The organism is Vibrio sp. Y51_MX_L26, from assembly GCF_024181935.1.
GTDB classification, from domain to species: Bacteria; Pseudomonadota; Gammaproteobacteria; order Enterobacterales; family Vibrionaceae; genus Vibrio; species Vibrio diabolicus.
Genome location: NZ_JAMZAS010000002.1, coordinates 453,621 through 511,291 on the forward strand (window position 1 = coordinate 453,621; position 57,671 = coordinate 511,291).

Consider the following 57,671-nt stretch of genomic DNA (forward strand, 5'->3'; position numbering starts at 1 on the left):
TCGCAAACTTATACTTGTAGCCCGACAATCCGAATTTTGTCTCAGAATATGACGCAAGAGCAACACGCGGCCGCATGTTCTAAAATGGGCTACGAAGAGGGTTACTTTCATCAGTCATTAGAAACTGGTGAACAGCCAGTAAAAGATGACCACAATACTCAGCTCCAAGTCAATATCTTCGATTCAAGCACCGATTATGGTAAGTACGCAGGGCCAATTTTCGATATTAGTACTGACAATGGTGGTATGTATTTGGAGGGCGCCCCTTCCCAGCCGGGGAATATTCCCAACTTTATTGCTTATGAAGCCTCTTATGCGAACGCGGATCACTTTGTCTGGAACCTAGAGCACGAATACGTGCATTACTTAGATGGTCGATTTGATCTCTATGGAGGGTTTAGTCATCCAACTGAAAAAATAGTGTGGTGGAGTGAAGGCATTGCAGAGTATGTCGCTCAAGAAAATGACAACCAAGCAGCACTTGAGACGATTTTAGACGGCTCGACGTATACCTTAAGTGAGATTTTCGAGACTACTTATGATGGGTTTGATGTCGATCGAATTTATCGTTGGGGGTACTTAGCTGTACGTTTTATGTTTGAAAATCATAAAGATGACGTAAACCAAATGCTGGTGGAAACACGCCAAGGGAATTGGAGCAATTACAAAGCAACGATCACCCAATGGGCGAATTTATATCAAAGTGAGTTTGAGCAGTGGCAGCAAGCCCTTGTCTCAAATGGTGCACCTAATGCAGTCATAACCGCAAACAACAAGGGGAAAGTCGGTGAAAGCATTACATTTAGCAGTGAAAACAGTGCAGACCCAAACGGGAAGATCGTCAGCGTCTTATGGGACTTCGGTGATAGCTCGACAAGTACACAAACCAAGCCGACGCACCAATATGGGAGTGAAGGGGAGTATTCGGTCAGCCTAAGTGTGACAGACAGTGAAGGCTTGACGGCAACCGCCACTCATACTGTTGTTATCTCAGCGTTGGGCGGTAATGACACATTGCCACAAGACTGCGCGGTGCAAAGTAAAGTAAGCGGTGGGCGCTTAACAGCAGGAGAACCAGTTTGCTTGGCAAATCAACAAACCATTTGGCTGAGCGTACCAGCGGTGAATGAGAGCTCAAACCTGGCGATAACGACGGGGAATGGTACGGGCAACCTAAAGCTTGAATACAGTAACTCCGGTTGGCCGGATGATACTAATCTTCACGGGTGGTCAGATAATATTGGTAATGGAGAGTGTATTACGTTGTCAAATCAGAGTAACTACTGGGGCTACGTTAAAGTCTCTGGTGACTTTGAGAATGCCGCCATCGTCGTTGATTTTGATGTTCAGAAGTGTCGTCAGTAGGGCAATTTAACTACGTCATTTAAACTAAGTGGAGCGCCTCGCTAACATCGCGGGGCGTTTTTGTTTTTACGCCGTTATCTCTATAAAAAAAAACCAGCCCGAAGGCTGGCAAACAAGGAGTTTGAGATGAAAATGAAAACGTTATAAAACTTGCTGATATCCTATTTCTCAATAAGTTGGGTTGTGCTTTGCAGCCAGTTTTTATCTTGCGCATCAAGAAAAGGGCTAAGCGCCTGATAGACACGTGAATGGTAATGATTGAGCCAGTCTAGCTCTGCTTGATCTAGCATTGATAAATCAAGGGCGTTGGTCGCAATTGGAGCAAGAGTGATGGTCTCAAAACCGTAGAACGTGCCGAACTCATTTTGTTCTACTTCTACAACTTTAAGAATGTTCTCTATTCTTACCCCGTACTCACCTTCGCGATACACGCCTGGTTCATTAGTAATGACCATACCCGGTTTTAGCTCAACCTCGCGGTGGCTTTGCGAGAAATTTTGTGGGCCTTCGTGAACATTCAAGCAAATGCCCACGCCGTGTCCAGTGCCGCACTTGTAATCAATACCATGTTGCCATAAGACGCCGCGCGCCATGATATCAAGATTGGCACCCGTAGAGCCTTTCATGAATCGAGTCTGAGTCAGTCGGATGACCGCTTTGAGCACCAAGGTATAATCTTTGCGCTGCTTAATGGTCGGTGACCCGAAGTGGAAAGTACGGGTGATGTCTGTTGTCCCGCCAAGGTATTGACCACCAGAATCGACGAGAAAGAAGTTGCTTTCATTGACCGCCGCATTGCTTTCTTCATCGGCGGCATAATGCATTTTTGCCCCGTGAGCTGCGAAGCCTGCAATAGTGCGGAAACTGTCACTTACATAATGTCGGGTTTGACGGCGATAGTGATTCAGTTGTGCCTCAGCAGACAATTCTGTAACGAGTCCGCTTGGAACTTGCTCTTCGAGCCAGTTCATAAACCTTACTATTGCCACACCATCATCTGTTAATGCCTGTTCTAGGCTAGTTAGCTCGGTCGCATTTTTTATGGCCTTCATTGCCGTTACAGGGCAAGCCATTGGCTTTAGATTCACATTCTGTTCAATCGAACTCACCAATAAGCTGTCTGTGTGGGTTGGGTTAAAAGCGAGCGATAATCCCTCACATTGCTGATTCAAATACTGACTTACGTAGTTGTAATGGCGAATGTGTACACTCTGCTCGGTCAGCGCTCTTTCAACGTCTTGAGGCAGTTTGGCTTTATCAATAAACAGTGTCGCAAGTGATTGCTCTACGATTAGATAGGCTTCAGAAACTGGGCAGTAATTAGTATCACCACCTCGAATATTCATTGTCCACATGACATCATCTAGCGTTGACACTAATAAGCTATCTACTTGGTTCTTGGTTAACCAAGAACGGATTCTCGCTAACTTATTTTCTGTGTCAACGCCAGCAAAAGCGGTGGGATGCTCGAATACGGGTGTACTTGGGCGAAGTGGTCTTTCAAGCCAAATCGGTGCGAGTAAATCCAGGTCGAGAATGATCTTAATGTTTTTCGCTTCAAAGGCATGTTTGAGGCCTTGATAAAAAGCGTAACTGATGGCGCGCCCGTCAACCGCTACAATACTGTTTTCTGGGAGCGTGGTAGCTAGCCATTTGGCAATTGTCGGCGTTTCTGGTTGTTTGGCTTTAAACAGTTCAAGTCCTGTGCCGTGTAACTGTTCTTCAGCTTGAATATAGTAACGACCATCAGTCCACAGGCCACCACCTTGTTGGGTAATGACGACATCGCCTGCAGAACCGGTAAAACCTGAAATCCAGCTTCGCGCTAACCAATGATCCGCTGAGTATTCACTGTTATGTGGGTCATTGTTGGTCACGATATATGCAGACACGTTGTGAAAGGACATTGCCTCACGCAATAACGTAAGGCGTTGGTTTACTGAGTTAGTATTGTTCATTAAATGTTTCCTAAAGTCATATTTGAGCAATAGATATGATGCTGCTCCGAGCCTGTTTTTATTGGGTTCTGTTGCCCGCATACTTCTGTGGCTTCTGGGCATCGAGTACGAAAAACGCAACCGCTCGGTGGGTTAAGTGGAGAAGGAAGATCGCCGGGCAATAGTTGTATTTCACGGTCACGTGCTAATTGCGGATTAGCTATCGGGACAGCAGATAACAGTGCTTTAGTGTAGGGGTGTTGAGCATCATCAAATACTTTATCGTAACGTCCTACTTCCATAGGTTTACCAAGATACATCACCATAACGCGGTCGCTGATGTGGCGCACCACGCTTAAGTCGTGCGCAATCATCACCAGTGTTAACCCCATTTCTTGTTTAAGATCGTCTAGAAGATTGATGACCTGAGCTTGTATGGATACATCTAGCGCACTAACAGGTTCATCACACACGACCAAATCTGGATTGAGAATTAACGCTCTTGCAATGCCCACACGCTGGCATTGACCTCCGGAAAATTCATGTGGATAGCGGTTTCGCTGGCTCGCCAAGAGACCCACTTTATCCATCATAGCGATGACACGCTTTTCTACCTCTGCCCGTTTAAGTTGTGGCTCGTGGGTGAGCAGTGGTTCGGCGATGCATTCTGAGATGGTTAATCTCGGATTCAAACAAGCGGATGGGTCTTGAAACACCATCTGAAATTCTCTACGTCGAGAGGAAAGCTCTTTCTTACTAAACCCGCGCATGTCTTGACCTTTCCAAGTCAACTCGCCATGTGTAGGTTCAATTAAGCGAAGTAAGGCGCGTGCAAGCGTTGATTTTCCGCAGCCTGATTCCCCCACAATGCCAAGTGTTTCGCCTCGATAAACATCTAAGTCGATACCATTGACCGCTTTCACGATTTTACGTCGACTTGGAATAAGGTGGCGCGACACAGGAAAGTGGACGTTTAAATCACGAGCAGACATGAGGACTTCTTTTTTATTCATAACGCCTCCTTAAGCTTTTATTTGAATAGGAGTGATAACACTGGGTGCGTTAACGTGACAGGCAATGGACTGGCTCGTGTTTAATGGAGAAAACCGTGGGGTTTCGTATTGGCAACGCGTCTCTCGATGCTCGCACCGCTCTCTAAACGGACACCCTTTATGGTTAATCAACGCACTTGGTGGGTTACCTGGGATGGTTGGTAAACGTGGCATATCTTCAGTGATAGAAGGAATAGCCTTTAGCAGGCCTTGAGTATAGGGGTGCGCAGGTTGAGCGAACAATGTCTCGGTATCGGATTGCTCCATTTTTTGACCACCATACATGACCAATACGCGATCACACATCTCGGCGACGACGCCCATGTCGTGAGTGATCAGTAAAATAGCCGTGTTGAACTCTTGTTGTAAGTCTCGTAATAGCGTCAAAATTTGAGCCTGAACGGTCACATCCAGCGCGGTGGTTGGTTCGTCTGCAATTAGCAACTCTGGCTTACACAACAATGCCATCGCTATCATGATTCGCTGACGCATTCCGCCAGATAATTCGTGAGGGTATTGATTCATCCGAGTTTCGGGAGAGGGAATACGCACCGCATCCAACATGTGAATCGATTCAATTTTTGCTTGTTTTCGGCTCATTCCTTTATGAATCATGAGAACTTCACAAAGCTGTTTGCCAATTTTCATGAATGGATTGAGTGACGTCATCGGATCTTGAAAGATCATTCCGATTTTCTCTGCACGGATGCGGTTGAGCTGCTTTTTCGACATCGCGAGTAAATCATCATCGTGGAACATCGCGCTGCCAGACACGGCGCCGTTATCCGCGGTTAACCCCATTAACGCGAAGACAGACTGGCTTTTTCCCGAACCTGACTCTCCAACAATCCCAAGAGTTTCGCCTGCTTTAATCGAGTAGGAGAGATTACTGACCGCTTGCACTTGCCCATCTGGCGTATCGAAGCGCACGTTCATGTTTTCAATAGATAGCATGGGTTTGTCCTTATCGGTCTTTCGGGTCAAGAGCATCACGCAAGCCATCGCCGATGAAGTTAAAACAAAAGAGGGTGGCAACTAAAAACAGAGAGGGAAAAAGCAGCATCCACAATGCAACGTCAATCGTTTTTGCGCCTTCGGAAATCAGGATCCCCCAGCTTGTATCCGGTGGTTGAACACCAAGCCCTAAGAAGCTTAAAAACGATTCGAACATAATGAATCCTGGTACCATTAAGGAGGAATAAACCATCACGATCCCAAGCACATTAGGCAGAACATGGCATCGGACAATTGTCAATTTAGAAACCCCAATAGAGTGTGCGGCTTCGATGAATTCTCGCTTTTTGAGACCGAAGGTGACACCACGTACAACACGGGCAATGCCTAACCAAGATACCATTCCGATCACGATAAAAATCAGGTAGATGTTGTTGCCAAAAAGGGTAACAAACAGGATAACCATAAACATAAATGGCACCGAATCGAGCACCTCAATAATGCGCATCATTACGCTATCGACAACGCCGCCAAGATAGCCGGAAATACTTCCCCAAATCGTACCAATAACAACGGCTACTAAGGCGCCAACAAAACCTACCAAAATAGAGAGCCTGCCGCCTTGCATCGTGCGAGCAAAGACATCTTGCCCGAGGTCATCAGTACCAAAGTAATGACCACTGCTCAGTGAAGGTCTCCCTAGCTCGTATGGATCGATGAGCACTTCCCAGTCAATTTCATCATGGCCAAAAGCGGCAAGAGAGGGGCCGAAGGTGATGCATAAGGTAATGAACGCCAAAACATACACTGATGTCATCGCGGCTCTGTTTTTACGAAATCGAGTCCATGCATCCTGCCAAAGACTGCGACCTTCGACGGCTTCAATATTGTCGACGACTTGATCTTGAAGAGCTTGTGTATCCAGTTTTTTGATCGTTAACATGCCGGACTCCTAAACGCGTATACGAGGGTCGATAATCGTATATAGCAAGTCGACCACAAGGTTAAAGAAGATAGTGAGTGAAGCGACAATCAGAGTAATGCCCATTACTAGGCCGTAGTCGCGGTTGAGAGCCCCAGACACAAAGTGTTGTCCCATGCCACCTGTACCAAAGAAAATGTCGATAATCACCGAGCCAGTCACGACAGACACAAACGCAGGGCCGAGCATCGCAACGACGGGAATCAAGGATGGTCGCAAAGCGTGATGGAATAAAATGTAGGTTGTGGACAAACCTTTGGCTTTTGCCGTTCGAATGTATGGTTGGTTGAGCGTTTCAATCATTGCGCCACGCATGACGCGTGCAATACTCGCAATGGAGCCAATCGCCAGGCTGAGCACGGGAAGAACAAGAAAAGCCAGTTTTCCTCCTTCCCAACCACCAGCAGGGAACCAGCCAAGCTGAATAGCGAAAATCATGACTAAAACTGGAGCAAGCACGAACGCTGGAACTACAACTCCAGTCATCGAAAGTGTCATCAGGCCGTAATCTAGGCGGCTATTTCGGTTCAATGCCGCAATGGTGCCAAGTAACATGCCAAGTGGAACGGAGATACAAAAAGAGAGTACGCCTAATACTGCTGAAACTGGCCATGATTGTGCGACGAGCTGTGTAACACTGAAGTCTTGATAAACGAAGCTCGGACCGAGATCTCCTTGTATGAAATTACCAATGTAAATCCAAAACTGAGTAAGGAAGGGCTGGTCCAAATGGAATTTTGCTTCGATATTCGCACGTACCACTTCTGGCATAGGCCGTTCCATATCAAATGGTCCCCCCGGTGCAATGTGCATCAGCCAAAATGATACGAGTGCGATGAATAGAAGCGTGGGGATAGCGATAGTTAATCGCTTAACAATGTACCAAATCATGATCCATCATCCTTTGGTCATCCGAAATCACTTCGAACGGTTATGAATAAAAAATGGTCTGAGCTCAGGTTGCCTTCTCCACCGAGAGATATGAGGAACGACAAGTAAACATTGAACTTGCCGACTCAGACCGAAAACATGCTTTTAGTGGGCTTTCACATAGACATTCTTTCGGTAATACGAAGACTCAGGGTTTGTCAGTTCGTAGCCGCCCACATAAGGCTTGATGAGGTATTGATCGTTACCCGGACGATAAATAGGAATAATGGCCATGTCTTCAATCAGCATGCTTTCTGCTTGTAGATACAGTTCTGATGGATTGCTCATGGTCTTTGAGCGAGCCATTAACTCGTCGTATTGCGGGTTGTTATAACGAGAATCGTTGTACTCGCCACTAGAAACGAAGATATCCAACCATGTAGAGGCTTCATTGTAGTCGGCCGTCCAGCCGCCGCGAGTAATGTCGGTTGGCTCTTTAAGTGCGTAGAACACTTTCGGTTCTAGCTGTTTTATCGTGACTTGCGCACCCAATCGGCTTTTCCACATGCCTGCCATGGTTGTTGCCATTTTTACGTCCATCGAGAAAGTTGGCACGGTAAACGTTAACTTAAGCGGATTGCTTTTATCGTATCCAGCTTCTGACAGTAATTGCTGCGCTTTTTCGATACGTTTATGACGGTTCCAAGTTGCGAACTCAGGAGTGTGAGATTGAAAACCATCTGTTTGAGGTGGCACAAGGGTATACATTGGAACCCCACCGTTTCTCAAGATAGCACTCGTTAACAGTTGACGGTCAATGGCATATGAGAGGGCTTTACGGACCCGCACGTCTTTTGTTGGCCCTTGTTGAGTGTTGAGGTAATAGAATGTGGAGCCAAGAGACGCACTGGTACTTGCCACTTCTTGCGGGCGTTGTTGAATTAACTTTTTCTTCTGAGCGGCAGGAATGGAAACCGCTTGGTCTATCTCACCAGCTAGGTAGCGGTTTAGCACTACGTTTGCATCACCAATTGGTAGCCAGGTGACTTTTTCCAGCACTACATTGCTTGCGTCCCAGTAATGTGGGTTTTTAACCATCACCATTTTTTCGTTAACTTTCCATTCAGAGACAGTAAACGCACCATTTGTAACGATATGCTCAGGCTGGGTCCAGCGGTTGCCATGTTTTTCTACGGTCGCTTTATGAACGGGTGCAAGCACGGGATGACTTAATAGTTTCGTAAAGAAGGGAATAGGCGCTTCGAGTGTTACCTGGAACGTTTTTTCATCCAGCGCCTTCACGCCCAAGGACTCAGGATCGGATTCGCCCTTCATAATGGCTTGCGAGTTTTCGATATTTGGAATGGCGGCAAACCAAGCGTACGGTGAAGCAGTGCTTGGATTCAGTAAGCGTTGCCAGCTGTAGACAAAATCTTGTGCAGTGACCGTTTCGCCATTTGACCATTTTGCATCACGTAAGTGGAAGGTATAAACCGTATTGTTGTCATTGACTGACCAAGACTCAGCAACACCAGGAATGGTTTTACCTTGCTTATCTTGAATGACCAGACCTTCAAACAGGTCTCGACCGAGATTAAAAGCGGGCTCTGCGGCTTGCTTGGCTGGGTCAATAGAAGTAACTTCAGCCCCATTGTTTAGCGTAATTTCTTGTGTCTCATCGAGGGTCACACCTGCGGGATACGGCGCGGCATAGCTTGATGTTGCCAGTATTGGACTCATCATCGACGCTAACAAAAGCAACTTAGGTAATTTCATCCTTGTCTCACTCTTTTCATCCTGAAAGATGCTAGAAATGTATATTGTATAAATTGTCCACACAATCGAGTTTTAACAATGTTGTAACAGGGTGCCAAATGTTGGGCTATTTGGTCTCAAAAAGTGAGCTGGGGGATTGATATGGAGCCAGCACTAAGTCCGCATTACGGGGTAGGCTTTGTTTCGCGCAAATAAAAAATCCCCTTCAAGCGCGCGCTAAAAGGGGAGGGTAGTTCGTCTGTTCTTCAAAAGGTACGACGTTAACTGACTAGGAAATGTTTTACGAACTCAGTGATTTTGACCATATCACTTACCGCGATAAACTCTTCTGTCGTGTGTACTTTTGCCATGCCAGTTGAAAGATTGACCGTTGTGAGACCTTTCTTGTTAAAGTTGTTAGCATCGCTACCGCCGCCAGTGCCTTTTGTGAAAGCCTCAATTCCCAACTCTGCAAACGCCGCTTTTATAGCGCTAACGTGTGGGTGGTTTTCTTCAATAACAAATGCATCGTAGGCTCGGCTAGATTCAATGTCGACTTCTGCACCGTGTTTTTCACAGACAGACTCTAATGTTGAGATCATATGATTGACCTGAGCATCTAGTTTATTGCCATTCAGGGAGCGTGCTTCTGCCACGATTTTTAATTCAGGCATGACAATGTTTGTGGCCTGACCGCCATTCACTACACCGATGTTGGCTGTCGTTTCTTCGTCGATGCGAAGCAGCTTCATTTGGTTGATGGCATTTGCCGCCACCATGATCGCACTGATGCCTTCTTCTGGCGCAAGCCCTGCATGTGCTGGTCGACCTTTGATTGTTGCCACGATTTTTTGCTGGCCTGGGGCTGCGGTCACAATAGTGCCAATAGGACCACCCGTATCTAACACGATTGCTTCCGTTGAAGTGACGTGTGACATATCGAAGTATTGTGAACCGAATAAACCGCCTTCTTCATACACGGTGAAAGCAAGCTCTAACGTTTTGTGCTCAAGGTTTTCCGCTTGAATACAACGAACGGCTTCCATGATGGCAGCAATACCAGATTTATCATCGCCACCAAGAATCGTATTGCCTTTTGAACGGATAACGCCGTCTTCGATGATTGGCTCAATGCCAATACCTGGAGTGACCGTATCCATATGACAGCTCATTAGGATAGAGCCGTCTTTTTTGCCGTCTAAACGGGCGTACACGTTAAAACCGTTAGAAATGTGCTCAGGTACTGGAAGTTTGCGTACGGTAAAGCCTAGCTCGCCTAGCTGTTCTGCCAGTGTTTCTGCAATTTGTTTTTCGTTTTTTGATTCGCTGTCGATACGTACTAGTTGGCAAAAGTGTTCAACTAAGCGTTCTTGATTGATGTGTGTCATTAGATGTCTCTTTTTCTGATCGAGCGTGAAGCCTTGTGGCTCGGCTCGATAGGGAACAGAGCACCACTTATGGCACAGTTACTTTTGAATAAAACTGAGGTGAATCAATAAAGGAGTATCCATGACACGATTCTGACCGATGAGCCTTTCGAACTGTATGAAGCGTCACGAAACATTACTTTTGATGTTTTGCAGGATCAAATGAATAAATCGGATAGAGATAGGGTGCAATAGACTTTCCATCCCCTTTTACTTTTTGAGCTACGTTGCCAAGATAAAATGCCAAAGTAACAACTTTTTTACATTTTATGTGTTGGCGTAAAGCCGAAAATATCAATCTAATATATTGAAAATAAGCCGTTTGTTTGATGTTTACGAAAGTGGGTTCGATGCGCCTCCTGTGTGTAACATATATTTTACAATTATGCGTAAAAATCGCCAAGGTAAAGATTTCTCCCCACGTATTCCAATTTCTCAAGACCTGCGCCAAGTTAGAAAAATAAGTCCAAACAAAAGCTACTGAGACAAGGAGAAAGTCATGGTTGATGCATATAACCCACTAGGAACAGACGGATTTGAGTTTGTTGAATATACCGCTGCTGACAACAAAGGCATTCAACAGCTTAAAGATCTGTTTATATCGTTAGGTTTTGCGGAAATCGCAAAGCATCGCTCAAAAGAAGCGTGGTTATATCGACAAGGTGACATTAGCTTTATTGTGAATGCGCAGCCGCATAGCCAAGCTGAGGGATTCGCCAAAGTTCACGGTCCGTCGGTTTGTGGCATGGCATTTCGTGTAAAAGACGCTACCGTTGCTCTGGCGCATGCGTTAGAGAATGGCGGTAAAGAATATAAAACGGAAATTGGGCCGATGGAGCTAAGCATTCCTGCTATTTATGGCATCGGTGAAAGCTTGCTTTATTTTGTCGATCGTTATGGAAAGCAGAGCATTTATGATGTCGATTTTCGTTTTTATGATGATGCTGATGAGCGTTTATCAAAAGCGAATGTTGGTCTTTACGAAATCGACCACTTAACGCACAACGTTAAGCAAGGCAACATGGATGTCTGGTCTGGTTTCTATGAGCGCATTGGTAACTTCCGCGAAATTCGTTATTTCGATATCGAAGGTAAGCTGACTGGTCTTGTCAGCCGTGCGATGACCGCACCTTGCGGCAAAATTCGAATTCCTATCAATGAGTCGTCAGATGATAAATCACAGATTGAAGAGTTTATCCGTGAATACAATGGCGAAGGCATTCAACATATCGCATTGACCACAGACGATATCTACGAAACGGTCAAAACATTGCGTGAGCGAGGCATGGACTTTATGCCAACGCCAGATACTTATTACGAGAAAGTCGATCAGCGTGTTGAAGGCCATGGTGAAGATGTAAGCAAGCTTCGTGATTTGCAGATTCTTATTGATGGTGCGCCAACGAAAGATGGCATCTTGCTACAAATCTTTACTCAAACCGTTATCGGCCCTGTGTTCTTCGAAATCATCCAACGTAAAGGCAATGAAGGCTTTGGCGAGGGTAACTTCAAAGCGTTGTTTGAATCGATAGAAGAAGACCAAATTCGCCGAGGAGTATTGAGCGATGCATAAATGGATCACATTCCCTCACCGGGAGGGAGTGTGCTCTAAACAAGCGCATGCTGATTTCCCGGAAGAGGCAATTTATGAACGTGAGGCAGGTCGAAGTGGTTTTTTTGGCCCCGCAACACATTTTCATCATCAACATGCCCCAACGGGATGGTCTGAGTGGGAGGGCGAGCTACGTCCACGAGCGTTCGATTTTAATCTAGTCGAGAAAGCCAGCCATATTACCCCTTGGGCAGTCCCGCATCTATTACACAATGCGAATTGTAAAGTTCGTGTCTGGCGTATGGATGAAAAAATGGACTTCTTGGTAAGAAACGCGGATGGCGACGAACTGCTATTCATCCACCAAGGTACGGCAGATCTGTATTGTGACTATGGTCATTTGAAAGTGAGCGAAGGGGATTATGTCATGATCCCACGCTCAACGAGCTGGCGTTTAGAACCAAGCGAGCCGATGTTCATTCTGATGATCGAAAACACCGATGCGGCCTATACATTGCCTGAAAAAGGCATGGTTGGAAACCACGCGGTGTTTGATCCGGCGGTTTTGGAAACGCCGTCGATCAACGATCAGTTCCGTGCTCAATATTCTGAGAATCAAACACAGGTTCAGGTGAAACGCCACGATAAAGTCAGTGTTATCACTTACCCATTCAACCCGTTGGATGCGATTGGCTGGCATGGTGATCTGGCGGTAGTAAAAGTGAACTGGCGTGATATTCGTCCACTTATGTCACATCGTTACCACTTACCGCCTTCTGCACATACTACATTTGTAGGAGCAGGATTTGTGGTGTGCACCTTTGTTCCTCGTCCGATTGAAAGTGATCCCGGAGCGCTCAAAGTACCGTTCTACCACAACAATGACGACTATGACGAAGTCTTGTTCTACCATGCAGGTGACTTCTTTAGTCGTGACAACATTGAAGCAGGCATGGTGACATTCCATCCAGCAGGATTTACGCATGGTCCTCACCCGAAAGCATTCAAAGCAGGGCGAGAGCACAAGAAGACTTTTACCGACGAAGTTGCGGTCATGATCGATACGCGTCACGCACTTCAGTTTTCGGATGAGCTGGAAAAAGTAGAAAACAAAGAATACGTCTATAGCTGGCAAGAGAAGTAAGAGGCAAGGATGAAATTAGCAACCAAGAAAAATGGCACTCGTGACGGTTTGTTGATGGTCGTGAGCAAAGACTTAACGCGCTGCGTACCTGCGACAGAAATTTTCCACCCCATGAACTTAGCACCGACGATGCAGGTGGCACTTGATAACTGGGATACGCTAGCACCGCAACTGGAAGAGCTATACGTTGCACTGAACAATGGCACGGTTGCAGGGTATGAAGAGTTTGAAGCGCACTACTGTGAGTCGCCGCTTCCTCGCGCTTATCAGTGGGCTGATGGCAGTGCTTACGTAAACCACGTTGAGTTGGTTCGAAAAGCTCGCGGCGCTGAAATGCCAGAGAGTTTTTGGACGGATCCGCTGATGTACCAAGGAGGCTCTGATGCCTTTATTGGTCCTTGTGACAACATCGAGTTTGCCAGCGATGAATGGGGTATTGATTTCGAAGGCGAAGTTGCTGTGGTAACTGGTGACGTACCAATGGGCGCAAGTGTTGCAGAGGCTCAGGAGTCGATTCGTTTGATCATGCTGGTGAATGATGTGTCGCTGCGTGGCCTAATTCCCGCAGAATTAGCTAAAGGGTTTGGTTTTTTCCAATCTAAACCTTCTTCTGCGTTTTCTCCTGTGGCAGTAACACCTGACGAACTAGGCGATGCGTGGTACGAAAACAAAGTGCATTTACCACTGGTCTCGACATACAACCACAAGCCGTTTGGTCGCCCAAATGCGGGTATCGATATGACGTTTGATTTTGCAGACTTAATTGTTCATGCGACTAAAACGCGCCCGCTATCTGCTGGGGCGATTATAGGTTCTGGCACGGTATCTAATAAGCAAGGCACCGAACATGGCACTTCGATTGAGGAGGGTGGCGTTGGCTATTCATGTATCGCGGAAGTTCGCATGATTGAAACCATTCGTGATGGTAAACCGTCGACTAACTTCATGTCGTTTGGCGACTCAATCAAACTGGAAATGTTCGATGCGGATGGCAACAACATCTTTGGCTCGATTGACCAACAAGTTAGCCAATATCTCAAGCATTAAGAGCGCCAGTTGGGAGACGATATGAGCGATAGCATGGTTTTGTACGGGTATTGGCGGTCTTCAGCGGCGTATCGTGTGCGTATTTGTTTGAATCTTAAAGAGTTATCGTATGATTCAAAATCGGTACACTTGGTGCGCAATGGTGGTGAACAACACAGTGACGAGTACCATGAGTTAAACGCTTCTGAACTGGTTCCTGTGCTGGTGGATGGGGAGGTTCAGTTAACCCAGTCACTGGCCATCATTCAATACTTAGAAGAACACTATCCGGATGTCACTGTGATCCCTGAGCAAACACCACTTCGATATCAAGCACTGGCTTTGGCTCAGGATATTGCAATGGAGATTCATCCTCTGAATAACTTAAGAGTTCTACAGTATTTAGAGGGGGAGTTAGCTTGCGAGCCAGAGCGCAAAGTCGCTTGGATTCATCACTGGATCCACAAAGGTTTTGCAGCATTAGAAGAGAAACTTCAGAAGCATCGTAAACTAAATGGTGATTGTAAGTTTAGCCTGACAAGCTCGCCATCTATTGTCGATATTTGTCTGGTACCACAATTTTATAACGCACAACGCTTTGGTGTAGATACTTCTCTTTATCCAACCATTAACGCGGTTGTGCAGTCATGCAATCAAATGCCTGCTTTTATTGATGCGATGCCAGAGAATCAGCCAGACGCTAATAGTTGATTCTTAGCATCATAATGTATTAACAAAAATTTAAACGAGCCAATCCAAGTGTGTGATTGGCTCGTTTTTATTGGGGAGTCAAATTTTCTGTATCACGCTATCGTAGTGGCTCCTCAAAATTGCGAGGTTTTGTTGCTCTGCATAGCATTTCCATTTACGCTTTGAGCAACGAGTTGTTTTGGATGCACTTTATTTATGACCAACATTTTTATCATTGTTGTTCTTCTGGTTTTATTCTTCTTTGTTATTCAAAAGTACGTGATTAAGCACGACGACACGCGTGATTATCCTTATCGCTCGAAAGGTCCTCTGCTCAGAGGTCAAGAGGGTGCGTTCTATAATGCGTTAAGAGCGGCGGTAGGGGAGCATGCCGTAGTATTCGCGAAAGTAAACATGTCCAGTTTGGTTACGCCAAAAGAAATCAAAAATAAGAAGCAGTTTTTTGTCGCGAACAATCGCATATCTCGAAGTTATTTTGATTACGTTATTTGTGATCCTAGGACGCTAGAGCCGCGTGTGATCGTTGAATTGGATAACGGGCAAGAGTTAAGCAAGGGCAAGGTAGAAAGACAAAAGTTACTGATCCATGTTTGTAAGACGGCAAACCTACCTTTAATCGGCGCTTCGATAAAGCACAGTTATCAAGTTGGGCGATTACGTCGTTTGCTTGCAGCACACATTGATTTGATTGAGCCCGATAAAGAAGTGCGCTTTTGTAAAAAATGTGGCAGTCCGATGATCATTAAAACCGCAAGCCAAGGTGAATTCAAAGGTCGACGCTTCTTTACTTGCAGCCGCCAACCAAATTGTACTTACACCGAGAATTACAATGTGGTGTTTGAGTCGGACGACTAAAGACGACAGTTGAACAGCAAAACTGATGAGGCTTTGATTCGATATGATCAAAGCCTTTTTTGTATCAGTCCTCAAGGCAAGACCTATACTTTGAAAAAGAGTGCAGAATAGGGCAGCCATATGCGATACGGATGGATTTTGTCAGCGTTGTTCATCGCATCTAATGTTAGTGCGATACCTAATTTGAAACCACTGGAGTGTGAGTTAACGGAGACACCCCAAGATCATTTCTTGTTTTACCGAGAGCAAATGGTTTACCACAGTGAGCAGTTTGTCATATTTCAAAACTTCAAAGGCAGGGTGAGCACTCAAGTGGACGTCAAAACAGGAGAGTTGATCCGTACAACCTATATCGGCGAACCATTTAAACCTAAATATCAGATTTTGTTTGGTACTTGCCCTAATGTATCGCAAACCTTACAGATTTGGATGCTCAGTGAAGTGCCTTACGACAATTAAGTGAGATAATAAAAGTTATATAGATCACACTTTTAAACCCTGCAGGCTCAGTCCTTGTCGATAAAATCATCTGAAAACGCGTGTTGAGTTTACATTTTCGCCAAACGGTTCAAAGTTGGTAAATTTGTGCTTGCACCGTCGTTCGCTTATAGCTAATATCCTCGTCGTTCCAGAGAAATGCGTCCGTAGCTCAGCTGGTTAGAGTATCGCCTTGACATGGCGGGGGTCGGTGGTTCGAGTCCACTCGGACGCACCATTCTGAATTGAATGGTTAGGAACACAAAATTTGGGTCCGTAGCTCAGTTGGTTAGAGTACTACCTTGACATGGTAGGGGTCGGCGATTCGAGTTCGCCCGGACCCACCAAATTTTAGAGAAAGCCCACCAAACGGTGGGCTTTTTTGTATCCATAATTTGTTGATACTCAGATTTAAACACCTTATTTTTCCTTTGCACACCCTCTACAAATACTCCGCATTGCCATCAGTGTAAATTTGAGTGGTTTTACAAGAATTTAACTCGCTCATCTAAACATTCATTGGAGCCCATTTCGAATTCGCGGCAAATCCAAGGCCTATTTTCGTAAATCGTACACATTAATGTGTCTCTGTCTAAAGCTGCACACCAACCATCATTTAGCCGCATCATTGTTTCGCCTCCATACTGGTCACGCGCAATAAACTCTTCAGGTACGCCAGTATCAGAAATAATCATAACCTCGAGACGGCAACAACAAGCCTTACAGTTAGAGCAAGATACATCAGAGGGCAGGGGAGAGGGAGTCTTAGTTGGTATAATCATGAATAACTACAATTTGGTCAATTGTGCATGGTACCGTAAATTTAGCACGAATGAACTTTATTTCTGAAATAGAACACCCTATTAACGATAAACCAAGTGAACGCATTTTATGCGTTCACTTGCCCGCCTTTCCGAGTAAGTCGGTAGAACTGACAGTGATTCACACCAATTAACCTTATAGTCAGTGTAAATTTGAACGCCGATTCTTTGGCATACGTGTACTTTACACAAGATCTGCTTCTGTAAAGTTTGTTTTAAATGTGAAAGCAAATGGCGTATCTCCGTTTTCGCGCAAATGCTGAAGGCGTAACAAGGCTTCTTGTGGTGTTGGTATATAACCGTCTTCTACCCACCACAGAACATAGCTATCCTCCGCTAGACGATGAAACCATTCGCTTTTTCGGCGCATAAAATCTCTATGACCGGTACGAAACATAAAGTTTTTAAGTGAGTCAGTACTTTCCCAAATAGACATGTTTACAATCATGTTCGGGTCATCAAATAATTTAATGCTTGTTGCATCACCGGAGTCGTCTTTTAGACGCCAGATAAAGCCTTCACTTTCTTCAGCTATACCATTAATTAAGTCCAAATTATCTACGAAATCTTTAATTTCTGGTGCATCCAAAGGATATTTAGCAAGCGCAATATTTAATTGAGCTAATTTCATTTCATAACCCTCCCTGGTCGATAAGCCTGTAATGCTGGTAAAAAGCTCTAAGTAGCTTTTCCTATTTTATCATGCAGTGTGTTGCTAGTGCCTTCAAAGGTCAATTAGAAAGTTAGTGACTGTGGTGAGTCATTGGATGGCAAAAAGTCGTCCTATACATTGGTTATGTTGAGCATAAGCCCCTCTTTTCTCGCGATTATCGTCGGTAAGTCTCACTCAAGAGAGTTGCTATCTTGGATATGCAGCAGTACTCTCATTTTTCTGTGGCAAGCCTTGCGCTTCTATACTTCTTATTGAGATTCGATCCTCACTTTTTGGTGTGTAAACGTGAGATAGTGTTCATGTCACTCTTTAATTTAAGTTGTTTGGCTGAACGTTAGGAGGAACTTTGATTACAAAGATAACAAGAAATGCCATTTTGCTTGGCCTAGTTCCCATTGCAGTTTTTGTTGTGACTTTTAATTCAATAGCCAATTTTTACATCAGCTATATCAAAGAGACTAAAATAGACACCTATGTCGATTATTTACACCAACGATCCATGTATTTGGATGAGGCGATTGTAAAGCAGGTTTCGCAGTTAGATTTCACGTGCAGTAATAGTGATGTTAGAACATTACGCGACCCACGTTTTTATAATCGTTACATCCGTTTTATTGCGATGGAAACGAATGACGGTAAAACATGCTCCACGATTGGTCGCGAAGTATCTCATTTATCCAATGCGCAACGATTTCAGCTTGGCGAAAACTTTTTTGCATCACTTATTTTACCGGAACACCAAGATCAAGTTGAGTGGATGGTCATTTATGAAAATGAACATGTCGAAGTTGTCTGGGTTCTCGATAATAGTTGGGTTAAAGAAGTGATCAAAACGCCTTGTGAAGACTGTTTGTTCGTCGAGTTTATATATGATGAGCCTGTATTTGGAGATTTAACAATAAGTCGAGGAAAACCAGCCATTGCAGCAGAAGAAGCGGCAGTTTCAAAGGAGTTATTCTTCTCGGCTGATTCTCAAGCTAATATGCTCATCAAAATACACAGTGGCGAGAAACTGAAGAGCTATGCTCAGGAAAGAGTCTTTCTATGGGGAGGCCTAGTCAGTGTGCTTATGGGGCTGGCTTTTGCGTTTGTATATGTGTCCAGTAAGAGCTTGAGAAAGTCTATCAAAGGCTTGATCCAGAATGGGATTAATAATGCGGAATTTGTCCCTTACTACCAAGCGATTGTCGATAGCCGTGATGGTGCGACAGTGGGGTATGAAGCACTGATTCGGTGGTCTCGCCGTGATGGTATGGTGCCGCCAAACATGTTCATCGGCGCTGCAGAAGAAAGTGGTCTGATTGTCCCAATGACGAATCAGCTTATTCGTAAAATCATACAAGATCTTAGTGTGTTACCTGAGCATGTGTGGGTCAGCATCAATATTGTTTCTTCCCATTTAGAGTCAGGTGAACTCACTAAGTTACTGTCAGAACTGAATTGGCCATGTCCGAAGAGAGTGCATTTTGAGTTGACCGAGCGAATTCCTGTAAAAGATATAGAGGCAGCGAAAAAAGAGATTTTGTATCTGACGAATAAAGGCTACAAGTTCAAAATTGACGATTTTGGGACTGGGTATGGCGGCTTTTCTTATTTGCAAGATCTGGGTATCCGATGCTTGAAAGTGGATAAGATGTTCATCGACCCAATAGGCTCTGATGACCAAAAATTGAAAGTGTTGGATTCTATTGTCTCGGCAGCAAAGAAAGCGGAATGTGAGATGATTGCAGAAGGTGTAGAGAGCGAGGCTCAAGTCGCGTATTTGGCTCAGCATTCTATTTACCTTATTCAAGGGTATGTCTACGCTAAACCAGAGCCTATTAACAACCTTGCGATGACTTAAAGCAAGGCACAATGGGTCGTATTCATTATTAAAGGTGTCTTTCGGCACCTTTTTTATTACTGAACCTTTTTGGGTTCACTGTTCGATAAAACACCTGTTGAAGTCTTAGAATTCAAACGGAGTTTACAGAGAATATGAACGCCCGATTTTAGCATCGGGCGTTAGGATTTTACTTAGGAAGAAAGGGCGGCTTTTTTGGTTTTTAATGAAGCGATCAATTGAGGGAGCAATGACATAACAATCATCCCTAGCATCAAGCTGTATTGGAGAGGGGTGAAAGTCTCACCTAATAGCAGCAAACCTGACACAATGCCCGCAACGGGGTTGGCAATACCACCAAAAGTAAAGTCAACGACCGACATACGCTGCAATAGCCAAACATACATGCCGTAGCCTAATGCAGTGTTCAGAATGATCACCCACAGCAGCCCAAGGGTGTTCGTCATTGATAAGTTTTGAATGGCTGTAACGTATGGCTCTGGATTGTTTATTGCCAGCATGCTTGTTGCGACAGACATAATCACACCACCCAAAATGAGCTGCCATGTTAATACTGTCCACCAATGCATTTTCGTTCCTAGTGACTTCGTTACGCTACTGCCTACCACAATACACATGATGGCGGAGATCATCGCCAGCAAGCCCATAGGGTTGAGCGAAATAGAGCTAGGATCAAATAAGAACCAAGCCAAAGCAATCAAAGTCGCTCCGCTTATTGCCTGTATTGCGCTTGGCTGGCGCTTATAGACTGCCCAGCCAAATAGCATCGCAAAAACGGGCACTGATACCATACCGACACCTGAGATCGCAGAAGGAAGCGTCAACGCCATGACAAAAATGAGACCAAAGAAGCAAGCGATGTTGATAGTTCCTAAAACAAGCAGCACTTTCCATTCACTCTTTTTCGGGAAAGATGGCTTTATTGCGAGCAACAAAAGACCCGCAGGCAATGCTCTTAGCGCACCAAGTAAAACGGGAGGCCAGTCCGGAAGCGTAAACTGAGTAACAGCATAAGTTGTCCCCCAAAAAAAAGCCGGGATCATTGCAAGCAAAATATTCATGTTAAATATCTTTACGTTGAGATAATTAATTGTAAAGATATCGGTAAGGTTACTTTTTGTAAAGTATCTTTATGTTAAAATAAAAATTAAATGACGTTTGGAGAGAAACCATGGACGCAATTGATAGAGTGGTAGAGCAGTGGGCTAAGGAGAAGCCAGAGCTCGACACTGAACCGATGGCAATTATGGGTCGGCTAATGCGAATTGCTAAGCACATGGAGTGTCGGGTCGCTGACCTACATAAGAAGTACGATCTTAAGATGGGTGAATTTGATGTGTTGGCGACACTTCGCCGAGCAGGTTCACCATATTGCCTTACTCCCTCAGCGCTAATTGATTCGATGATGCTCACTTCGGGCGCGATGACGAACCGATTAGATAAACTCGAGAAGAAAGGCTTTATTACCAGAACACACAGTAAAGAAGATAGACGCAGTGTCACCGTTGAGTTAACTGAAAAGGGCTTAACCTTAATTGACAAGTTGATCTTAGAGCATGTGGACGTTCAGCAATCGCTGCTACATGGTTTAGAAGGCAATGAGAAAGCGCAGGTTAACCAGGCGTTAAGACTACTATTGCCTTTGTTTGAGTAAAAGATACAGGAAGGGTGGGACGGAATGAGAAGCAAAGAGTTAGAAGGTTATTTAAGTACCTTTATGTGTGCGGAGAGTGATTTCCCATTTGGGCCAGAAGCGCTTGTATACAAAATCAAAGGTAAAATGTTTGCGATTATTGCAGAGAGAAACGGTCGGGAGTATGTCAGCGTAAAAGTAAAACCAGAAGATGGAGAAGTCTTAACATCGCAGTTTACGGACATCACTCCTGGTTATCACCTAAATAAGCGTCACTGGATAACGGTTTATTTTAATGGTGATGTGGAAGATGGATTGATTCAGGATTTATGTGAACGCTCTTATACTCTCGTCGTTGCCAAACTACCAAAAGTGCAACGAGCATTGCTTGGTCAGTAATAGCTATTACAGAAAAATTCGCACCTTTTCCATCCTCAAGCTATATAAGAATAAGTAGGCGGAAAAGTAGGAATGATATGCGAGCATTATCTGAATGGCTAAAAGAATATGGGGAGAGCCATCAAAACCCCATCAACCAAAAGATTCACACAATCGCAGTTCCGGGTATTTACCTATCTGTGGTCGGTCTAATTTGGTCAATTCCTCAAATCTCCATCTTGGGTTTCGAGTTTAACTGGGTCTGGATTGCTGTCATACCGGTATGGGTTTTCTATTTTCGTTTGTCTCTTAGCGTCTTTATGATGATGTTAGGGTATACATTAGCGTGCATCGGCCTGATATGGTCTTTGGAGGTATTGGCGCTGCCCGTACTGCATATTTCGATGCTCCTATTCGGTGTCCTGTGGATCTTGCAGTTCATTGGTCACAAAATAGAAGGGAAGAAACCGTCTTTTTTCGAAGATTTGCAGTTTCTTCTTATTGGTCCAATTTGGGTGTTCCGAAAACATTAACTCACTCCGTAATTAACAAGCTGATATCTCTCTGTATTGCACGATCATGCTAGCGTCCATAAGGTCGTAAAATGCGCAGCATGATGTGCCGCTTTCTCATTGCCATGACAAGCATTCGCTTCTGATTCACACTATCATTAGAGTGCAGCTAAAGCCGTTACTTTGCCTGAATGTTTGTGGCTAGTGACATTGTCACTTGGGGGGATGAATGTACGACCGACAACATAAATATGCCTATTGGCGAGAAGAGCGTAAAAAAGGCAAATGGCATTACATCATGAAGTCTTTTTTTATGATTTGTTGCGCACTATTGCTTGGTAAAGTCATTGGTTTATTCATTTTTGGTGAGCTGCACTCCCTGAGTGATATTTTGGAGCAGCTGCCCGCGGATCTTTTTATCATGATGCTAGTGGGCTTCCCGGTTAGTGTTATCGGCTGGTATCACGAGGAGTCGAAGTTTTTCCGAGCGTTACGACGTAAAGAAAAGCGCTTGAAAATGAAACGAGATAAACAAAGCTAACTCTGCATCGAGCTTTGTGTTATTTACTCGTCTGATTCACATATTTCTTTCAAGTTATTCGGTATTTTGCGTTAGGCCTTGCAAGCATGTCATTAAACTTATTGCAAAAAACGACATCATGCATTCTGTTAGCCAATCTTGACAGGAACTCGTATCGCGAGGTGTTCCAGCAGCCTGAAGCTACTGGGCAGATAGAACGGAGGATTTTATGGATAGTGAATCAATGCTTCATAGTCAGCAAATATATTTTTGTAATGATGAAGCGTTAGTCGAGCAGCAAACACAGTGTTTAGAAGTTCTTTACGATTACAACCAAACTCGGCCTTCTGAATCTGAAAAGCGTACAGAAATATTACGACGTTTGCTCGGCGCTGTTGGTGACAACTGCTATTTTGAGCCGCCGCTTCGGGCGAATTGGGGGAGGCATACATACGTTGGTGATAACGTGTATGCAAACTTTAACTTAACCCTAGTCGATGATACGTATATCTACATTGGCAATAGTGTCATGATTGGGCCCAATGTGACACTAGCAACGGCAGGCCATCCGGTTGAACCGGAGCTCAGAAGAGAAGTTGCGCAATTCAATATCCCTATTCATATTGGTGCTAATGTATGGATCGGCGCTAACTCAGTGGTATTGCCTGGCGTCAAGATTGGAGAAAACAGCGTAATTGGTGCTGGTAGCGTGGTAACGAAAGATATACCAAGTAATGTTGTTGCGGTAGGGAACCCGTGTCGTGTATTGCGAGAGATAGGCGAACATGACAAAGAATTCTATTACAAAGAGCGTCAAATCACGCACAACATGTATCAACGATAACAAAGGTAAATTCCCACGGTTTATACGGTATCAGTATAGAAAAGTTAAAAAACGAAATTTAATATCAGGGTGTAAAGATTGGCGCTGTTATCTTCTGGTATTGATGAAAACGCGCCAGTATCGTTATTGTGGGCGTTAAACTTTTGCCATTCAGCATTCAGTGACACGTTATAATCTAGGTCGTATCTCATCCCAAACAGATAGCTGTCCCCATTCTTTGTATCACTGCTATTAAACTGCTGGCCGTAAACTATGTAGGGGGTCAATTTATTCACGTTGTAACTCGTTGTTGTGTACCAAGAGGAGGAAATGTTGCTGGTTTGTCCTTCCGCCATTATCACAACGTTATCAAGCTCATACCTTACTCCTAGAGAAAACTGGTCAATCGTGTTGCCTTTTTCTTTTAGAACCAAACGGTCAATTAACATGGCTCCTCCTTCAGGTGTGGATTGCTTGGTATTGGAGAGAACCGTAGTTTGGTCATAATCGCCATGTAGATAAGAAAAGTTCAAACGGTAGGCATTTCCGCTGAGTGTTAAGTTTATTCCGGCTGTGTTGTCTGATTCGATCTTCAGTTCAGTATCTTCGTTGAGGGTGACATCACTGCTGTCTTTAAACCCTATAAACGGCATTGCAGTAAGCATGATTTGCTCATTGAGGTCGTGATTCCAGCGAATGGATAAACCATTGTAAGCGGTGATGCCTAATATGCTGTCATACACTTCATTTGGTGGTCGAGCTTGGGTAAAAGCGTGACCGACATAATTATACTCAGACATCAAAAACAGCGGCAGCCTCAATCGTCCCCCACGTATCTCTACATTTTTATAGGTATAAGCTAAATATGCCCACTCTAATTGGGGCGAGCTCCAATGATCTTGCGGACGCTTGACTATCTGTGCGGATGCTCGAAATGCCTTGTAAAAGTAATCAAGTTGCAGGCCGAAGGTTGTGTCACAATCGTAGCAGGCTTCATCATGAATAAGGCGGTTGACGAGAACCGTTGTGGAGTTATCCGACTTAGACCAAGATGTCGAACCAAAACCACTCAAAGACAGGTGATCTGATAACTCAATGGTGGCTAAGCTCGGAAAGGCGACAACACTCAGTGATAACATGGTCAAATATTTTTTCATATTAATCCTCCGAGCTCACCACACACAAAATACGAGCATTTCCAGGCACGCTCGAAGCAGGGGCATAACCAATCCGATTGGGCTTTTCTTGCATCCACGTGATCAGCGCATCAATGCTAGAGTTTGCAATCACTTTGGGTGGTCTCGCTTTGCCTGAAAAAGACAAGCTCGCCCAGTGCGCGTTCATTTGCGCCAAGTTTTTATTGAGAAGGTAGCGATAGAACTCCGCTCTCTCCGCTGATGTCGCTGGCCAGTCAGATAGCTCAATTCTCTGCCCTTGTAAGAGTTGCGTTTTTCCTCTGTACAACTTTCGCGCTTTATTGATGGTTAGGGGCGAGAACTCACTATTAAACGAGAAAACGGCGTAGCTCTCTGCAGCAAGTACTTGACTATCTATGGGTAGAAGGAAAACAACAATGAATAGGTAGCGTTTTATGCAGCGCAAAAGAAAACAGAGGAGAGAAATGTCGCCGCTCATCATCGCTACCTATATCGCATTTTCAATCTGGTACAACAGCTTTTCTCTACGAACAGGCTTGGGTACATAAGCGTCCATGCCTGAATCGAAGCAGCGTTGAATGTCATCATCCACAACACTTGCCGTTAGCGTGATGATGGGAGTCTTAGGAAGACCTTTACTTGCTTCATAGGCGCGTATTTGTCGCGAGGCTTCGAACCCATCCATGATCGGCATCATGCAGTCCATCAAAATGATGTCGAATCCACCATCTTTTTGGAACATTTCGACCGCAACCTGTCCGTTTTCGGCCACTTCAAATTGATAACCAGCTTTGGATAAAAGCAGCGAAGCGACTTTTTGATTTACTCGGTTATCTTCGACGAGCAAAATCCGTTCTGAGCGAATAGGCGTCACGGTCGCTTCTGATTGTTCAGCATGCGAGGTTTTTTCAGGAGTGTGAGTGGTGTTTGTTGCCAGTCGCTTTTCATCAGAAACAATATTGGAAATGCGTAGTCCAATGGCTTTATCTAATTTCTCTTTCAACAAACCCGCTTTAAAAGGTTTGGGCACATAATCATCCATTCCAACATCAAAACACTTTTGAATGTCATCATCGACTACACTTGCTGTTAGCGCGATAATTGGGATTCTGATCGTCCGTTTTTCTTTTGCTTCAATTTGACGGATCATTTTGGTTGCTTCAAACCCATCCATCACAGGCATCATGCAATCCATTAAGATTAAGCTGTATTGATTCTGTTGAAACATATCTACGGCTTCTTCTCCGTTTACGGCGATATCAAAGTCGAAGCCCGCTTTTGTGACGTGTAATCCAGCGATTTTTTGATTGACGGTGTTGTCGTCGACCACCAAGATTTTTGGGAAAGTCTTAGCATTGGTTGTTGTCGTGTTCTCTTTGTTTACTTGAGGGAAGTTTGCAGCACAAGTTTCAAGTGCTTTTACTAAGCGCTGTCCTAAGAGGGGTTGAGTGACCAATGCACTAATGCTGTTACCAAAATCACGCTGGGCACTATGAAGGTGTTTAATAAGACAAACTCGAACATTTTGCATGCAAAGTCTTTTCATTTCACCTAGATGTTTGGCTGCGGTATTTGGAGAAGTTTCTACGTTGATAACAATGATGCGCTCGTTATCAATCCACGTTGGCAGAGCATCCAGTGTATTTACTGATTGCTGAACATTGATGTGGAAAAAGCTCAACTCGTCACGCAGCTTTTGCTCCAAAGTAGGGTTGTTGCAAACTATCCATATATCGTTGTGATTAAGGGAGTGATAGCCATTGAACTCTTGAGTCACAATTGGAGCCGTAAGTTCGAAGAAAAATCGGCTACCTTTGCCTTTCTCGGATTCAAGCTGAATCTCACCGCCCATCAACTCTACCAGCTGCGTGCTAATTGCAAGCCCGAGCCCTGTCCCTCCAAACTGTCGGGTGGTGGAGTTATCTTCTTGGGCGAAAGGAGCAAATATCTTCTTTTGTTGCTGCTCATCAATACCGATCCCTGAGTCTTTGACTGAAAACTCGATACTCGCTTCACCATTTTTGATTTCTCTAGTGATGACAGAGAGTTCAACGCAGCCTTGTTCGGTGAACTTTACGGCATTGGACATGAAGTTCATGATAATTTGGCGTATACGGTGATCATCCAACATAACGTGATAGGGCGTATTGCGGCTGATGCTGACTTGAACATCGATGCCTTTTTCTTTCGCTTTCGGGGAAATAATAGAAGCAATATCGTAGATGGATTCACGAACACAGGTTGAATGAGGGCTGATAAGCAACATACCAGATTCAATTTTAGAGAAGTCCAGAACGTCATTTATTAAGCTCAACAGTAATTGCGAGGAGGTTTCTATCGTGTCAACATAATCACGCTGTGTCGCCGTTAGCGGCGTGTCTGACAAAACTTCTGAAATGCCAATAACGCCGTTTAAAGGGGTTCGAATCTCATGAGACATATTCGCCAGAAAGCTACTTTTGGCTTTGCTTGCCTCGATGGCATCATCTTTCGCCTTTTCAGCATCTTCTTTGGCTTGGGTTAACTTTTGTCTTGACTGCTCACGTTCATAACTCAGTTTTTTTACCTCTTTAGCAAACTTACTGAGCTCATCTTTCCCTTTGGTCAACTCTGTCAGTGGTGAGTTTTCATTGTTGTCCTCTTCGTAAGTGTCTCGACTTAGGAATTCGAGGACTAAATTCAAGTTGCCAGTGACCTTACGCACTAACCTCAGTGTCAAACTCACAACCAGCAATGTCACGAGGCTCATTAGCGCAATGAAGCCAATGCGGTGCTGTGTTGTTTCACTGATCGTCTTGGTTATATCCTCAATAAGTTGTCGTTCCATCTGGTCATCAACGTTACGTAATAAACTTAAGCGTTTATAAAGCGCAGACAACCCGTCATCTATTTGAGCAGGGGTCAACACGCTAAGGTTTGATGGCTGCAACAAATTGGCTCGAAATGCTTGGCTTTTAACAAACACATTATCGGTAAAGGTTTCGATGAGAAGATGGACTTGCTGCTTATTCGCATTAAGTGTGACAAAACGTTCGAACAGCAGTTGTTGGTTCTGGATTAATGATTGAATACTGGCTTGGATAGCTGGATCGTAAATCTGCCCCTGTTCTGTGGATTCCACTAAGTATTTGCTGAGTCTATGCTCTTCTGTTGACCAAAACATTAACCACTCAAGCTGCATCAATGAGGAGAGGTGAGTGTTGGTTTCATAACTTACATGGCTGAAGTAGACTCTATCCAAACTCAAAAGAATCTCTTTGAATGTGTCGGCACGCCACTCAGCAGCATCTAACTTATCTTCTGCATTATTGGACGAGAGCATTGACAGTGTTGCTTCTTCGAAATTCGTGAGCTGATTTAATATATCGGCATTGTCACCAAAAACAGGCGAAGCCGTATCTTGTAAAGTTTGAACGAGCTGGCGGGTTTCTTGAGCGTTATTCGCGACTCTTGGCTCGCTCGTCAAATAATACAGTGAGGAAACACGATCTATATATTGGGAGAAGAGTTGTGCTTTTTGAAGTTCTTGAGCTTGGATAGAGAGGTTTTGTACATGTTTGCCCGCCAGAAGCAATAACAATAAGATTGGTAGTAGGACCAATCCAAAAAGTTTCTGCTTCACAGACAGGTTGTTCCAAGCAAATATCCCGACCACACGCGTTTCCATATCCAAAGAGTTGATATGAAAAGTGTAGTTTACCTATCTCAAATGTTAGATTTTAAGAGGAAATTCATACTGGCGAGATGGCGAAGTGTGACCAATATTGCAGAACGAATCCCCTTTAATTCAATGGACGCGATAAATTATTTCAGTTAAGCATAGTTGCTTGCGGTTGAGTCATCTATTGCTTGGCGTTGTTGCTCAAACTCTATGATTTCTTCTGCCGGCACTGGTCTACCCAAGAAAAAGCCTTGCACAACGTCGCAGTGAAGTGATTCCATCCTTGTTAGTTGGGTCTGGGTTTCTATGCCTTCAGCTACCACTCTCATTCTTAGGTTATGAGCCATGGATATAATCGCACGGACTAATGAATCATCTTGTTCATTTTTTTGGATTTGAGCGATAAATGAACGGTCAATTTTAAGCCCATCAAACGACATTTGTTGTAGGTAGGCGAGGGCTGAGTACCCAGTTCCAAAATCATCTAGCCACACTTCTACGCCGTTAGCTTGTAATTTTCTGAGCACGTACTGCGCTTTCTCAATATCATCAATAAACAGAGACTCTGTCACTTCAACATGAATGGTTTGAGGGGGGACTTGATATTGTTGTAAATATTTCGAAAAGAGCTGACTTAAATCTTGGCGGTAGATCTGCCTAGGAGACAAATTTAATGCGATATGAAAATCAGCAGTGAAATGATCCGCCCATTGTGCTCGCTGGCTAATTGCTGTCTCGATGAGGTATTCACCAAGCTCTAAAATTAAGTCACTTTGTTCTGCAATCGGGATAAATAATTCTGGGCTGATATAACCCTTCTCTGGGTGATTCCACCTAACCAATGCTTCGACACCAATCAATTGGTAGGTGTTGAGGTCGAACTGGGGTTGATACCAAAGCTCGAACTGAGATAAATCACGTATTGAGCGGCGCAGTTCTTTTTCTATGTATAAGCGCTGTTTCACGGTCTCATCAAACGCGGAATCGTATATCGTCATGATATCTTTGCCGCGTCGTTTAGATTCTTGCGCCGCCAGTGAGGAGAGTTGTAAAAGAGACTCTGCGTTTGAGCCAAATTCCGGATACACCGCGACTCCAAGGCTTGCCGTAATTTGAATATCGTTCTCTTCCAAGTTAAAAGGAGAAAGCAGTTGGCGATGAATATCGTCCGCTTTTTCTCTAGCGTGGAGGCTGTCTTTGCATGGAAAGACCAGCACAAATTCGTCAGCGCCGACTCGGCTTACGATGGTTGAAAGACGGTAAAGAGGCTGGAAGTAACTCGGCAAACGACCTTGAAGTTCTGAGGCGAGATGACCTAGCAATTTATCTCCGATGCTATGCCCGTAGTTATCGTTAATATGTTTAAAGTCATCCAGATCAATAAAAACAACCGCGAGTGAGGGAGATCTGCGGTTCGTTATTTGCTTTTGGATATCAATGAGCAACTTTTCTCGGTTAGGCAGGGAGGTAAGAATGTCGTGATATGCCATGAACTCCACCCGGCTTGTGTATCGGTTCACTTTGTTCGACATTTTGTTATACGCCGAAATAAGATCACCCACTTCATCTTTACTTTTTATATCAGTAATTGGCAGTGCTTGAGTATTTGACTCTGTAAATTGTTCTTTAAGTTGTTTGAGTGGCTTTATTAATGAGCGACCGAAAGCATACGCGATGGCACTTCCGAGCAGAACGGATATCGCACTGATCGTGAGTAGCAAGTTAAACATCTTTTGCTTATCGTTTGAGGTAAGCGCTTGTACTTGAGCAATGTTTTGTTCTTTCTCTTCTAATAGATGCGCTAGGTTCAGTTCAAGATACACCGCGCCCAGTGTGATATTCGATTGCTGAATCGGTGCCGCAATTTCTAATTGATGTTTAGAAAAAGAAATGAGAATTCTAGACTCTTCTATTGCTTTCAAAATAAAGCGAGAACGGTAATGAGGCTGGGCAAACATACTCAGCTGAGTCGTACCGTCGTGAAAGATTAGCCCTTCATTATCAACAACGTGTATCTTCGAGATATCTGGTTGGCTTAATGTCGCTTTAATTTGCTCGTACGCTTGGCTGATATTATCCGTATAGAGTGGGTCAAAAAGTTGTTTTGATAATAACTCTGCGTAAACCAATCCTTTTTGCTTGACGTAAGACTCTGTTTTTTCTTGTGAGTTCTCGGTGATTTGGCGGGTTAAGTTATTTGAGTACGTATCGTAACCATGCATATATAGTGCGAGGTTTATCACTACGACAAACAGGACAACAAAAATGGTCGAGCAAATGTATTTAGTTTCGAGTGAGAGTTTGTGGAACATCAATCCACCTTCGGTAACAAGTGAATAGATGTTCGAACGGTATTTAAGGACGCGGACATTTCTGGCGTTAGAGCGGTGATCTTTTTCGTGTTTTGGAACTGTTTAAGTGCTAGAGCACCTTGCTGAGATGTCTCCATACCGAGCAATATTGACGTGATTTTATGTTGCTGATCTTGGCTTAAGGTCGGAGAGGCGAGAATTAAGTCTCTAGGTATTTCTACCGAGCGAGCGAAAATCGTTAGTTTGTCTTTCATGCTTTCTGGAAGATCTTTAGGGTTGCTCCAATTGAAATTGCTGAACGCTCCTGCTGCGACTCTCTGCTTATACACCCATACTGAAAGGTTGATTTCATTCGATTGAGCCAAGTGCTCGTCAAGGAATAAATATCCAATACTGTCTTTGGCTGGTTTGTCATCGGAGGAGGGGAGGTATTCTAATTTCTCCCCTTGATTAAGCAGTGTAATAGCGGGTAAGTAATAGCTGCTGGTGGATGTACGCTTTTCAAAAACAAGTGTTTTTCCGCGCAGGTCAGAAATCGACTCGATACCACTCTCTTTGTGGGTAAAGAATACCGTATGATATTTTTGTAAACCTTTTTTCCAGCGTATGGCAATGGCTTGGCTACCAGACTCTGCCTCGAGGGTCATTGCATTGAAGGGGGTGGCTGTTGCAATTTGAACGGTGCCATTTTCAAGTGCCACCGCGAGCTGGCGATAATTTTTAAATACTTTTACAGCACCCTTGGTGTATCCGTATTCAGCCAAACCATTGGTCACGTACTGCGTGAAAGGCGTCGACTTTTTGATTTTGCTTTGAGCTTTATTGGAAACAATGCCAAACGTGAATGTTTTTTCAATATTTTCTTGTGCACTGACGACAAAAGGCGAACTCAGCAAAGTGAGTGATAACAGAGTGCAGGCAGGTTTCATCCGGCTTCAACTTCCTTCTGGTGCATGTCAGTAATATTTAGCATTTATCAATGCGCCCCAAATCAATAGTAGAAACAGTATGATGTACAAATTTCGTTTTACTAGCGCACTTTTATAACGTGACTTGGTCACTTATTCCGTTCAAATAGTACCGAATTTGAAGTTTATGTACAGGATGAATGTTTCACCGTGGGTTTTAATTCACTGGATTCTTAGTCAAGTTCAGTAGTGTCTGTGAGCGAGTACACCTTCTTTATCATGATGTCGTGTTAAGAAAACCTCTCCAATTGCTTTTGATATTTTTTCTCGAGTGCTTCATTACCTGCTGCACGTTCAAGTTGAATCATGAGCTGTAAAGAGGGTTTCTTAACGCCATACATTTGATTAAATCTCATTAATCGAATTCTGGCTTCAGTGTAATTGCCGCTATCAATTTCTAGCTTGGCTAGCTGCAAAATAGATTTTGGCCTATGAGGGTCATGATCAATAGCTCGGGCGAAGTAGTATTTCGCTTTGTCTTTATCTTGTGACTTCAACGCGCAAAATGCGGCGTTTTCATAACTGGCCGGAATGAGATAGTAATAAGGTTGCTCAATGGCTCGATTAAACATTTGATCGGCTTTCTCGAAGTCACCCCGCTTGCAAAGAAAGGTGCCGTAGTTATTGAGCACGTTACCGTTTTTGGTGTGTTGGCGTAGAGAGCGTTTATACATTTGCTCGGCTTTAGCATCTTCACCAACCGTTTCATAGTAGTGAGCCATCGATAACTGAGCACGATAGTATTGAGGTGCGTGGGTTAAGGCTTGTTGCAAGTTATCATGCGCGCGAATCATATTGCCGCCTTCTAAATAACCTAGGCCAAGTGCGATACGTGATTCTGCCATTGCTACAGGATCGGCTTTAACGACAGGGCTACCATCTTCTTTCACCGTCACGCAGCCCACAAGTGCAAACTGAGAGATTAATAGTAGTGCACCGAGCTTTGTTGTTTTCATTCTTTGTCCCTACATCCCTGAATCTCCCAGCATGATATGAATTACGTAGCAAAAGCCTATTGAGGAAAAAACACTATGCGATCAGGTTTGCAAACTGGTATGAAAAAGCCGCCATATGGCGGCTTGGTTCACATATTACATTTAGGCATCATAAGCGCTTTGTTTGCGTGCTTTGAGGTTAATCGTCTTTAGTAAAAGCGTCTTCACTGAAGTGATCAAGATCATAAGGTGTTTGCTGGTAAACGCAGTAGTTCAGCCAGTTTAAAAAGAGGAGATGTCCATGACTTCTCCAACTGGCAATTGGTGGATTATCAGGATTGTTGTTTGGATAGTAGTTGACGGGAATGGCTGGTTCCATGCCTTCGCTTAAATCGCGGATATATTCGTTATGTAAGGTATGCGAATCGTATTCAGGATGCCCAGTAACAAACACATTTCTCTTGTCTTTTGTTGTAGCTAAATAAACACCTGCAACATCCGATGTGGCTAGGATGTCTAAGTCGGTATGTTCTTCTAAAAAGTGAGGTGAAAAGTCGGCATAGCGTGAATGAGGCGCTAAAAATGTGTCATCAAACCCACGTAACATAGGATGGAATTGATGATGAATCTGGTGATGGTACACGCCTGAAAGTTTCTCTTTACGCGTTTTTTTAGGTAGATCGTAGAGCAACTTCAGCCCTGCTTGTGCTGCCCAGCAGACATAAAGAGTCGATGTCACATGATCTTTTGCCCATTCCATGATGGTTTTTAGGTGGTCCCAATAAATGACATCTTCAAATTGAACCAAACCTAGTGGGGCACCAGTAATGATCATGCCATCGAAATTTTTATCTCTCACCATTTCAAATTGACGATAAAAAGTATCCAAATGTTCGGTTGGCGTATTTTTGCTTGGGCGGTTATCAATGCGTAACAACTCGACATTGACTTGTAATGGGCTGTTTGAGAGTAGACGCAAAAACTGAGTTTCAGTTTCTATTTTTTTGGGCATCAGATTCAGGATCAGCACTCGTAAAGGACGTATTTCCTGACTCGCAGCACGCGTTTCACTCATTACGAAGATGTTCTCTGTCCTTAGCACATCGGTAGCTGGTAGTTGATCTGGAATTCTAATTGGCACGACTTTCTCTCCCTAAGCATAGTCAATCTAGACGTCTATACTTCTAAAGCTAACTTAATTAAGTTTAGATGTCGATACGAAATATGACTTTTCAATCTACTCTTTACATTATGGTAAACCGAGCTCGAAGCTGTCACACAATTGTGACTAGAGCGGAGTTTCTGATGAGATATGTTTGAAACGCTGGTCGTACTATTTGCTGGTAATTATGTGATCACGTTAATATGCGAAAGTGACTTCGTTGTAAGGAAGTCTCAGATTAATGAGCCATACTAAAAACAATCAGCTCACCAATATGCATTAAAGTGTGTATTTGGAAACATCGTCAGTGGAGGACATTATGTTCGGTATTTTTAAAAGAAAGACAAAAATTCAGAGCATCGCTCAAGAGGTTCCTAGCGTACTATTGCGCTTGTTTGGCGATAAAGACACTTATACGCCGAAAGAAATTGATCAAGCCCTTCAAGAGCTTGGTTATGATAAGAGCAAGGATCTAAGTCATTATCAGTATGCCTATGGAATGTTTGCCAATGAAGCTTCTTACGAGCAGCTAGGGCTGACGGATGAGTTAGGTAATTATGGTCACTTTCAACGAGAAGTGGGCAAGATGCTGCTCAATACACCAGAGCCAATTGATATGCACATCTACTTTGAAATTGCTCGGCAGCACCAAAAAGCAGGCCTGTCGCTTACTCATCAAGAAGTGAGTGAAAGCGATGGCGTGTGAATGTCTCTATATTCAAGTGATCACGCTGTGAATCCTGCATTTTGAAGCCGCTTGAGTAAGAGGTATTCCATCGAGAGATGAGTTGGGTATAATGCGCGACCTAATTATCCGGACGTGTTGTCGGTTACATTTCTGTTGAGCGTTAATGCCTTATGTTCAAAATGCTTGTCTCTATGCCGCCAATGTTGGCGCTGTCGATCGCGATTGTATGTGAAGTGATTGCCACTTCCTATATTCCCAAAACAGAGCAATTTACGAAAATGATGCCTAGCACAGTCGTTCTGATTGGTTACGGCATTGCTTTCTTCTTGCTTTCCGTCACGGTAAAAACGATGCCTGTTGGGGTTGTTTACGCCATATGGAGTGGAGCGGGTATTGTTTTAGTTGCTACGGTTGGCTACTTTGTTTATGGACAGCGGCTAGATTTGCCTGCGATTGTTGGTATTGGGTTTATCCTCACTGGTGTGATGATCGTGAATCTGTTATCCAAGACTGTAGGACACGGATAACCAACACTACTTGTGATGCCAAATAAAAAGCCGTAGCGAGAAATTGCTGCGGCTTTTTAATGTCAATCCAATAGTTAACTTACTAGTACCTCAAGCATTTTGCTTTGTTGACAATGTTTTCGATTGCGATACATCACGGCGGCGAACGCTGGGAGGCTAAATGTGATAAATCCTAATATCAGTGCATATGCACCAGTTTTTGCGCTAATTCTTGCTGGTACGTCAAAAGATACAACAATCGTCACCAAGCAACTCATCAAGCCTAATCCTGCCACTAAACACATTCCTATTTTTCCGCCCGCAATTCGAAATGGGCGCTCAATATTTGCGTGTTTGTAGCGTGAGACCAAAAAGCTAACAAAAATACAGATGTACATCACCATATAGAGCTGAGTCATCAGGATATTCAATAGCCACATGCCTTGATTGACGTTTGGAACAAAAATGAAAACCAAAGAGAGCACGCTAACAATCGCGCCTTGCAAGAGCAACAATGAGACGGGGGCTTGGTTGCGGTTTTCTTTGGCGAGCGACATCGGCATGAAACTATCTTTTGCGGCAACATGCAGACTTTTAGTTGGGGCGATTATCCAGTTATTCAGGCTTGCAAGCGTGCCAAAAACAATAGCAAGGGCAATGACAGGCAGCAGGAATGAGAGGTGCAGATCATCAAAAAAAGTTTTGAAGGCAAGTATCACTCCTTCACTCAAACTAGAATGGTCACTTGAGACGACCGAAGAAATAGACAGTGAGCACGCCGTCAGAGAAACCAAGATTAAGGTTGTGGAGATCAGCAGAGCTTTGGGATAGGCTTTTTGCGGATTTTCTACTTCGCTTGCATAAGAGGTCGTGATTTCAAGGCCTGTAAGTGACAGAACTACCGCAGTAAAACCAGCTCCGATCCCATCTTGAGAAAGGTCCGGCAACCAGTCAGATACGTGGCGAAGCGAGATATGAGACTCACCAGGATGGGTATACGCCCAGTACCCGCCTAATCCGATAATCAATAGAATCGGAAATATCAAACCTAGGGTGCCGAATACATTTGTAATCAGGGAAGAGAGGCGCAAGCCAAAGATATTAACTAAAGTTAACGCCCAAAAAATCACATTAATCATCACCAACATAAACATGTTGTTTTGCGCCAGGTCTGGGAAAAAAGGGTAGGCCCCCGTTGCAACAATGAATGAAATTAACGGTGGATAGTAAACAATATTTTCAGCGTATTGATACCACACGGTGGCAAAGCCAAAGTTTGGCCCTAGTGTTTCTTTGCCCCAAAGATATACACCACCTTGCTTTGGATAAGTGGTACTTAGCTCAGCACACACTAGCGCTGTAGGGACAAAAAAACAGAGTCCAGCAAGTAAGAAGAAAGAAATGGCATGGCTACCAAACAAAGCCGCCCCAGGAATGTTCCTTATGCTGTCGACCGAAGTTACGGTAATCATGATGATAGAGAAAACACTCAATTTAACGGCGGATTTAACGATATTGCTCATTCGATACCTTTAATGGATGAGCGCACAACTTCTAGGTTGTAAAAGTAGCGTGCTACAAGTAAGACTCGCGTATTGTAGATTCCTCATAAATAGTGGGTATATAGCGAAAAACGGTATGTATTTATCCGAAAATGAGCTGAAAACAACACGCTTTATTTCCATGGGATATAAACGAGTGATATGTCGGATAAATAAACACTTATAGCGATAAATTAGAACCTTTAGGTAAAGATTTGACTTTCCCCTAAGGTCAAGGAGTACATTAATGCCATATCGAAATGAAACGATGGAGAAACACAATGGGATGCTGTAACCAAGCGCCAAAAGGTGGCACCGGAAAGTTGTCTTACTTATTCAGGGTAATGGTTATCATGTTTATTGTTATTTTCATGGTAGCTGCATTATGGGGTTAAAAAAACACCATTATCTAGCGCATTGAAAACACAAAGTTATGTTTGTCCAAACTTTATGAAAGTGTGGTAGATTAATCACTCCAATCGATGTTAACGTGGTGATTCATCTTTGCTGCTTTTTCATCCCCCTACATATTTCTGCAAAGTTCTTATTGTGTAGTGTGTCGAAGAACCATAGAATCCGCGCGCTTTAATTTATGTTATTAGCGCTATCAATGATAAAAGTGCAGTCCATTATCATTGTTTTTATCACTTATAGATGGGCACATCTGACAATACTCACATGAATAAATACCAAAAGCCTGAGTTCAAGGCTGAATTTCTTTTGCCTCGTTACTGGGGAACCTTAATTATCATCAGCGTGATGTACTTACTCAGTCTCCTTCCTTTCAAAGTTCAGTTAGCATTAGGACGTGGCATTGGCCGTTTAGCCATGCGAATCATGAAAAAACGTCAAGTTACGATTAGACGCAATCTTGAGCTTTGCTTTCCTCAGATGGAAGAATGCCAACGCGAAGCAATTTTAAAAGACAATATCGACAATACAGGTATTGCGCTATTTGAGACCGCGATGGCATGGTTTTGGCCTGATAAACGGGTAAACAAACACGTTACGATAAAAGGAATGGAGCACCTCGAGGCTTTAGAAAAATCAGGCAAGGGGGCATTAATGTTGGCCGTACACTCGATGAACTTAGAGTTAGGTGCTCGTGCTTTTGGCATTAAAAAGTCTGGCACTGGTGTTTATCGCCCAAACAACAATCCGTGTTTTGATTACTTTCAATACAAGGGGCGTTCTCGCTCTAATCGTACGCTTATTGACCGCAAGAACGTTAAAGCCATGCTTGAAGCGCTTAGAACGGGTGAGCGGGTCTGGTATGCACCGGATCATGATTATGGAAACCGACGCTCAACGTTTGCGCCATTATTTGCCGTTAAAAATGCTTGCACGACGACAGGTACAAGTCTGCTGGTTGATTCGACAGATTGTGCCATCGTGCCTTTTACGATGGTAAGAGGAAAAGACGGACACTATACCTTGACGATTAGTGCGCCAGTCGACGGTTTCCCGAAAGAAGATCCTCAAGGTGCGGCAGTTTTCGTGAATAAGATAGTTGAAACGTCAATCATGACAAGTCCGAGTCAATATATGTGGCTTCACCGTCGGTTTAAAACCAGACCTGAAGGCGAGGATTGTTTGTACAAGCCAAGGCTTATCCCTAGCTTGGCATAGTATAGAAAGAGCCTAAAAAAGCCCAAGGAACATACGAACCTTGGGCTTTTACGTTCTATTCTTTTTCTATTTACAGGTAGCGGCCTTTTAGGTGCGCTTGGAAGTGCTTAGCATTTAGTGTTTCACCCGTTGCGTCTCTTACGAGATCATCTGTTGTTAATACGCTGCCTTTACTCCAGATGTTCTTCGACAGCCAATCGAATATCGGCGTCAGATCGCCAGAGCGAATAACCGCGTCCACATCTACCGTTTGCTTCATTGCGGCCATGAATTGGGCTGCGTACATCGCACCGAGAGTGTAGGATGGGAAATATCCAAAACTTCCATCCGTCCAGTGAATGTCCTGCATACAACCGTTTTTGAAATTCCCTTCCGTTGAGAGCCCCAAATACGCTTTCATTTTTTCGTTCCAGAGCTCTGGTACGTCTGTATGCTTGATGGCACCGTTCATAAGATCACGTTCAATCTCATATCGAAGAATAACGTGGGCAGGGTATGTTAATTCGTCCGCATCTACGCGAATAAAGCCTTTCTCTACGCGAGTGTAGATTTTGGCTAGATTGTCTTTTTCAAATTCATCCCCAGAAAAATGCTTGGAAGCCATGTGAGCAAGGTGGTCGATAAATGCGTTGTTTCGTCCTATTTGCATTTCAAAGAAGAGCGACTGTGACTCATGAATTCCCATAGAGCGGGCTTGACCAGCTGGCGTTCCTGCTAAATTTTTTGGTAGCCCTTGCTCGTATCGGGCATGGCCAGTTTCGTGGACGATCCCCATCAATGATTGGACAAACTCGCTTTCATCATAACGTGTTGTAATACGCACATCTGTTGGCACACCGCCACAAAATGGGTGGACACTTTCATCAAGCCGACCGTGTTCAAAATCGAATTGAAGTAGCTTCATGACTTCCAGTCCCAGCGCTTTTTGTTTTTCCGCAGGGTAGTGCGCAGTTGGCAATAAAATGTTGTCTGATTGCTGTTTTTCAAGCGCTTCGTCTATCAAGGAAGGTAGCCACGTTTTTACGTCAGCAAAAAGCGTGTCTAACGATGCAGACGTTGTGCCTGGTTCATAAATATCAAGCATGGCATCGTAAGGCGTTGTGCCGTTTGCTTCGGCTCTAATTTGCGCTTCTTCTTGCGATAGCTTGACGACTTCTGCCCAGTTCTTTTCAAAGCCAGACCAGTCATTTTCTCCGCGTTGCGTACGCCATGCATGTTCACATTTGGAGCCAGCAAGAGATTGAGCTTGAACTAATGATTCTGGTAGCAAGTTAGCTTGTTGCCATTCACGTTTCATTTCTCGTAGGATGGACTTTTCACTTGCAGATAGCGTCTCTTCTTCTGCCCGAGCGAAAAGCTCGCCCAAGTGTGGCTGAGTCATTAATGAGTGGATGTGTACATCAAGCTCTGCCATAGCATTGGAGCGCGCTTCAGCGCCACCAGATGGCATGACCGCTGCTTGGTCCCAACCTATGATGGCAGAGAGGTGCTCAAAGTTTGCCACTTTTTTGGAATGTTCAATGAGTTTTGTAAATGCTTTCATGTGACTACTCTTATTCTTTTGTTCTTTCCCTAAACACCCGATAACGGGTCCTTTACGTCGAGTTGCACGAAACAACCTGCGTTAATTTACTAATAATTAACAATTAATCGTCACTCATTGTCCATAAATTCACTCAGTTGTATAGCTCTCTTAAAAAAGAAGCTTGCGAATCTCGTGGATTGACGGTATTGATGACGGATTAACAATTAATTATCACGATAATATGGATATCTTGAATTTTGAGGCATTTATTATTGCCATCACTATTTTAACGCTAACGCCGGGTTTAGATACGGCCCTTGTTATCCGTAATACCAGTCGCGCGGGTTTAAAAGACGGATGTACAACCAGTTTAGGGATTTGCTTTGGCTTATTTGTGCATGCTTTCTTTTCAGCGGTTGGTATTTCGGCCATTCTGGCGCAATCTGCAGAGTTGTTCCAAATCGTAAAAATGATTGGTGCAGCTTATCTTATTTGGCTTGGTCTGAGCAGTTTAAAAGCCTTGATGACGTCGAAGAATGGTTTGTCAGTGACTGAGCAGGTTCATGAAGTGTTTAATGGCAAACGCTCTTTTAGAGAGGGCTTTCTTTCTAACGTCTTGAACCCAAAAACGGCAGTTTTCTACTTGGCGTTCTTGCCACAGTTTGTGAATCCAGAAGGTTCTCCTTTGCTTCAATCAATGATGATGGCATCCGTGCACTTTATTATTGCGATGGTTTGGCAGTGTGGTTTGGCTGGCGCACTTAACTCAGCTAAGAGCCTGTTAAAGAATGCAAGCTTTATGAAGTGGATGGAAGGGGCGACGGGCGCTGTCTTAGTCGCACTTGGCGTAAAGTTATTGATTGAAAAGCCCGTGTAATGCGCAATATTTACCACCTTTTGATATTGCTCGTTGTGTTTATTACTGGCGTGGTTGGTGCCATTGTTTGGCAGACATGGCCACAGGTACAGTTTGCGCAACGTGGCATGACCTGGTCTTGGCACTGGGGCTATTTCGAGCCATTTTCCAATGGAATACAACAGACGCGAACTCAAGACACGAAACAGCTATTACTTCGACGTGTGTATATGAATGACGGTATTGTCGTTTTTGTCTCGACAACAATGGACAATAAATTTGAAGTTGATGTTGTAAAAGAGCAAAGCTGCGAACCTAAAACGACAACTTGGGCTTCAGTATCCGTCAACCATCAACGCATGAGACATGTGCCGATGGTTTGTGATGCACTGGGGCAGAGCTACTTTTATCGCTACATCGGGAAGCATCTTGAATCGATTGAAGTTGGGGTTGGAGATTCGTTCGTAACAGAGGCGTTTTCAGACTGGCCGCTATCAGAGCTGAAGTCGGATCAATTCAAGCAAAAAAATGCGAAGTTTTTTCAAGAACGTGGAGAAAAGGTTGAGCATCAATGGTTGAGAGATTAACCGCTTAACTTAAGATAAAATAAAGCCCGCTGAATACCAGCGGGCTTTATGTTTTTACCATTTCCAATTTACTTTCAGCGATTGACGGTTCATTACTGAACACTTGTCATGTCACTAAGCTTTTACTGCTTCAATTTGATCAGATTGCGATGCTGAGCTAAAGAACAGCTTGGTTTCTGCCAGTACGACGTGACGCAGTGCGATCAAACCGATTAGGTTAGGAATCGCCATCAGACCATTTACGATATCGGCGAGTAGCCAAATCATGTCTAGATGGAGGAACGCGCCTGATGCCACCAAAGCAACGAAAATCAGCTTATAAGGAAGCACCGCTTTTGTACCAAAGAGGAACACAACGCAACGCTCACCGTAGTAGTTCCATCCAAGAATGGTTGTGAATGCAAAAAACATCAAACCAATTGACACCAGCATTGGGCCAAATGTATCCGCATTCAAACCTACCGCAAAGGCATGAGTCGTCATTGCTGCACCAGAAAAGTCGCTTTGCCATGCGCCAGTAAGGATCAAGGCTAGGCCCGTCATGGTACAAATAATGATGGTATCAAAGAAGGTACCTGTCATTGAAATCAGGCCTTGTTTCACACAAGAGTCTGTTTTCGCTGCCGCTGCTGCCATAGGCGCGCTACCCAAACCAGATTCGTTTGAGAATATGCCACGAGCGATACCTGATTGGATCGCCAGCATGATACTTGCACCTAAGAAACCGCCAGTCGCTGCTGTTGATGTAAATGCTGATACCAACACTAATTCAACGGCGTTGAACAATTGGTCTGCATTCATGATGATCACGCTTAAACACGCCAACACGTAAAATACAGCCATGGTAGGAACCACTTTTCCTGCAACGTTAGCAATGGATTTGATGCCACCCAAAGTTACGAAAGCAACCAAAAGAGTCAGTACAAAGGCAGAGAGCTCACGGTCAACACCGAGAGATATCTCACTTGCATCCAGAATCGCGTTTACTTGTGGAAACGTACCAATACCAAAACAAGCAACACCCAAAGCAAACACTGCAAACATGATCGCGAGGGCTTTTGAGCCAACACCGTATTGCAGATAGTACATTGGGCCACCAATCATTTGGCCTTTATCATCTACTCTTCGGTATTTAACCGCTAACAAACATTCGGCGTATTTAGTCGCCATTCCGAAAAGGGCGGCGAGCCACATCCAGAATAGGGCACCTGGTCCACCAAGTTTGATCGCGGTGGCAACACCAACAATGTTACCAGTACCAATCGTTGCTGAGAGCGCAGTACAAAGTGCTGCAAAGCTAGAAACGTCACCTTGTTTATCAGATGACTTATCTTTACTGAATACCATCGCTAGCGCTGTTGGGAGATGTTTAAACTGGATCAAGCCGAGGCTAAAAGTGAAGTAAACACCGGTACCCACTAGCAAAATAAGCAGTGGTGGACCCCAGACAAAATTATCGATGGTTTGTAGTAAAGATTGTAGGTCGTTCATGATTTCCCCTTAATAAAACAACTAATAAGGAGAAGAGGGAAAGGACGAGATCAACGATCTCTAAAAGAACTAAGCTATTGGTTGTAGGCGGGAAGGCCAAGCAAAATAGTTAGGTTGTAACTTTCCACTCCTCTGTCCTTTTGCCTGAGAGTTTCACCTTGCGTGAGTGCAAGACTTGCTCCTTCGGCGACCGATTTAACGGTTCTCTCCAGAGGTTCCTCCAACTACAGTCCCCGCTACCTAGGTAGCACCTGAAATAGTTAATTCTTCGGCGAGTTATGCTAATCAAATGTTAAAATTTGATTAATAACCACTCTCCTGCAGTCTTCATCGGAACAATTACTCAATTAAATGAGTAAAGGTTAGTTAATGATGCTGGTCATCATTAACGTGTGAACTCTATCATGTTTTTGGTCCATTTCAACACCCTATGTCAATTTATTTTCAACGAAATAACCCCACTTATTTTCACGAAGCTATGTTTACCCAAGTTTTTTGTGTGAGTAACTGCAAAAACAAAACTTATTGGGCTAGGGAATAGAACCAAGAACACACTTCAGAACGATAAATGTGTTTCGATTATTACGGCATAAGTTATTCAATTGAGAACACAAATTTGATTAAAATCGAAGCACTTATTTTAAAATCTACGCTAAGTTGACCTTATGGGGCGTATAAATGAGTTAAAATAAATCTTTGTGAAACCGTCTATGGACCTAGGCAGTTTTTCATAAGTGGACAAGGAGGCGGTATGACCAGATTATTAGCCATTGCGGTGTTGATTGCAGTAGCATTTGTGCTGTTTCGTTATCGAACCAATGAAAAAGTCCAAAAAGCGACCGTTATAACATTAATTGGCGCCTTTCTGATTTATACAGCATCGATTATGTTTGCGGAATTGATCCGCTAGCAAAGTAAAAGAGTCCTTGGAGTAGTATACGGTGAGTTCTCAGAACAAGATGGAAGAACAAGACGACGTTGTTGTCATTGAAGAGCGTGACAAACGTACTCATATCTATATCGCGATTGCTGCGGTATTAGGCTTGGCATTTGGTGGCCTTGTTGGCTCGATTGTCACTGCGAACAAGTGGGAATCGACTTATCATGTGCTAGAAGAAAAATACCAAGCGTTGACGCAAGATAAAACGCAGTTGGTGTCTCAAGTAAAAGTGCGCGAAGAAGCGCTCGACCAAGAAATACAAGATAAAGTCACTGAACTGCTCGCTGCGAAAGATGAAGCGCACGAGAAAGCGCTTAAGAAGTTACAAAAGCAATTGACTGAGGTCGAGAAAGTTAACCTGTCGCTAGAGTCTCAATTGAAACAACAGGCAGATAAGATCAACACGACAAAGTCAGAAAATGAGAAGCTGAGTCGTCAAGCGGATATGCAAGCGACTATCTTTGAACGATCGCGCGAGGTGTTTCAAAAAGAGCTGAAAATTTCGCAAGAATTGGAGTCTCTAGAGAAAGAAAGGGCGAAATTATTGCCTAAGATCGAGAAACTCAAAAAAGAGTGTGATGTATTTTTGGAAGGTAAATCTTGGGACGTGAAATCGGACGCGTGTGATAAACACGATGAAGCCAATTCACGACTAAGTCAGGTCGATCAAATGATTGAAGTTTATAAAATGGATCTCAAGCAAATCAAAGCAATAACGGAGGATATCGGCCTCTAGATCTTTTATACCTGATTTTGGAAAGTAAAAGGAGCTCTTTAAGAGCTCCTTTTTCGTTGCTAGCTTTAAACTCGGGAGCTAGCGTTTATTCTTAGATACGCGAGGCGTCATAGCCTGAAGCAAGCAGCAATTCTCGCTCATGTTTAATCAGTTGGGCGCGATCTTCAATCAGTTCATTGAGAGCTAGTGAGGGCTTGCCTGCTAAAGCCTTGAACGACTCAAAAGATTCCGCGGTGTCGATTTTATCAATCATCTGACTGATGACATTACGAGCCTCACACGGGTTACTCGTAGTGGTAAAGTATTCCACTTGCTTTGCTGCCGATTTCATCTCTGTCAACAGCTCAAGTGGGCTGCTCTCTTTTGCTACCGCCATGTAGTTATCCAGCACGCGCTTTGCATAAAGCAGTTCTTTGAGGGGGATATCTCTTCCACTCTCGATTAGAGATTCGCTAAGGATCATACTTGAGCTCATGGGCATTCCTTCTTATATACTACGCAGCTTTTGATGTTTCCCTGAGTCTAATTTATTGAAGTCACATTGGGAATGGGTAAAAAGCATTTTTAACGCATTTTTATTCACTAATGAAAACGCGAATGCGATGTTTATCCGGATCGGTAGCCACAAAATTTAAGCCATACACCGAAGTCATTGGTGGTTGAGCAAACTCAACGCCCATGTTTTTCCAACTGTTGTAAACGTGCTCTAACGTATGGCGGTTGCGCACTGCAAATGATAACTCGGTGCCACCACCTTTGATGTCGCTGGAAGGGGAAAGAACATCACTTTGCTTGAGTGTCAGTTTTAAGCCATTTGCGAGTGGCATAGAAGCAAATGTTGGAGACAAAAACGTGACCTCATAATCAAACAGTTTCGAGTAAAAAGCTTGGCTTACGTGGATGTCCTCAACATAGAGGACGAATGAATTGATAGTTAGCATGGTCTGTTTCTCAATTTACTAGAAGTATGAGGTTGAATCTAACGGAAGGGTAAGACAGGCTTTGTCAGTAGACCAAGTTAAAGTACCTTGTTTGAAATAGTGAGAAGTATCACTTTCAATTTTATTGGCTCAGGATCGAGCATATGAACATATCGTTTGCTTTGTATTTGATTCCATTTATCTTCTCGACATTTCCTTGTCAAAAGCAATCCCGTTCATATGTGTAAAACGATTAGTTCACTGTTAATTATTATTTTTTGTGTTACATGTTCATTAAGTATTTCAGCAAAAAATATAGAAAAGAAAGAAAGTCAAATTTTAACTATCAATGAAATCAATAATAAAGAAAAAATTCGTGATCTTACAGAAATAGAAAGAGTGAGCCTTTCAACTATCTATCTTCTTTACAAAAATGGAGTGATAACGGAGAGTGAAGCAAACCAAGAGTTTGGACACTTTCTCGAAAATGAAGACAGAAAAAATGCCTTATTGAAACTCGCTCACATTGATGACGCTCAAAAAGAACTGAAGCAAGCCGAAGAAAGCAGTGACTGGGTGAAACTATTTAACTTAGTTAACTTGATGAAACTATGTGGAGTGTTGCTTCTTATCGCTGCTGTTGCTTATTTTATCGCTCAAACCTACGAACTTCTTCAAGATATCGGTAGGGTATTTTGGCGACTTATTTGCACATTACCCGCGATTTGTTACCAGATTCTATTTGTTATCATTGGCTTAACCCTAGCCTTAGTTCCAATGATTATCAGTATTTCAGAAGCGCAATATGTTGTCATTTTTGGTGTGTTGCTCGCTTATGTCGCACTAGTATGGTGGACTATTCATTACGAAGAGCAGTCAGAAATTCTCCTAGAAAAACTCTCCTTGGGTTTACCAATTGGTATGGTTTGGTCTTTTTATCATGCTATTTACTTTGGCTTTTTTGCCATCCGCGAAGAGATCGCATTTTTACAGCTAGTGACATTTTCATGGGTTGTTCTTGGTATTGCAGTGGGAATTTTTAGGTTATTTAACTTTGAGGACAAACCTTACAAAGGAACAAAGTGTTTTTCTTTAGCGTTATCATCGACCATTGTTACTTGCATAATACTATTCTTAAACCAGAGTTCAGATTGGATTACGCCATATTACAAATTTACTTATTATGGGTTAGTGCCATTGCTGTTGTTGTCCTTTTCTATTTCGGGTTTTTATCTACAAAAACCAAGTTGGGTTAAAAAATTTTCAAATATTATGATGTTTTCACTCCTATTTATTAGCGCACCCTTACCAAGTTTTGGTCTGGATAACTTGTACGCTATGATTAATAGTGGTGTATTTGCCTATGGTTTTATCACGATAACAACGATAGTATTTCGGGTCAGCTTTCTGTTTGGCTTGATATCAACAAGCCTCGTTGTTTACGTGTTGGCCTTAGTCATCGAACACAATCCTGAAAAGTTCATTCTCTACATATGAACTATGATTTTCTAGATACAAAGTGTGCGTTCCTCCATGTACTCTAAGAGTGAAGAGTCTTACAGAATAAAGAAAAGGAGCCAGTGGCTCCCTTTTCACTGAATCAGCGGATATTAGTTGGTACGTTTCGAAGCGTACCAGTTGTTTTGATACGCCTTAGATGCAAACAATGCGTTTGCTTTTGCGCGTTCAATAACGGATTCATCGACTTCTAGCGGCTTCATGGTTTGGCTTTCAAAGTCGTACGCCAGGGTCGATACTTTTTCACCAGGAGAAAGCACAACTAGGTTGTCACGCGTTAAATAACCAAAGTTTTTGTCGTATTGCATCATTGCGCGTTCATCTTTGCGAGCCAGTGGTTTCGTTAAGTCACGACCAATCATCGGCGTTTTGGCGTCTACGCCAATAAGAGACAACAGCGTAGGCGGCATATCTATGTTGTTTGCGATACGGTCATCTTTACGTGGTTGAATGTCTTTACCAATGATCAATGCAGGAATGTGGAAGTGCTTAACTGGAACCAAGTTAGCGCCAGACACGCGGGCATCGTGGTCTGCAATGACAATGAAAATAGTATCATCCCAGTAGGATGAGTTTTTCGCTTTGTCAAAGAACGTACCCAAAGCGTAATCTGAATATTTTACCGCGTTATTACGCGTCATGTGTTCGGAATCGTATGGCTCAATTTTACCTTTCGGATACTCATAAGGACTGTGATTGCTTGACGTAAAAACTAAGCTGAAAAAAGGTTTGTCGCTTTTTGAAAGGCGTTCAAACTCTTCGTTTGCTTTGTTGTATAAGTCTTCATCACTGACCCCCCAAGAGCCAACAAAGCTTGGGTTATTGTAATCATCTTCTTCGACGATTTGATCAAAACCATTACCGAAGAAGAAGGTTTTCATGTTATCGAAGTTTGCTTCACCGCCATAAATAAATTGCGTGTGATAGCCTTGTGCTTTGAGTAAGTCTGCGATGGTAAAGAAGCCTGTTTGGCTTTTGCTTAGTTTCACCACTGCGCGAGAAGGGGATGGTGGAAAACCCGTGGTTACGGCTTCGATACCACGAACAGAACGAGTACCCGTTGCGTACATTTGCGTGAACTGCCAACCTTCAGCCATGAGTTCATCCAGGTTTGGCGTAAGAGGTAGACCACCCAAAGAACCTACAAATTGCGCTCCTAAGCTCTCTTGTAGCAAGATCACTAAGTTCTTACGTTTACCATGGTAAGTCGCAGGGTTACTGTTCATGGTTGGAAGTAATGTTGGATCAAAGTCGGACTTTTTTGACGAAGCGCGAACTAGCTCCAGCATCTTTTGATTATCCATCTTGCCGTAGAACTGCTCTGCGCTTTTTTCTGACTTCATGCTGTTGACAGCAAACAGCAGTGAGTAAGATGAATTTAATGCTAAGTCGTTTAGCAGTGGATCGTTAGAAAACGCCACCATGGCTGGGTTTAGTGGGCGGTGGCCTAAAGACGAGCGTGCGCCTGCAACACCAAGAAGCACAACAAAAATGGCTAATAGTGGGCGCCACTTCCAGTTGATCTGCTGTGCATTGTCGGTCAGTTTTTTGCTCCACTTCCAACCCAAAACTAGAGTTAATGCCGTGCCTAACGCGCCAATAAACAGCTCTAACTTATAGCCAGTCCAAAGCATGCCCATGACCTCTTTCGGATAGATAAGGTATTCCACAAACAGACGGTTTGGGCGTAGGTCATATTCTTGAATGAATGGTGCCGTTGCCAGTTCCATGTACACGAGAATCCAAAGCCCTAAAACCATCCATATGCGCAATATCCATTTCCAGCATTGCCCAATCTTGCCGTTTAATGGCATTAGGGCAGAAAGCAGTGCAGGGAGGATGAATAACCAGCACAGTGTTGCAATGTCTACGCGTAAGCCTTGGCCTAGGATGTAAATTAAGTCGTTGAAAGAGTCAATTCGATCAAGTTGCCAAAAGGCGAGCAAAACGCGTGAGATAGACAAAAATATAAGTGAAAACAAAGAAAAAGCAGCAATTGGCTGCAAAGGCCCCCACACAGAGCCCTTAGATAAGTTTTTCATATTTATTCGAATAGTTTAATTGTTATGTTGTGTTGTTTTTAACAAAGCAAGCGTGAAATAAACGTGAATTATAATGTGGGTTTATGGTCGAGTAGTGTAAGTGTTGGTATGTCTATGTAAGTGTGGAATGAAGCTCATGTTCGGCTGGAACATAAATTAAACAGGTTATGGCTTGTATCGCTTTTGTTAGCACTTTGGGAAAGTGACGACAAACGTATTCCTACTATTTTCTCTGGGAATGAGCTCCAGTGTTGCACGGTGTAGTGCTGTAATGTCTTTGCAAATTGACATCCCTAAACCCGCCCCGTCACCATGTTCGGAATGACCCCGATAAAACTGTTCGAAGATTCTTTCACGAGTTTCTTTCGGGATTGCTGGACCAGTATCGGAAATTAAGACTTTGATTGTATTATTGTTCTCTGTGACGCTGACTTGTATGTCACTGTGCTTGCCGGAGTAACGAATCGCATTATCGACGAGGTTACGAAACAACACCTCTAACAACATTCGATCGCCGGATATAGCGATGTTGGAAGATGATAAACTGATGTCTTGCTTATGCTTCAATGCTAACGGTGCCAAATCAGCAACAACGGTTTGCAACAAAGGGGTTAGCTCAACGGTGTCGAATACACGTTCTGATAAGCTATCTACTTTAGCTAAAGTCAGTAGCTGATGGATAAGGCGGTCAGTGCGTTCAATGCCTTGCAGAATGTTGTGTAAATCTCCTCTCAGTTGCTCCGGATCATTACTTTCAAGTGCATTTTCTACGTTAAGACGAAGGATTGTTAGTGGGGTTTTTAGTTCATGCGCTGCAGCACGTGTAAAGCGTTTCTCTCTTTGCCAGGCTAACTCTAGTTCCGAGAGGAGAGAGTTGAGCGAATCGACAAGTGGTGCGAGTTCAACGGTGTTGTCTTTTACATGAATGTGATCTAATCGGTGTACGTTTCTTTGTGTGATGGCGGAGCGCAGGTCGTTAATCGGTCGGAAATGTTTATCGATCAGCCAAAACAGCAAAAGCAACAAAGTTGGTAGTATCAGCAATTGTTCTATTGATGTGGATAGGGCAATTTCGTGGATGATCTCTTTACGTATCTTGTATTTTTCTGCAACCACGACGTATTCATTATCATGTTTTGTTTGTGGCAGTGAAATCTGAAATGTACGCCATTGTGTACCGTCTTTTACGATATCAGCGTAGCCGTTATTATCAAAGGACGTAGAGAGTGCGTGCAAGGTTTGATCAGAGCTCCAGAGCAGTGTGTTGTCTCGATAGAATTGAAAAACCAAGTTTTGTTCATAAGGGTGGCCGAACGTTGTGACATTGTCATCGTCAGACTTTGACATTGACTCAATGTTTTCCATCCACTCATTAAATAATTCTCGATGGTTAGCGAGAGTCCTCTCTTCCGTTGAAATTGAGAGCGTCAGCAACATTAATTTTGCGGATTGTCCAAGCCTAGCGTCATAAACTTCTTCGACCTCGTGCTTCGCAGATTGGAAACTGAAATAAAGTGAGATGAGTAAGAGAACACTTACCAACACGCCTACTGATAGAGTTAACTGACGTTTGATCGAGTACGATTTCTTATCTTTCAAGAATGTACCCCACACCGCGAATATTTTTAATGACCACTTTGGGCGCTTTTTTACGCAAATTGTGAATATGAACTTCGATAGCGTTGTCGCTTGAACCTTCATCCCAGCCGTGCAGTGATTGTTGCAATTGCTCCTTACTTTGCACGCGTCCGGCGTTCGTCATCAAACTGGTGAGGATTTTAAATTCATTGCGTGTGAGTTTAAGCGGCTCGTCATCGTAGCGAATGCTTTGTTCCGATAAGGATAAAGATAACTGTCCAACTTGAATGATTTCTTCTGCACTACCGGATTGACGGCGAATCAACACACGCAAGCGAGCGAGCAACTCTTCGAGTGCAAACGGTTTTCCGAGGTAGTCATCTGCGCCGCCGTCGAGGCCTTGAACGCGATCGCGAATGTCGTCTCGTGCGGTAAGTATCATCACTGGGAGCTTAAATCCGCCTTTGCGAATATTACGTAGAACTTCCAATCCATCGATATCGGGTAGAGTGAGATCCAAAATTACGGCAGTGAACGCTTCTGTTTTGAGTGCGCTAGTCACGCCAGACCCTTTTTCCACCCAATCCACGGTGTACCCATGGCGACTTAATGAAGTCACCATGGATTGACCGAGTAGTTTGTCATCTTCTACGAGTAATAAGCGCATGGTTTATTTCAATCTCCCAAGAGTCGCTTCAATTTCCAGCTTTCGACCTTTATCCGCCAAAGGTCGGTCAGGGCGAGGTGACGCCTGAATTGCGCGAGTCAAATACACTTTCGCTTCCTTGTCTCGACCTTCTTCTGCAAGGAAGTCTCCATAAAAATAGTTCGGATCGATGCCTTTTGGATTGATCTCTAACGCTTTTTTCAACATTTCTTCGGCTTTATCGTCATCACCAAAGCCAATTGGCCACCCCGGAACTTTGTAATACAGAGAACCCAAACTGGTGTATGCAGAGCCATCAAGCGTTTGCGGTGACGTTGCAATTACCCCCTCGAGTAAAGATTTGGCTTCTTTGGCGAGTGACAATGCACCTAAGCCACCTTGAGCACCAGCCAGCGATGCTTTATTGATTGCCAGCCAAACAGTGAGTTCGGGATTGCCGGGTTCTCTGTCGAGATAAATACTGGTTTTGGCAATCGCACGATGGAAGCATTGTTCCTTTTCGTCACCGTCAGGCGTGCTGTACTGACATTCCGCCCATTTCTTTTGAACCTGTTGCAGTGGAGCATTACCTGCCAACGCAGCGGTCGAAGCTAACGTTGAACAAACCGTCAAAGCGCAAAGTAGTTGTTTGGTATTCATCGTCCATGTCCTCTTCAATGACTGACCCGGTTTACGTATTGGTGAATGGTTTCTTGTTGCTTACGAATCGCAGAAGAAACCACGCTTGGAAGCAGTTGATTGATGCGTGCAAAAAGCTTTTCTGGCCAACCAATCCATTTCGCGGAAATTTCTTTTTCCAACATGGTGACAACGTGATTGGCAACAACTTGCGGCGAGTCCGTTTTGTTACCCAGTTGTCGATTCATCTCATTTACGGCATCGCTATTGAGTGAGGTTTCTGTCGCTCTTGGTGCCAAATACAGCGCACGGATTCCGGTTGCGAACAGTTCTCTGTCGAGCGATTCGGTAAAACGGTGCAACCCCGCTTTTACCGCGCAATAGGAGGTATAGCCTGGGTAGCCAATTGAGCCGAATGTGGAACCTATATTGAGAATCACCCCAGGCTGCTTTAACCACGTTAACGCCGATTGGCACAGCAGCATCGGCGCAACGAGATTGAGTTGGATTTCGTCTGTAATCTGCGTTGATCGTTTGTGGCTTAACAACGAGAAATCGTTGCTGCCCGCATTGTTAATCAGTGCGTCCACTCTTTGATGTCGGCGCGCTCGAGCTTTAATCGCAGTTAATCCTTCTGATGAGGTGATGTCTGCAACGACTAGGTTATGGCGCTCTGGATTCGACAGTTCACGCTGTAGTGTTTGCAAGCTCTCTTCGTTTCGTCCAACAAGAATGAGGCTGACACCGCGTTTTGCTAACTCTTGCGCGATGGCTTGCCCAATTCCGCCCGTTGCGCCTGTCAAGAGAATGGTGCTGTTGTTAATGATCATGCTTCACCTCACGCCGCTTGTTGGGTTGAGAAAGAAGGCAAAGAACGCAGCATTTGTCCGTACAATGCGAACACCATTTTTGCGGAGTCGATGATGACTTGTTGATCTTTCACTTTGGTGATTTTGTTCATCAGTGATTCAAAAAATTGCAGATGATCTTGGTCTAACACGCTGTGTGAAACTAGGTAAGTCATTGCCGAAGGCGGTAGGCTTAGCGTTGACTGGATTTTTTCAGCCATTTGGCCACCAATGCCAACGCTGGTGCCTTCTAATACCCACACCATGCCAAACAGCGCGAGTGGGTTGTGGCGGTCAATGTTGTGGTAAAGGTAGGAAACCATCAGTTCAATCGGTGCTCCTACTTGACCTACATCTTTGTTGTTGCGCACTGCTTCGGCATCGCCGCCGCACGCTTTGATGTCATTTAAAATCCATTCTTGATGGCCTTTCTCTTCCTCGATGTACTCGGCAATGGCATCTCGTACCCATTCGTATTCGCCAGGTAGTCGGCCTCCACACGCCATCAGCAAGGGAACAGTGTGCTTAACGTGATGGTAAGCTTGGGTTAGAAAGGCGATATACATATCTTTGGAAATGTTGCCTTGTTGAACGTCTGCGATGACTGGCGCAGTTAACATTGCTTGTTGAGCAGCGGCAGTGCTTTGTTTGAGTTGTTCGAAAAATAAAGTCATAACCTTCTCCTTAAGAAGCCGTTAACTAAGATGCAGTTTGGAAAGACGTAATGTGTTGCTGGAAGGGCAAATCGATGCGTTGGATCTTTTGCGCTTGCAGCGTTAATTCAGGCGTTGTGCTCGCTAATAACTGAGCCACATCATGTTCGATTTGATTTCGTTTGAGCTTGCCGTTATCCGTGTACCAACCAGAGATGGCTCGTGGGTTGTCCAGCAGCAATAAGGTTCGGATTTGAGCGTAATCGGGTAGGGTTTGGTTTAATGTATGAACCTTTGCTTCGACGTCTTCGCTATTGGCAATGACAGCGCATAATGTTTGTTGGCTATCGCCCGTAACGATTAGTGGCGTCATCGGCAAAAACGCCAACGCTTCTGATTCAATCCACTCCGGTGAGATATTTCTGCCATACGCGGTGACGATAAGGTTTTTCTTGCGCCCCGAGAGAGTGACAAAACCTTGTGCGTCAATTTGGGCTAAGTCGCCAGTCGCTAACCATTCTTGAGTAAACGGTTCATTCAAATAACCAAGAGCAACGTTGCCTTTGACGAGCAGTTCACCATCTTCCGCGATACGAATCTGAGCGTGGGGAAGCGGTTTGCCACACGTTCCTGCTTTAAATGTGGCTGGTGTATTCAAACAAACGACGGAGCCACATTCAGACAAGCCATAACCTTCAAACGCAGGGATGTTCAGCGCATGCGCGGTGTTAATCAGTTGCGACGACACTCTTGCGCCGCCAACGGCGACAAATTTTAGAGAATCCACAAGAGAGGGCTGCTGTTTCGCGATGTGAATGAGCGCAAGCAATAATGCTGGTGTTAGCACTAAGCTTTCTGGTTTGATGGTCGCTAATGCTTGCGCAAACAAACCCGGTTCGAATTGGCTTGAACCGAGTAAGCCGGTTTGCTCTCCGGGTAAAATATATGACGTCACGCCCAACATGAGTGGTACATAAACACCGGTTATGTTCTCGAGAAGCGTCGATAACGGAAGCAGCACTAAGTGCGAGTGCGCCGTGCTGTTTACTGCGTCGGCGAGCGATTTCGCCACCAAACACAAATGATCATTGCTTAAACACACACCTTTAGGCTGACCAGTCGAGCCAGAGGTAAAGGTGATTTTTCCGGTTTCTGGTATATAAGCTACCTGTGTACCTTCATCTCCCAACTGGTTACGCCGCAGCAAAGGCAAATTTGCAATGGAAAACGGATGGTCTTGCTGGTTAAAGCTTTGCTTAGGATGAGAAGCCAACCATGCTTGCCAATCGCCAACTAAAGCATCGACGCCTGATTGCTCTAACGTATGTTCAACCTGTGCATCAGAGAAAAAAGTCGGAATAGGCACGACGACTATGTCTGCCGCCATCGCCGCCAAATCAACAATGGCCCAATCGATGCTGTTTTCTGCGCGTAGCGCGAGTGCTTTGATGTTCTGTGCAATAAGCTCGGCGGCAACGAGTTCGATCTTGTTTAACAATTCAGAGTAAGTCAGTTCAACGGTTTGATTTGCTTCGTAGCCGACAAGTGCTACTCGGTCTGGTGTCGTTTTTGCCCATTTTGTAATGGCATCGAGGAGAATATTCATACGTCACCTATATTCTGGCGTGGTGTTTAACCAAGTTGTTCTGGTTGTGTTTGCGGTTTTAACGACGTTTACTTTTCTATCTAGGCTTGTTTACGTTTTTTTTCTTGGACTAATCGAAGGCGTTCGAGTCCTTTTTGCAAATTGCCAGCTAACACACGCGGTTGATGCTCGTAGTACGCCCCCCAAGTGGACTCGGCATCGGGGACTTTGTTTTGATCGGCCTGCGCGATGATATGAGGCTCCAATCCTAAGCGCGCTATCATGGCGTGAAGTGGGTCTGTCGCGGTGAAGATGCACCATTCAAAACCGAGATTGACCAGCATTTCTGCGATCAGGTAGAAGTGCAGAGATGACATGCCCTTAGCGAAAGATGCCAAGTGAACAAACTCCACTAAGTTCGAACGTTTTACGTCGCAGTTAAATACGTTAGAAACCAGCTTTTGAGCGTCGTCTTCTAAATACTGTTCAAGGAACAAGGGCTCATCTTCGGCGATGCGAAAGCCGCATACGGAAATAATTTGAGCGCCTTCAATGAGGGTTAAATACGCCGGCATAAATTGTTTCAGCTCTGCAAAGAATGCTTCTTGATAACGCTGAGAAACATGCTCGATAACTTGGCTCCAAAGCGGATGCATTGGATAGACGATGTCTAAAGTAAAGCCATCTGCAGAAATTTGTGCATGGTGTTTCATGAGCGCTTCCTTTGTTTGATTGGTTATCAACAAAATAAAACGCGAAACTTAAGAAACTCTTAAGGAATGAAATTAAGTAGAAACTTTAAGAAAATACTGAGGAGCAAGGCTCAGTATTGTTGCAATCCTTTTTACTAATGTGAATAAAATTAGAGCCAACCGATGTGAACGGTTGGCTCTAAAGTTAGGTGTCACGTATTTTAATGGTCGTGTCGGTTACATGGCTGCTTTTTTAGCTTCGTCTACCCATGCGTCGAACTTTTTCTGGTTCGCTTTGATCCAGCCATTAACATGAGACTCGATGTCTGCTGAGCTGTTCTTACCTTGGCTCATCATCATATTCTGCGCACTAACATCATTGATGTTTAGCTTGATGATTTCAAACAGCTTCGCTGCTGCTGGGTTCTTTTCAGTAAACTCTTTGTTCGCAACGATGCGCATAGAGTTCATCTCGAAGCCGTAGTTCTTACCGTTCTCTAGTGTTGTGTCGATGTCCTTACGCTCACCAGGAAGTGAAGAGAATGGCACTTCTAACCAAACAACATCTTTACCCGGAACTAAGACGCCACTTACCCAGTAAGGTGTCCAAGTGTAGTAAAGAATCGGATCGCCTTTTTTGTAACGAGAAATCGTGTCAGCGATAATCGCAGCGTAGTTACCTTGGTTGTGCGTTACTGTGTCACGAAGCTTGAACGCATCCAACTGATGCTCAACGACCATTTCACAACCCCAACCTGGGTTACAACCTGTTAAGTCCGCTTTACCGTCACCGTTGGCATCGAAAAGCTTCGCCAGTTTTGGATCTTTTAATTGACCAATATTTGTGATGCCATATTTTTCTGCGGTTTTTTTATCGATCAAGTAACCTTGCGCAGCACCACTTACATATTGACCTTTGCGGAAAAACTTATCATCACCGCCAGACATTGTGTACTTATCGGCGTGAAGAGGGAACCAACCTACTGCTAAGAAAGTGGCGTCGCCTTTAGCAATAGAGGTATAGCCTACGTTGTAATCCACTTCTTTAGTTGGTTTTACATCGTAACCAAGCTCTTCAAGTGCACGGTTTACGATCAATGTTTGAAACGTTTCCTCTGCAACGGTTGATTGAACTGGCTGAACAGTCACACCTTCACCCGGTAGTTCGCTTGCCACACCATAAGTTGAAAATGCGATAGTACTTAGAGCTCCAACAGAGAGCGCTTTCTTCCATGAATTATTCATTGATGTTTCTCCTAAGTTTTAGATCGTCTTGGTTCGTCTTTGTTTTCAGTTTTAATAGGTATGAAACAGGACCTGTGTGATACCAGCGAAGCTTGGTGTTACCCGCATTAACCCCTAATACTTGGGTAATACGGTCTAATAAAATGGCAAGAATTACGATGCCTAAGCCACCGACAGCAGCAAGACCCATATCAAGTCGGCCGATACCACGAAGTACCATTTGGCCCAAGCCGCCAACCGCAATCATTGAAGCGATCACTACCATAGAAAGTGAAAGCATCAAGGTTTGGTTTACCCCTGCCATAATCGTTGGTAACGCCAATGGCAATTGGATGCGGTAAAGCATCTGTTTTTTGTTTGCCCCGAAAGAGTGGCCCGCTTCGATCAGCTCTTCAGGTACTTGCTGAATCCCTAAAATAGTTAGGCGCACAACGGGAGGCAGTGCGAAAATGATGGTTACAACAACGCCAGGAACGTTACCAATACCGAACAGCATAACGATTGGCACTAGATAAACGAACGCGGGGGTCGTTTGCATTGCATCGAGTATTGGTCTAACAAATTTGGCTGCGGTTTGGCTTCTCGCCAACCATATCCCCATCGGTAGCCCGATAAGCAAACAGAAGAAGACGGCGGTTAAAACCAGTGCGAGCGTTGTCATCGCCTGTGACCACGCACCAATTAGGCCGATAAAAACAAGGGATACAAGTGTTGAAAAACCGAGTTTTACATTGGAAAACTGCCACGCCAGCAAAAATAAAATGAGCACCATGATGGGCGCAGGTGTGGATACCAAAGCAGTTTCAAACGAGGTAAGAATAAAGTCGATTGGAACTCGAATTGCTTGGAAAACTGGGCGACCATGTTCCACCAACCAGTTCAATCCCGATTCTACCCAGCTATCAAGTGGTAGAACCGCATCTTGGAATGGGTTCATAATGTCGAATGGCGCTTGCTCTACAGTTTCTGAGCTTAACCAGTCATTACTTGGGGCAGCGTCAGCACCTGCACCTTGTGACCAAGGATCATCTTGTGCAGGAGCGGTATTCGACCAGGGATCATTGTTAGTTTGCTCTGAAGACATCGTGTTAATCCTTATCTAGTGTTTGTAGAAGACGTGATTTAGTCACGACACCAAAGTAAGTACCTTGCTCATCAACGACAGGTACGGCATAAGGAACGCCTGCAACTAGCCCCAAAATGTCATTGATTGACTGCTCTGGCTGAAGAGTGACTTCATCCGTCAATTGAGCACTGGCTAGAGAGCGGTTTTCTTTGTGAGCCAAACGTAGTGAGTCAAG

At 44.0% G+C, this 57,671-nt stretch carries 54 protein-coding genes, 2 tRNA genes and 1 riboswitch (2 of these 57 cut by a window edge); of the genes, 23 read left to right on the plus strand and 33 right to left on the minus strand.

The features are described from left to right. Nucleotides 1-1,365 carry the 3' portion of a collagenase gene (locus tag NL645_RS08175; RefSeq protein ID WP_253651539.1) on the plus strand. The gene continues 1,080 nt to the left of window position 1, outside the view, so the window shows 1,365 of its 2,445 coding nt (coding positions 1,081-2,445); its start codon lies off the left edge, out of view; the stop codon is at nucleotides 1,363-1,365. A 161-nt stretch (nucleotides 1,366-1,526) separates the two neighbouring features. On the opposite strand, the gene NL645_RS08180 is transcribed toward NL645_RS08175, so the two are convergent. The 7 genes from NL645_RS08180 to NL645_RS08210 all read right to left on the minus strand — a co-directional run bounded on the left by NL645_RS08180 (nucleotide 1,527) and on the right by NL645_RS08210 (nucleotide 10,303). Beyond that, nucleotides 1,527-3,323, minus strand: a complete 1,797-nt coding sequence (locus tag NL645_RS08180; protein WP_253651540.1) for an aminopeptidase P family protein — start codon at nucleotides 3,321-3,323, stop codon at nucleotides 1,527-1,529. Beyond that, nucleotides 3,323-4,315, minus strand: a complete 993-nt coding sequence (locus NL645_RS08185; protein ID WP_253651541.1) for an ABC transporter ATP-binding protein — start codon at nucleotides 4,313-4,315, stop codon at nucleotides 3,323-3,325. The genes NL645_RS08180 and NL645_RS08185 overlap by 1 nt, the downstream gene beginning before the upstream one ends. 9 nt (nucleotides 4,316-4,324) lie before the next feature. Next, nucleotides 4,325-5,308, minus strand: a complete 984-nt coding sequence (locus NL645_RS08190) for an ABC transporter ATP-binding protein (RefSeq protein ID WP_253651542.1) — start codon at nucleotides 5,306-5,308, stop codon at nucleotides 4,325-4,327. 10 nt (nucleotides 5,309-5,318) lie between these two features. Then, the gene (locus NL645_RS08195; RefSeq protein WP_253651543.1) at nucleotides 5,319-6,251 is read right to left on the minus strand and encodes an ABC transporter permease subunit; all 933 of its coding nucleotides are present in this window, start codon (nucleotides 6,249-6,251) and stop codon (nucleotides 5,319-5,321) included. A 9-nt stretch (nucleotides 6,252-6,260) separates the two neighbouring features. Then, entirely contained in the window at nucleotides 6,261-7,181 is a 921-nt protein-coding gene (gene oppB, locus NL645_RS08200; RefSeq protein ID WP_006741624.1) for an oligopeptide ABC transporter permease OppB, read from the minus strand. A gap of 144 nt (nucleotides 7,182-7,325) precedes the next feature. Beyond that, nucleotides 7,326-8,936, minus strand: a complete 1,611-nt coding sequence (locus tag NL645_RS08205; protein WP_253651544.1) for a peptide ABC transporter substrate-binding protein — start codon at nucleotides 8,934-8,936, stop codon at nucleotides 7,326-7,328. A 260-nt stretch (nucleotides 8,937-9,196) separates the two neighbouring features. Next, a complete protein-coding gene (locus NL645_RS08210; RefSeq protein ID WP_253651545.1) occupies nucleotides 9,197-10,303 on the minus strand; it encodes a M20/M25/M40 family metallo-hydrolase in 1,107 nt (368 codons plus the stop codon). Nucleotides 10,304-10,841: 538 nt separating this feature from the next. Between NL645_RS08210 and hppD the strand changes: the two genes are divergently transcribed. From hppD to NL645_RS08250, 8 genes are all read left to right on the plus strand, one after another. Continuing rightward, on the plus strand, nucleotides 10,842-11,915 hold the full coding sequence (gene hppD / locus NL645_RS08215) for a 4-hydroxyphenylpyruvate dioxygenase (RefSeq protein ID WP_005377835.1): 1,074 nt from the start codon (nucleotides 10,842-10,844) through the stop codon (nucleotides 11,913-11,915). Then, nucleotides 11,908-13,038, plus strand: coding sequence for a homogentisate 1,2-dioxygenase (locus NL645_RS08220; RefSeq protein WP_005388948.1), 1,131 nt, complete (start codon nucleotides 11,908-11,910; stop codon nucleotides 13,036-13,038). Before hppD ends, NL645_RS08220 begins: the two co-directional genes overlap by 8 nt. Before the next feature lie 9 nt (nucleotides 13,039-13,047). Next, complete coding sequence (locus NL645_RS08225) at nucleotides 13,048-14,085, plus strand: fumarylacetoacetate hydrolase family protein (protein ID WP_065646799.1); 1,038 nt, start codon at nucleotides 13,048-13,050, stop codon at nucleotides 14,083-14,085. A gap of 21 nt (nucleotides 14,086-14,106) precedes the next feature. Beyond that, nucleotides 14,107-14,775 (plus strand): maleylacetoacetate isomerase, encoded by a 669-nt coding sequence (gene maiA, locus NL645_RS08230; RefSeq protein WP_182018882.1) that lies wholly within the window; start codon nucleotides 14,107-14,109, stop codon nucleotides 14,773-14,775. Nucleotides 14,776-14,970: 195 nt separating this feature from the next. Beyond that, nucleotides 14,971-15,630, plus strand: a complete 660-nt coding sequence (locus tag NL645_RS08235; protein ID WP_046874874.1) for a DUF2726 domain-containing protein — start codon at nucleotides 14,971-14,973, stop codon at nucleotides 15,628-15,630. A 120-nt stretch (nucleotides 15,631-15,750) separates the two neighbouring features. After that, on the plus strand, nucleotides 15,751-16,089 hold the full coding sequence (locus NL645_RS08240) for a hypothetical protein (protein ID WP_046874875.1): 339 nt from the start codon (nucleotides 15,751-15,753) through the stop codon (nucleotides 16,087-16,089). 179 nt (nucleotides 16,090-16,268) lie between these two features. Beyond that, nucleotides 16,269-16,345: transfer RNA gene (locus NL645_RS08245), tRNA-Val, on the plus strand. Nucleotides 16,346-16,377: 32 nt separating this feature from the next. Next, a tRNA-Val gene (locus NL645_RS08250) sits at nucleotides 16,378-16,454 on the plus strand. A gap of 138 nt (nucleotides 16,455-16,592) precedes the next feature. Here NL645_RS08250 and NL645_RS08255 read toward each other — a convergent pair. Continuing rightward, nucleotides 16,593-16,889, minus strand: a complete 297-nt coding sequence (locus NL645_RS08255) for a YkgJ family cysteine cluster protein (protein ID WP_074191235.1) — start codon at nucleotides 16,887-16,889, stop codon at nucleotides 16,593-16,595. A gap of 223 nt (nucleotides 16,890-17,112) precedes the next feature. Continuing rightward, nucleotides 17,113-17,559: a DUF3291 domain-containing protein gene (locus NL645_RS08260; RefSeq protein WP_005393454.1), complete on the minus strand. Its 447-nt coding sequence runs from the start codon at nucleotides 17,557-17,559 to the stop codon at nucleotides 17,113-17,115. 388 nt (nucleotides 17,560-17,947) lie between these two features. Here NL645_RS08260 and NL645_RS08265 point away from each other — a divergent pair, with 388 nt between their 5' ends. Continuing rightward, complete coding sequence (locus NL645_RS08265) at nucleotides 17,948-19,444, plus strand: EAL domain-containing protein (protein WP_253651546.1); 1,497 nt, start codon at nucleotides 17,948-17,950, stop codon at nucleotides 19,442-19,444. A gap of 173 nt (nucleotides 19,445-19,617) precedes the next feature. Here NL645_RS08265 and NL645_RS08270 read toward each other — a convergent pair whose 3' ends face one another. Further along, nucleotides 19,618-20,505, minus strand: a complete 888-nt coding sequence (locus NL645_RS08270; RefSeq protein ID WP_170891379.1) for a DMT family transporter — start codon at nucleotides 20,503-20,505, stop codon at nucleotides 19,618-19,620. Nucleotides 20,506-20,615: 110 nt separating this feature from the next. Between NL645_RS08270 and NL645_RS08275 the strand changes: the two genes are divergently transcribed. The 5 genes from NL645_RS08275 (at nucleotide 20,616) to NL645_RS08295 (ending at nucleotide 23,331) form a co-directional block, all read left to right on the plus strand. Further along, complete coding sequence (locus NL645_RS08275; protein ID WP_005393451.1) at nucleotides 20,616-21,098, plus strand: MarR family winged helix-turn-helix transcriptional regulator; 483 nt, start codon at nucleotides 20,616-20,618, stop codon at nucleotides 21,096-21,098. A 24-nt stretch (nucleotides 21,099-21,122) separates the two neighbouring features. After that, nucleotides 21,123-21,476, plus strand: coding sequence for an MmcQ/YjbR family DNA-binding protein (locus NL645_RS08280; RefSeq protein WP_005393450.1), 354 nt, complete (start codon nucleotides 21,123-21,125; stop codon nucleotides 21,474-21,476). A gap of 77 nt (nucleotides 21,477-21,553) precedes the next feature. Next, entirely contained in the window at nucleotides 21,554-21,988 is a 435-nt protein-coding gene (locus NL645_RS08285) for a DUF962 domain-containing protein (protein WP_012841889.1), read from the plus strand. Between the two features lie 208 nt (nucleotides 21,989-22,196). Continuing rightward, nucleotides 22,197-22,508, plus strand: a complete 312-nt coding sequence (locus NL645_RS08290; protein ID WP_046874879.1) for a hypothetical protein — start codon at nucleotides 22,197-22,199, stop codon at nucleotides 22,506-22,508. A 208-nt stretch (nucleotides 22,509-22,716) separates the two neighbouring features. After that, entirely contained in the window at nucleotides 22,717-23,331 is a 615-nt protein-coding gene (locus NL645_RS08295) for a sugar O-acetyltransferase (RefSeq protein ID WP_253651547.1), read from the plus strand. Between the two features lie 44 nt (nucleotides 23,332-23,375). Here the strand turns inward: NL645_RS08295 and NL645_RS08300 are convergent, their stop codons facing one another. The 7 genes from NL645_RS08300 to metA all read right to left on the minus strand — a co-directional run bounded on the left by NL645_RS08300 (nucleotide 23,376) and on the right by metA (nucleotide 33,484). Then, nucleotides 23,376-24,467: an outer membrane protein gene (locus NL645_RS08300; protein ID WP_253651548.1), complete on the minus strand. Its 1,092-nt coding sequence runs from the start codon at nucleotides 24,465-24,467 to the stop codon at nucleotides 23,376-23,378. A gap of 1 nt (nucleotide 24,468) precedes the next feature. Then, nucleotides 24,469-24,945: a hypothetical protein gene (locus NL645_RS08305; RefSeq protein WP_005393443.1), complete on the minus strand. Its 477-nt coding sequence runs from the start codon at nucleotides 24,943-24,945 to the stop codon at nucleotides 24,469-24,471. Between the two features lie 9 nt (nucleotides 24,946-24,954). Next, nucleotides 24,955-28,134 carry a response regulator gene (locus NL645_RS08310; protein ID WP_253651549.1) on the minus strand — a complete coding sequence of 1,060 codons (3,180 nt, stop codon included), beginning with the start codon at nucleotides 28,132-28,134 and terminating at the stop codon, nucleotides 24,955-24,957. Between the two features lie 146 nt (nucleotides 28,135-28,280). After that, a complete protein-coding gene (locus NL645_RS08315) occupies nucleotides 28,281-30,440 on the minus strand; it encodes a GGDEF domain-containing phosphodiesterase (RefSeq protein WP_253651550.1) in 2,160 nt (719 codons plus the stop codon). After that, nucleotides 30,440-31,369, minus strand: coding sequence for a phosphate/phosphite/phosphonate ABC transporter substrate-binding protein (locus tag NL645_RS08320; RefSeq protein WP_104971625.1), 930 nt, complete (start codon nucleotides 31,367-31,369; stop codon nucleotides 30,440-30,442). Before NL645_RS08320 ends, NL645_RS08315 begins: the two co-directional genes overlap by 1 nt. 269 nt (nucleotides 31,370-31,638) lie before the next feature. Then, nucleotides 31,639-32,364 carry a type IV pilus biogenesis/stability protein PilW gene (gene pilW / locus NL645_RS08325; RefSeq protein ID WP_053807335.1) on the minus strand — a complete coding sequence of 242 codons (726 nt, stop codon included), beginning with the start codon at nucleotides 32,362-32,364 and terminating at the stop codon, nucleotides 31,639-31,641. A 178-nt stretch (nucleotides 32,365-32,542) separates the two neighbouring features. Further along, the gene (gene metA / locus NL645_RS08330) at nucleotides 32,543-33,484 is read right to left on the minus strand and encodes a homoserine O-succinyltransferase (protein WP_006741610.1); all 942 of its coding nucleotides are present in this window, start codon (nucleotides 33,482-33,484) and stop codon (nucleotides 32,543-32,545) included. A 340-nt stretch (nucleotides 33,485-33,824) separates the two neighbouring features. On the opposite strand from metA, the gene NL645_RS08335 reads away from it, so the two are divergent. After that, nucleotides 33,825-34,211 carry a hypothetical protein gene (locus NL645_RS08335; RefSeq protein WP_047008701.1) on the plus strand — a complete coding sequence of 129 codons (387 nt, stop codon included), beginning with the start codon at nucleotides 33,825-33,827 and terminating at the stop codon, nucleotides 34,209-34,211. Between the two features lie 152 nt (nucleotides 34,212-34,363). Next, complete coding sequence (locus NL645_RS08340; RefSeq protein ID WP_083612670.1) at nucleotides 34,364-34,720, plus strand: multidrug efflux SMR transporter; 357 nt, start codon at nucleotides 34,364-34,366, stop codon at nucleotides 34,718-34,720. 74 nt (nucleotides 34,721-34,794) lie between these two features. On the opposite strand, the gene NL645_RS08345 is transcribed toward NL645_RS08340, so the two are convergent. After that, nucleotides 34,795-36,222, minus strand: coding sequence for an APC family permease (locus tag NL645_RS08345; protein WP_109168404.1), 1,428 nt, complete (start codon nucleotides 36,220-36,222; stop codon nucleotides 34,795-34,797). Nucleotides 36,223-36,918: 696 nt separating this feature from the next. Between NL645_RS08345 and NL645_RS08350 the strand changes: the two genes are divergently transcribed. Further along, the gene (locus NL645_RS08350; RefSeq protein WP_109168637.1) at nucleotides 36,919-37,869 is read left to right on the plus strand and encodes an LpxL/LpxP family Kdo(2)-lipid IV(A) lauroyl/palmitoleoyl acyltransferase; all 951 of its coding nucleotides are present in this window, start codon (nucleotides 36,919-36,921) and stop codon (nucleotides 37,867-37,869) included. A 70-nt stretch (nucleotides 37,870-37,939) separates the two neighbouring features. On the opposite strand, the gene NL645_RS08355 is transcribed toward NL645_RS08350, so the two are convergent. After that, nucleotides 37,940-39,412, minus strand: a complete 1,473-nt coding sequence (locus NL645_RS08355) for a carboxypeptidase M32 (protein WP_253651551.1) — start codon at nucleotides 39,410-39,412, stop codon at nucleotides 37,940-37,942. A 223-nt stretch (nucleotides 39,413-39,635) separates the two neighbouring features. Here NL645_RS08355 and NL645_RS08360 point away from each other — a divergent pair, with 223 nt between their 5' ends. After that, nucleotides 39,636-40,271, plus strand: coding sequence for a LysE family translocator (locus tag NL645_RS08360; protein WP_253651552.1), 636 nt, complete (start codon nucleotides 39,636-39,638; stop codon nucleotides 40,269-40,271). Then, nucleotides 40,271-40,837, plus strand: coding sequence for a hypothetical protein (locus NL645_RS08365; RefSeq protein ID WP_005393418.1), 567 nt, complete (start codon nucleotides 40,271-40,273; stop codon nucleotides 40,835-40,837). Before NL645_RS08360 ends, NL645_RS08365 begins: the two co-directional genes overlap by 1 nt. Nucleotides 40,838-40,951: 114 nt before the next feature. Here NL645_RS08365 and NL645_RS08370 read toward each other — a convergent pair whose 3' ends face one another. Then, nucleotides 40,952-42,328 (minus strand): sodium:alanine symporter family protein, encoded by a 1,377-nt coding sequence (locus NL645_RS08370; RefSeq protein WP_253651553.1) that lies wholly within the window; start codon nucleotides 42,326-42,328, stop codon nucleotides 40,952-40,954. A gap of 122 nt (nucleotides 42,329-42,450) precedes the next feature. Then, a riboswitch (glycine riboswitch) is annotated at nucleotides 42,451-42,550 on the minus strand. A gap of 529 nt (nucleotides 42,551-43,079) precedes the next feature. On the opposite strand from NL645_RS08370, the gene NL645_RS08375 reads away from it, so the two are divergent. Then, complete coding sequence (locus tag NL645_RS08375; protein ID WP_005377784.1) at nucleotides 43,080-43,238, plus strand: hypothetical protein; 159 nt, start codon at nucleotides 43,080-43,082, stop codon at nucleotides 43,236-43,238. A 31-nt stretch (nucleotides 43,239-43,269) separates the two neighbouring features. Further along, nucleotides 43,270-44,004, plus strand: a complete 735-nt coding sequence (locus NL645_RS08380; protein WP_046874891.1) for a hypothetical protein — start codon at nucleotides 43,270-43,272, stop codon at nucleotides 44,002-44,004. Nucleotides 44,005-44,095: 91 nt separating this feature from the next. On the opposite strand, the gene NL645_RS08385 is transcribed toward NL645_RS08380, so the two are convergent. Next, on the minus strand, nucleotides 44,096-44,479 hold the full coding sequence (locus NL645_RS08385) for a hypothetical protein (protein WP_005393414.1): 384 nt from the start codon (nucleotides 44,477-44,479) through the stop codon (nucleotides 44,096-44,098). 100 nt (nucleotides 44,480-44,579) lie between these two features. Next, nucleotides 44,580-44,945: a VOC family protein gene (locus tag NL645_RS08390; protein WP_053807339.1), complete on the minus strand. Its 366-nt coding sequence runs from the start codon at nucleotides 44,943-44,945 to the stop codon at nucleotides 44,580-44,582. Between the two features lie 219 nt (nucleotides 44,946-45,164). Here NL645_RS08390 and NL645_RS08395 point away from each other — a divergent pair, with 219 nt between their 5' ends. Next, on the plus strand, nucleotides 45,165-46,421 hold the full coding sequence (locus NL645_RS08395; protein ID WP_253651554.1) for an MFS transporter permease: 1,257 nt from the start codon (nucleotides 45,165-45,167) through the stop codon (nucleotides 46,419-46,421). A gap of 113 nt (nucleotides 46,422-46,534) precedes the next feature. On the opposite strand, the gene NL645_RS08400 is transcribed toward NL645_RS08395, so the two are convergent. The 11 genes from NL645_RS08400 to proV form a co-directional block, all read right to left on the minus strand. Beyond that, nucleotides 46,535-48,484, minus strand: a complete 1,950-nt coding sequence (locus tag NL645_RS08400; protein ID WP_253651555.1) for an LTA synthase family protein — start codon at nucleotides 48,482-48,484, stop codon at nucleotides 46,535-46,537. Between the two features lie 186 nt (nucleotides 48,485-48,670). Continuing rightward, complete coding sequence (locus NL645_RS08405; protein ID WP_253651556.1) at nucleotides 48,671-50,083, minus strand: HAMP domain-containing sensor histidine kinase; 1,413 nt, start codon at nucleotides 50,081-50,083, stop codon at nucleotides 48,671-48,673. After that, nucleotides 50,073-50,729, minus strand: a complete 657-nt coding sequence (locus NL645_RS08410; protein WP_109168399.1) for a response regulator — start codon at nucleotides 50,727-50,729, stop codon at nucleotides 50,073-50,075. The genes NL645_RS08405 and NL645_RS08410 overlap by 11 nt, the downstream gene beginning before the upstream one ends. A 3-nt stretch (nucleotides 50,730-50,732) precedes the next feature. Beyond that, entirely contained in the window at nucleotides 50,733-51,368 is a 636-nt protein-coding gene (locus NL645_RS08415; RefSeq protein WP_047101813.1) for a tetratricopeptide repeat protein, read from the minus strand. Nucleotides 51,369-51,382: 14 nt separating this feature from the next. Then, nucleotides 51,383-52,177 carry an SDR family oxidoreductase gene (locus NL645_RS08420; RefSeq protein WP_253651557.1) on the minus strand — a complete coding sequence of 265 codons (795 nt, stop codon included), beginning with the start codon at nucleotides 52,175-52,177 and terminating at the stop codon, nucleotides 51,383-51,385. Nucleotides 52,178-52,185: 8 nt separating this feature from the next. Next, nucleotides 52,186-52,869 (minus strand): TenA family transcriptional regulator, encoded by a 684-nt coding sequence (locus tag NL645_RS08425; protein ID WP_253651558.1) that lies wholly within the window; start codon nucleotides 52,867-52,869, stop codon nucleotides 52,186-52,188. A gap of 25 nt (nucleotides 52,870-52,894) precedes the next feature. Beyond that, entirely contained in the window at nucleotides 52,895-54,454 is a 1,560-nt protein-coding gene (locus NL645_RS08430) for an AMP-binding protein (protein ID WP_253651559.1), read from the minus strand. Nucleotides 54,455-54,534: 80 nt separating this feature from the next. After that, nucleotides 54,535-55,146: a thermostable hemolysin gene (locus NL645_RS08435; protein ID WP_253651560.1), complete on the minus strand. Its 612-nt coding sequence runs from the start codon at nucleotides 55,144-55,146 to the stop codon at nucleotides 54,535-54,537. 216 nt (nucleotides 55,147-55,362) lie between these two features. Continuing rightward, the gene (gene proX / locus NL645_RS08440; RefSeq protein ID WP_005393392.1) at nucleotides 55,363-56,370 is read right to left on the minus strand and encodes a glycine betaine/L-proline ABC transporter substrate-binding protein ProX; all 1,008 of its coding nucleotides are present in this window, start codon (nucleotides 56,368-56,370) and stop codon (nucleotides 55,363-55,365) included. After that, complete coding sequence (gene proW / locus NL645_RS08445; RefSeq protein ID WP_046874899.1) at nucleotides 56,363-57,454, minus strand: glycine betaine/L-proline ABC transporter permease ProW; 1,092 nt, start codon at nucleotides 57,452-57,454, stop codon at nucleotides 56,363-56,365. Before proW ends, proX begins: the two co-directional genes overlap by 8 nt. Before the next feature lie 4 nt (nucleotides 57,455-57,458). Next, nucleotides 57,459-57,671 carry the 3' portion of a glycine betaine/L-proline ABC transporter ATP-binding protein ProV gene (gene proV / locus NL645_RS08450; RefSeq protein WP_005393388.1) on the minus strand. The gene runs 975 nt beyond the window's last position, so the window shows 213 of its 1,188 coding nt (coding positions 976-1,188); its start codon lies beyond the right edge, outside the window — the gene reads right to left on this strand; its stop codon occupies nucleotides 57,459-57,461.

Bases quoted from the DNA above. Each gene is read 5' to 3' on its own strand.
- NL645_RS08260 (WP_005393454.1), bottom strand. From the start codon at position 17,559: ATGAAATTAGCTCAATTAAATATTGCGCTTGCTAAATATCCTTTGGAT.
- NL645_RS08205 (WP_253651544.1), bottom strand. From the start codon at position 8,936: ATGAAATTACCTAAGTTGCTTTTGTTAGCGTCGATGATGAGTCCAATA.
- hppD (WP_005377835.1), top strand. From the start codon at position 10,842: ATGGTTGATGCATATAACCCACTAGGAACAGACGGATTTGAGTTTGTT.
- NL645_RS08395 (WP_253651554.1), top strand. From the start codon at position 45,165: ATGTGTAAAACGATTAGTTCACTGTTAATTATTATTTTTTGTGTTACA.
- NL645_RS08400 (WP_253651555.1), bottom strand. From the start codon at position 48,484: ATGAAAAACTTATCTAAGGGCTCTGTGTGGGGGCCTTTGCAGCCAATT.
- NL645_RS08345 (WP_109168404.1), bottom strand. From the start codon at position 36,222: ATGAGCAATATCGTTAAATCCGCCGTTAAATTGAGTGTTTTCTCTATC.
- NL645_RS08225 (WP_065646799.1), top strand. From the start codon at position 13,048: ATGAAATTAGCAACCAAGAAAAATGGCACTCGTGACGGTTTGTTGATG.
- NL645_RS08375 (WP_005377784.1), top strand. From the start codon at position 43,080: ATGACCAGATTATTAGCCATTGCGGTGTTGATTGCAGTAGCATTTGTG.
- NL645_RS08390 (WP_053807339.1), bottom strand. From the start codon at position 44,945: ATGCTAACTATCAATTCATTCGTCCTCTATGTTGAGGACATCCACGTA.
- NL645_RS08255 (WP_074191235.1), bottom strand. From the start codon at position 16,889: ATGATTATACCAACTAAGACTCCCTCTCCCCTGCCCTCTGATGTATCT.
- oppB (WP_006741624.1), bottom strand. From the start codon at position 7,181: ATGATTTGGTACATTGTTAAGCGATTAACTATCGCTATCCCCACGCTT.
- NL645_RS08355 (WP_253651551.1), bottom strand. From the start codon at position 39,412: ATGAAAGCATTTACAAAACTCATTGAACATTCCAAAAAAGTGGCAAAC.
- NL645_RS08335 (WP_047008701.1), top strand. From the start codon at position 33,825: ATGTTCGGTATTTTTAAAAGAAAGACAAAAATTCAGAGCATCGCTCAA.
- NL645_RS08240 (WP_046874875.1), top strand. From the start codon at position 15,751: ATGCGATACGGATGGATTTTGTCAGCGTTGTTCATCGCATCTAATGTT.
- NL645_RS08180 (WP_253651540.1), bottom strand. From the start codon at position 3,323: ATGAACAATACTAACTCAGTAAACCAACGCCTTACGTTATTGCGTGAG.
- NL645_RS08185 (WP_253651541.1), bottom strand. From the start codon at position 4,315: ATGAATAAAAAAGAAGTCCTCATGTCTGCTCGTGATTTAAACGTCCAC.
- NL645_RS08220 (WP_005388948.1), top strand. From the start codon at position 11,908: ATGCATAAATGGATCACATTCCCTCACCGGGAGGGAGTGTGCTCTAAA.
- NL645_RS08280 (WP_005393450.1), top strand. From the start codon at position 21,123: ATGAGAAGCAAAGAGTTAGAAGGTTATTTAAGTACCTTTATGTGTGCG.
- pilW (WP_053807335.1), bottom strand. From the start codon at position 32,364: ATGAAAACAACAAAGCTCGGTGCACTACTATTAATCTCTCAGTTTGCA.
- NL645_RS08385 (WP_005393414.1), bottom strand. From the start codon at position 44,479: ATGAGCTCAAGTATGATCCTTAGCGAATCTCTAATCGAGAGTGGAAGA.
- NL645_RS08420 (WP_253651557.1), bottom strand. From the start codon at position 52,177: ATGATCATTAACAACAGCACCATTCTCTTGACAGGCGCAACGGGCGGA.
- NL645_RS08430 (WP_253651559.1), bottom strand. From the start codon at position 54,454: ATGAATATTCTCCTCGATGCCATTACAAAATGGGCAAAAACGACACCA.
- NL645_RS08425 (WP_253651558.1), bottom strand. From the start codon at position 52,869: ATGACTTTATTTTTCGAACAACTCAAACAAAGCACTGCCGCTGCTCAA.
- NL645_RS08305 (WP_005393443.1), bottom strand. From the start codon at position 24,945: ATGAGCGGCGACATTTCTCTCCTCTGTTTTCTTTTGCGCTGCATAAAA.
- NL645_RS08285 (WP_012841889.1), top strand. From the start codon at position 21,554: ATGCGAGCATTATCTGAATGGCTAAAAGAATATGGGGAGAGCCATCAA.
- NL645_RS08190 (WP_253651542.1), bottom strand. From the start codon at position 5,308: ATGCTATCTATTGAAAACATGAACGTGCGCTTCGATACGCCAGATGGG.
- NL645_RS08310 (WP_253651549.1), bottom strand. From the start codon at position 28,134: ATGGAAACGCGTGTGGTCGGGATATTTGCTTGGAACAACCTGTCTGTG.
- maiA (WP_182018882.1), top strand. From the start codon at position 14,107: ATGAGCGATAGCATGGTTTTGTACGGGTATTGGCGGTCTTCAGCGGCG.
- NL645_RS08415 (WP_047101813.1), bottom strand. From the start codon at position 51,368: ATGAATACCAAACAACTACTTTGCGCTTTGACGGTTTGTTCAACGTTA.
- NL645_RS08300 (WP_253651548.1), bottom strand. From the start codon at position 24,467: ATGAAAAAATATTTGACCATGTTATCACTGAGTGTTGTCGCCTTTCCG.
- proX (WP_005393392.1), bottom strand. From the start codon at position 56,370: ATGAATAATTCATGGAAGAAAGCGCTCTCTGTTGGAGCTCTAAGTACT.
- NL645_RS08295 (WP_253651547.1), top strand. From the start codon at position 22,717: ATGGATAGTGAATCAATGCTTCATAGTCAGCAAATATATTTTTGTAAT.
- proW (WP_046874899.1), bottom strand. From the start codon at position 57,454: ATGTCTTCAGAGCAAACTAACAATGATCCCTGGTCGAATACCGCTCCT.
- NL645_RS08290 (WP_046874879.1), top strand. From the start codon at position 22,197: ATGTACGACCGACAACATAAATATGCCTATTGGCGAGAAGAGCGTAAA.
- NL645_RS08275 (WP_005393451.1), top strand. From the start codon at position 20,616: ATGGACGCAATTGATAGAGTGGTAGAGCAGTGGGCTAAGGAGAAGCCA.
- NL645_RS08410 (WP_109168399.1), bottom strand. From the start codon at position 50,729: ATGCGCTTATTACTCGTAGAAGATGACAAACTACTCGGTCAATCCATG.
- NL645_RS08360 (WP_253651552.1), top strand. From the start codon at position 39,636: ATGGATATCTTGAATTTTGAGGCATTTATTATTGCCATCACTATTTTA.
- NL645_RS08210 (WP_253651545.1), bottom strand. From the start codon at position 10,303: ATGACACACATCAATCAAGAACGCTTAGTTGAACACTTTTGCCAACTA.
- NL645_RS08340 (WP_083612670.1), top strand. From the start codon at position 34,364: ATGTTCAAAATGCTTGTCTCTATGCCGCCAATGTTGGCGCTGTCGATC.
- NL645_RS08320 (WP_104971625.1), bottom strand. From the start codon at position 31,369: ATGAAACCTGCCTGCACTCTGTTATCACTCACTTTGCTGAGTTCGCCT.
- NL645_RS08315 (WP_253651550.1), bottom strand. From the start codon at position 30,440: ATGTTCCACAAACTCTCACTCGAAACTAAATACATTTGCTCGACCATT.
- NL645_RS08435 (WP_253651560.1), bottom strand. From the start codon at position 55,146: ATGAAACACCATGCACAAATTTCTGCAGATGGCTTTACTTTAGACATC.
- NL645_RS08235 (WP_046874874.1), top strand. From the start codon at position 14,971: ATGACCAACATTTTTATCATTGTTGTTCTTCTGGTTTTATTCTTCTTT.
- NL645_RS08195 (WP_253651543.1), bottom strand. From the start codon at position 6,251: ATGTTAACGATCAAAAAACTGGATACACAAGCTCTTCAAGATCAAGTC.
- NL645_RS08370 (WP_253651553.1), bottom strand. From the start codon at position 42,328: ATGAACGACCTACAATCTTTACTACAAACCATCGATAATTTTGTCTGG.
- NL645_RS08365 (WP_005393418.1), top strand. From the start codon at position 40,271: ATGCGCAATATTTACCACCTTTTGATATTGCTCGTTGTGTTTATTACT.
- NL645_RS08350 (WP_109168637.1), top strand. From the start codon at position 36,919: ATGAATAAATACCAAAAGCCTGAGTTCAAGGCTGAATTTCTTTTGCCT.
- NL645_RS08270 (WP_170891379.1), bottom strand. From the start codon at position 20,505: ATGAATATTTTGCTTGCAATGATCCCGGCTTTTTTTTGGGGGACAACT.